40 protein-coding genes and 1 pseudogene are annotated in these 41,639 nt (G+C 70.7%); 20 read left to right on the forward strand and 21 right to left on the reverse strand.

Annotated elements, in window-relative coordinates:
- The 3 genes and pseudogenes from ACRWK7_RS22765 to ACRWK7_RS22775 form a co-directional block, all read right to left on the reverse strand.
- Positions 1-286 (reverse strand): annotated as a pseudogene (locus ACRWK7_RS22765) (hypothetical protein); the annotation flags it as partial.
- A 124-nt stretch (positions 287-410) separates the two neighbouring features.
- Complete coding sequence (locus ACRWK7_RS22770; RefSeq protein ID WP_431858594.1) at positions 411-1,310, reverse strand: c-type cytochrome; 900 nt, start codon at positions 1,308-1,310, stop codon at positions 411-413.
- A gap of 7 nt (positions 1,311-1,317) precedes the next feature.
- Positions 1,318-1,794 (reverse strand): c-type cytochrome, encoded by a 477-nt coding sequence (locus ACRWK7_RS22775; protein ID WP_431858595.1) that lies wholly within the window; start codon positions 1,792-1,794, stop codon positions 1,318-1,320.
- A 142-nt stretch (positions 1,795-1,936) separates the two neighbouring features.
- On the opposite strand from ACRWK7_RS22775, the gene ACRWK7_RS22780 reads away from it, so the two are divergent.
- The 3 genes from ACRWK7_RS22780 (at position 1,937) to ACRWK7_RS22790 (ending at position 4,451) form a co-directional block, all read left to right on the forward strand.
- Positions 1,937-2,521 carry a TIGR00730 family Rossman fold protein gene (locus tag ACRWK7_RS22780; RefSeq protein WP_431858596.1) on the forward strand — a complete coding sequence of 195 codons (585 nt, stop codon included), beginning with the start codon at positions 1,937-1,939 and terminating at the stop codon, positions 2,519-2,521.
- A gap of 180 nt (positions 2,522-2,701) precedes the next feature.
- Positions 2,702-3,925, forward strand: a complete 1,224-nt coding sequence (locus ACRWK7_RS22785) for an NADP-dependent isocitrate dehydrogenase (protein ID WP_431858597.1) — start codon at positions 2,702-2,704, stop codon at positions 3,923-3,925.
- A 145-nt stretch (positions 3,926-4,070) separates the two neighbouring features.
- Positions 4,071-4,451 carry an oxidoreductase gene (locus ACRWK7_RS22790; protein WP_431858598.1) on the forward strand — a complete coding sequence of 127 codons (381 nt, stop codon included), beginning with the start codon at positions 4,071-4,073 and terminating at the stop codon, positions 4,449-4,451.
- Between the two features lie 186 nt (positions 4,452-4,637).
- On the opposite strand, the gene ACRWK7_RS22795 is transcribed toward ACRWK7_RS22790, so the two are convergent.
- The 6 genes from ACRWK7_RS22795 to ACRWK7_RS22820 form a co-directional block, all read right to left on the reverse strand.
- The gene (locus tag ACRWK7_RS22795; protein ID WP_431858599.1) at positions 4,638-5,006 is read right to left on the reverse strand and encodes a GcrA family cell cycle regulator; all 369 of its coding nucleotides are present in this window, start codon (positions 5,004-5,006) and stop codon (positions 4,638-4,640) included.
- Positions 5,007-5,185: 179 nt separating this feature from the next.
- Positions 5,186-5,953, reverse strand: a complete 768-nt coding sequence (locus tag ACRWK7_RS22800) for an anti-sigma factor family protein (protein WP_431858600.1) — start codon at positions 5,951-5,953, stop codon at positions 5,186-5,188.
- Complete coding sequence (locus ACRWK7_RS22805; RefSeq protein ID WP_431858602.1) at positions 5,950-6,471, reverse strand: RNA polymerase sigma factor; 522 nt, start codon at positions 6,469-6,471, stop codon at positions 5,950-5,952. Before ACRWK7_RS22805 ends, ACRWK7_RS22800 begins: the two co-directional genes overlap by 4 nt.
- A gap of 106 nt (positions 6,472-6,577) precedes the next feature.
- Positions 6,578-6,958: a HEPN domain-containing protein gene (locus ACRWK7_RS22810; RefSeq protein ID WP_431858603.1), complete on the reverse strand. Its 381-nt coding sequence runs from the start codon at positions 6,956-6,958 to the stop codon at positions 6,578-6,580.
- A gap of 2 nt (positions 6,959-6,960) precedes the next feature.
- The gene (locus tag ACRWK7_RS22815; RefSeq protein WP_431858604.1) at positions 6,961-7,308 is read right to left on the reverse strand and encodes a nucleotidyltransferase domain-containing protein; all 348 of its coding nucleotides are present in this window, start codon (positions 7,306-7,308) and stop codon (positions 6,961-6,963) included.
- Between the two features lie 42 nt (positions 7,309-7,350).
- Positions 7,351-8,790, reverse strand: a complete 1,440-nt coding sequence (locus ACRWK7_RS22820) for an NADP-dependent isocitrate dehydrogenase (RefSeq protein WP_431858605.1) — start codon at positions 8,788-8,790, stop codon at positions 7,351-7,353.
- Between the two features lie 110 nt (positions 8,791-8,900).
- Here ACRWK7_RS22820 and ACRWK7_RS22825 point away from each other — a divergent pair, with 110 nt between their 5' ends.
- Positions 8,901-9,500, forward strand: coding sequence for a demethoxyubiquinone hydroxylase family protein (locus ACRWK7_RS22825; RefSeq protein ID WP_431858606.1), 600 nt, complete (start codon positions 8,901-8,903; stop codon positions 9,498-9,500).
- Between the two features lie 4 nt (positions 9,501-9,504).
- Here the strand turns inward: ACRWK7_RS22825 and ACRWK7_RS22830 are convergent, their stop codons facing one another.
- A complete protein-coding gene (locus ACRWK7_RS22830) occupies positions 9,505-10,695 on the reverse strand; it encodes a vWA domain-containing protein (protein WP_431858607.1) in 1,191 nt (396 codons plus the stop codon).
- A 53-nt stretch (positions 10,696-10,748) separates the two neighbouring features.
- On the opposite strand from ACRWK7_RS22830, the gene ACRWK7_RS22835 reads away from it, so the two are divergent.
- Both ACRWK7_RS22835 and ccoG read left to right on the forward strand, forming a co-directional pair.
- Complete coding sequence (locus tag ACRWK7_RS22835; RefSeq protein ID WP_431858608.1) at positions 10,749-11,294, forward strand: HD domain-containing protein; 546 nt, start codon at positions 10,749-10,751, stop codon at positions 11,292-11,294.
- A gap of 104 nt (positions 11,295-11,398) precedes the next feature.
- On the forward strand, positions 11,399-12,865 hold the full coding sequence (gene ccoG / locus ACRWK7_RS22840; protein WP_431858609.1) for a cytochrome c oxidase accessory protein CcoG: 1,467 nt from the start codon (positions 11,399-11,401) through the stop codon (positions 12,863-12,865).
- 64 nt (positions 12,866-12,929) lie between these two features.
- Here ccoG and ACRWK7_RS22845 read toward each other — a convergent pair whose 3' ends face one another.
- From ACRWK7_RS22845 to ACRWK7_RS22875, 7 genes are all read right to left on the reverse strand, one after another.
- A complete protein-coding gene (locus tag ACRWK7_RS22845; RefSeq protein WP_431858610.1) occupies positions 12,930-14,414 on the reverse strand; it encodes an ATP-binding protein in 1,485 nt (494 codons plus the stop codon).
- The gene (locus tag ACRWK7_RS22850) at positions 14,411-15,889 is read right to left on the reverse strand and encodes an MFS transporter (RefSeq protein ID WP_431858611.1); all 1,479 of its coding nucleotides are present in this window, start codon (positions 15,887-15,889) and stop codon (positions 14,411-14,413) included. The genes ACRWK7_RS22845 and ACRWK7_RS22850 overlap by 4 nt, the downstream gene beginning before the upstream one ends.
- A 184-nt stretch (positions 15,890-16,073) precedes the next feature.
- A complete protein-coding gene (locus ACRWK7_RS22855) occupies positions 16,074-17,090 on the reverse strand; it encodes a peptide ABC transporter ATP-binding protein (RefSeq protein ID WP_431858612.1) in 1,017 nt (338 codons plus the stop codon).
- Positions 17,087-18,070, reverse strand: a complete 984-nt coding sequence (locus ACRWK7_RS22860) for an ABC transporter ATP-binding protein (protein ID WP_431858613.1) — start codon at positions 18,068-18,070, stop codon at positions 17,087-17,089. The genes ACRWK7_RS22855 and ACRWK7_RS22860 overlap by 4 nt, the downstream gene beginning before the upstream one ends.
- 4 nt (positions 18,071-18,074) lie before the next feature.
- Positions 18,075-18,989 carry an ABC transporter permease subunit gene (locus ACRWK7_RS22865; protein WP_431858614.1) on the reverse strand — a complete coding sequence of 305 codons (915 nt, stop codon included), beginning with the start codon at positions 18,987-18,989 and terminating at the stop codon, positions 18,075-18,077.
- A gap of 162 nt (positions 18,990-19,151) precedes the next feature.
- Complete coding sequence (locus tag ACRWK7_RS22870) at positions 19,152-20,162, reverse strand: ABC transporter permease subunit (RefSeq protein ID WP_431858615.1); 1,011 nt, start codon at positions 20,160-20,162, stop codon at positions 19,152-19,154.
- Between the two features lie 175 nt (positions 20,163-20,337).
- The gene (locus tag ACRWK7_RS22875; protein ID WP_431858616.1) at positions 20,338-21,942 is read right to left on the reverse strand and encodes an ABC transporter substrate-binding protein; all 1,605 of its coding nucleotides are present in this window, start codon (positions 21,940-21,942) and stop codon (positions 20,338-20,340) included.
- 330 nt (positions 21,943-22,272) lie between these two features.
- On the opposite strand from ACRWK7_RS22875, the gene ACRWK7_RS22880 reads away from it, so the two are divergent.
- Positions 22,273-23,208 (forward strand): DMT family transporter, encoded by a 936-nt coding sequence (locus tag ACRWK7_RS22880; protein WP_431858617.1) that lies wholly within the window; start codon positions 22,273-22,275, stop codon positions 23,206-23,208.
- On the opposite strand, the gene hutU is transcribed toward ACRWK7_RS22880, so the two are convergent.
- Both hutU and hutI read right to left on the reverse strand, forming a co-directional pair.
- Positions 23,186-24,865, reverse strand: a complete 1,680-nt coding sequence (gene hutU, locus ACRWK7_RS22885) for a urocanate hydratase (RefSeq protein WP_431858618.1) — start codon at positions 24,863-24,865, stop codon at positions 23,186-23,188. The genes ACRWK7_RS22880 and hutU overlap by 23 nt on opposite strands.
- Positions 24,866-24,908: 43 nt before the next feature.
- The gene (gene hutI / locus ACRWK7_RS22890) at positions 24,909-26,129 is read right to left on the reverse strand and encodes an imidazolonepropionase (RefSeq protein WP_431858619.1); all 1,221 of its coding nucleotides are present in this window, start codon (positions 26,127-26,129) and stop codon (positions 24,909-24,911) included.
- A 175-nt stretch (positions 26,130-26,304) separates the two neighbouring features.
- Between hutI and ACRWK7_RS22895 the strand changes: the two genes are divergently transcribed.
- The 8 genes from ACRWK7_RS22895 (at position 26,305) to ACRWK7_RS22930 (ending at position 32,742) form a co-directional block, all read left to right on the forward strand.
- Positions 26,305-27,681, forward strand: a complete 1,377-nt coding sequence (locus tag ACRWK7_RS22895) for a methyl-accepting chemotaxis protein (protein WP_431858620.1) — start codon at positions 26,305-26,307, stop codon at positions 27,679-27,681.
- Between the two features lie 59 nt (positions 27,682-27,740).
- Entirely contained in the window at positions 27,741-28,574 is an 834-nt protein-coding gene (locus tag ACRWK7_RS22900; protein ID WP_431858621.1) for a ChbG/HpnK family deacetylase, read from the forward strand.
- 83 nt (positions 28,575-28,657) lie between these two features.
- Positions 28,658-29,308 carry a chemotaxis protein gene (locus ACRWK7_RS22905; protein ID WP_431858622.1) on the forward strand — a complete coding sequence of 217 codons (651 nt, stop codon included), beginning with the start codon at positions 28,658-28,660 and terminating at the stop codon, positions 29,306-29,308.
- Between the two features lie 5 nt (positions 29,309-29,313).
- On the forward strand, positions 29,314-30,294 hold the full coding sequence (locus ACRWK7_RS22910; protein ID WP_431858623.1) for an endonuclease/exonuclease/phosphatase family protein: 981 nt from the start codon (positions 29,314-29,316) through the stop codon (positions 30,292-30,294).
- 40 nt (positions 30,295-30,334) lie between these two features.
- Positions 30,335-30,517 (forward strand): hypothetical protein, encoded by a 183-nt coding sequence (locus tag ACRWK7_RS22915; RefSeq protein ID WP_431858624.1) that lies wholly within the window; start codon positions 30,335-30,337, stop codon positions 30,515-30,517.
- 61 nt (positions 30,518-30,578) lie between these two features.
- Positions 30,579-31,436, forward strand: a complete 858-nt coding sequence (locus tag ACRWK7_RS22920; RefSeq protein ID WP_431858625.1) for a hypothetical protein — start codon at positions 30,579-30,581, stop codon at positions 31,434-31,436.
- A gap of 67 nt (positions 31,437-31,503) precedes the next feature.
- Entirely contained in the window at positions 31,504-32,340 is an 837-nt protein-coding gene (locus ACRWK7_RS22925; protein WP_431858626.1) for a cyclic nucleotide-binding domain-containing protein, read from the forward strand.
- Positions 32,341-32,427: 87 nt separating this feature from the next.
- Complete coding sequence (locus ACRWK7_RS22930) at positions 32,428-32,742, forward strand: DUF2442 domain-containing protein (protein ID WP_431858627.1); 315 nt, start codon at positions 32,428-32,430, stop codon at positions 32,740-32,742.
- An 8-nt stretch (positions 32,743-32,750) separates the two neighbouring features.
- On the opposite strand, the gene panD is transcribed toward ACRWK7_RS22930, so the two are convergent.
- Both panD and ACRWK7_RS22940 read right to left on the reverse strand, forming a co-directional pair.
- Positions 32,751-33,179: an aspartate 1-decarboxylase gene (gene panD / locus ACRWK7_RS22935; protein ID WP_431858628.1), complete on the reverse strand. Its 429-nt coding sequence runs from the start codon at positions 33,177-33,179 to the stop codon at positions 32,751-32,753.
- Between the two features lie 81 nt (positions 33,180-33,260).
- Entirely contained in the window at positions 33,261-34,919 is a 1,659-nt protein-coding gene (locus tag ACRWK7_RS22940) for an electron transfer flavoprotein-ubiquinone oxidoreductase (protein ID WP_431858634.1), read from the reverse strand.
- A gap of 105 nt (positions 34,920-35,024) precedes the next feature.
- On the opposite strand from ACRWK7_RS22940, the gene ACRWK7_RS22945 reads away from it, so the two are divergent.
- From ACRWK7_RS22945 to ACRWK7_RS22965, 5 genes are all read left to right on the forward strand, one after another.
- Complete coding sequence (locus ACRWK7_RS22945; protein WP_431858629.1) at positions 35,025-35,846, forward strand: uracil-DNA glycosylase; 822 nt, start codon at positions 35,025-35,027, stop codon at positions 35,844-35,846.
- 290 nt (positions 35,847-36,136) lie between these two features.
- The gene (locus ACRWK7_RS22950; RefSeq protein ID WP_431858630.1) at positions 36,137-37,924 is read left to right on the forward strand and encodes a transglycosylase SLT domain-containing protein; all 1,788 of its coding nucleotides are present in this window, start codon (positions 36,137-36,139) and stop codon (positions 37,922-37,924) included.
- Positions 37,911-38,447 carry a molybdenum cofactor biosynthesis protein B gene (gene moaB, locus ACRWK7_RS22955; protein ID WP_431858631.1) on the forward strand — a complete coding sequence of 179 codons (537 nt, stop codon included), beginning with the start codon at positions 37,911-37,913 and terminating at the stop codon, positions 38,445-38,447. The genes ACRWK7_RS22950 and moaB overlap by 14 nt, the downstream gene beginning before the upstream one ends.
- Before the next feature lie 125 nt (positions 38,448-38,572).
- Positions 38,573-39,538 (forward strand): phosphotransferase, encoded by a 966-nt coding sequence (locus tag ACRWK7_RS22960; RefSeq protein ID WP_431858632.1) that lies wholly within the window; start codon positions 38,573-38,575, stop codon positions 39,536-39,538.
- A gap of 271 nt (positions 39,539-39,809) precedes the next feature.
- The gene (locus ACRWK7_RS22965; RefSeq protein WP_431858633.1) at positions 39,810-41,531 is read left to right on the forward strand and encodes a tetratricopeptide repeat protein; all 1,722 of its coding nucleotides are present in this window, start codon (positions 39,810-39,812) and stop codon (positions 41,529-41,531) included.
- The last annotated feature ends 108 nt before the right edge of the window (positions 41,532-41,639 follow it).

The raw sequence follows: 41,639 nt of genomic DNA on the forward strand, positions 1-41,639 counted from the left end.
CCTCGCCGCCGGGGGTAACGCGCACCACGTCGAACGACGGGGCCGGCGGCGCGGCGGGCTTGGCCGCGGGGGTCGCGGGAGCGGGCGGCGGGGCGAGCGTGGCCGGGACGACCGCCTTCGGGTCCGCGGGCCTGGTATCGGGAGCCGCGGGCAGCGCCGCCTGCAGCGCGGCGGGGGCGATGGCGACCGCCTCGTCGCGGGCCGTGGGGGGCATCAGGCCGTAGGTCGCCGCCGCCGCCGCCAGCACCGCGCCCAATCCGCCACCGAGAAGAACAAGCTGTTTCACCGCCGCACCGTAAGCTGGCGGACGCCGCACCGAAGGCCCGCAACCCACGAGTATCGGTAAGTCCTCCGCGCCAATCAACGGCCGTCTGCGCCGCCGGACAACTATTTCGTATACCAACGACGGATCACGGAACCGGCGGCAGCGACTTCAGGTAGACGGCGATGGCCCGACGGTCCGCCGGGGTGAGCTTGGAGGTGGAGTTGCGCACCACCTCGGCCATGGAACCGCCGACGAAATCGCCGTCCGGCAGCATGCCCATCTCCAGCGCCGCCTCGACGTCGCCCAGCGACCAGTCGGCCAGCCCCTTCGGGTCGGGGCGCAGGGTGGGCACCTTGTTGCCCTCCGGGCCCTGCGGGTTGCCGGCCAGGGCGCGGGCGGAATCGACGCCGCCCATCCAGCCGCGCGGGCTGTGGCACTCGCCGCAGTGGCCCAGCGCCTCGACCAGATAGCGGCCGCGGTTCCACTCGGCGGGCTTGGCGGGGTCGTCCTTCAGCGGCCCCTCCTCCAGGTACAGCGCCTGCCAGACCGGCAGCAGGAAGCGCCAGCCGAACGGCGGCGACAGCTCGTGCGGCTTGTTCGCCGCCGGGCTGGCCGGGCGGGTGGACAGGTAGGCCCTGAGGTCGGCGATGTCGCGGTCGCTCATCCGCGTGTAGGAGGTGTAGGGGAAGGCCGGGAACAGCGGCTCCCCCTCTTTGCCGTGGCCGGAGCGCAGCGCGCGGGCGAAGTCGGCGTCGCTCCAGCGGCCGATGCCGTGCGCCGGGTCGGGGGTGATGTTCGGGCTGTAGAAGATGCCGAAGGGCGTCTTCAGCGGGCGCCCGCCGGCCAGCGGCGCGCCGCCGCCCTTCTCGTTGGTGTGGCAGCCCAGGCAGCCGGCAGCGTCGAAGACGTACTCGCCGCGCTGCACCGGGTCGGACGACGCGGGATCGCCCGCCCGCGCGGCGGCGGGACCCAGGACGAGGCCGGAAACGAGGCCGGAAACGAGCCCCGAAACGAGCCAGGAAACGAGAAGGACGGCGGCGCGCATGCCCGGATCAGTTCTTCTTGATGCGGAAGTCCTCGTGGCAGGCCGTGCAGGCCTTGCCGGTGGCCTGCTGCGCCTGGGCGATCTGCGCCTTCTCGCCGGTCATGGCCGCGGCGACCAGCTTGTCGGCGGCCGGCTTGACCGCCACCCACTGCTGCTGCGCCTTCGGCAGGTTCTGCCACAGCTCCGGCTTGGCGGCGCTGTCGGCGACCGGCGCGGCGGTGCCCGGCTGGAAGAGCGCGGTGAAGTCGCCCTTCGCCGCCTCGTCGATCTGCGCGGCGGCCTTCTGCACGTCCTCGACGGTGCCGCCCTCGCCCTTGAGGAACTTGCCGATGGTCTGCATGCCGCCGCCGAACTTCTTCATGTGCTGCTGCCGGGCCTTGACCAGTTCCTCCGGCGACGCGGCCGAGGCGGCCGGCGCGACGGCGAGGAACAGGCCCGCCGATACGGCGACGGCGAGGACGGCGTGGAGCGTGCGGTGGGTCATGGTGGTTCTCTCCCTGTTTGTGTCACGGTGGACGCCGGGTTGACGCCCGGGACCGGCGTGTTATTCCACCGCGGATGGTGCCGTCGGCAACCCGGCGGGCGCCAATCACAGGATCGTGATGTAACCGATGATGGTGGGTGCGATGAAGACGCCGAATTCCGTGTGCGTGTACTGCGGCTCGTCGAGCCGGGTTGCCGACGTCCACAAGGCCGCGGCCCACGCGCTGGGCGCCGGGCTGGCCGAGCGCGGCATCCGGCTGGTCTACGGCGGCGGCCGGGTCGGGCTGATGGGCATCCTGGCCGACGCCGCCATCGCCGGGCACGGCGAGGTGGTCGGCATCATCCCCGAGCACATCAAGGTGATGGAGGTCGAGCACACCGGCTTGGCCGAACTGCACGTCGTGGACAGCATGCACACCCGCAAGCGCATGATGGTCGAGCGCTCGGACGCCTTCATCGTGCTGCCCGGCGGCATGGGCACGCTGGACGAGGCGTTCGAGGTGCTGACCTGGAAGCAGCTGCGCCTGCACGACAAGCCGGTGGTGATCGTCGATGTCGAGGGGTACTGGGCGCCGCTGCTGGCGCTGATCGAGAACATGGTCGAGGAGGGCTTCTGCCGGGAGGAGCACCGCCGCCTGTTCACCGTGGTGAACCGGGTGGAGGACGTGTTCGCGGCGCTGGAGCGCGCCCCGGAGCCGTCGGTTCCGGCGGAGACGAAGTGGCTGTAACCGCCGCGCCTTCCTTCCCCGGGGGGCCAATGATATAAGACCGCCGAACCTACGCCCAGCCGTGCGGGCCGCCCCCTACGTCAGCCAGGACCAGGGCGGCCTGGACGGTCACGCCCGCTGGATGGCGCCTGGCGCCCAAGGATAACGACAGCCCTGACCCCAAGGGGAGACCTCGTACCCATGAACAAGATCAAAGTCGCGAACCCGGTCGTCGAGCTCGACGGCGACGAGATGACCCGGATCATCTGGCAGTTCATCAAGGACAAGCTGATCCTGCCGTACCTCGACATCGATCTGAAGTACTATGATCTCGGCATCGAGAACCGCGACAAGACCGACGACAAGGTGACCGTCGAGTCGGCCAAGGCGATCCAGCAGTACGGCGTCGGCGTGAAGTGCGCGACCATCACCCCCGATGAGGCGCGCGTCAAGGAATTCAGCCTCAAGAAGATGTGGAAGTCGCCGAACGGCACGATCCGCAACATCATCGGCGGCACCGTCTTCCGCGAGCCGATCGTCTGCAACAACGTGCCGCGCTACGTCCCGGGCTGGACCAAGCCGATCATCATCGGCCGCCACGCCTTCGGCGACCAGTACAAGGCCACCGACTTCAAGGTCCCGGGTGCCGGCAAGCTGACCATCAAGTGGACGCCCGAGGGCGGCGGCGAGCCGATCGAGCACGAGGTCTACGACTTCCCCGGCGCCGGCGTGGCGATGGGCATGTACAACCTCGACGAGTCGATCGAGGGCTTCGCGCATTCCAGCTTCCTGTACGGCCTGGAGCGCAACTACTCGGTCTACCTGTCGACCAAGAACACCATCCTCAAGGCCTACGACGGCCGCTTCAAGGACATCTTCCAGGAGGTGTTCGACCGCGACTACGCGGCGCAGTTCAAGGCGAAGGGCCTGGTCTACGAGCACCGCCTGATCGACGACATGGTGGCGTCCGCCCTGAAGTGGGAAGGCGGCTTCGTGTGGGCCTGCAAGAACTACGACGGCGACGTGGAGTCGGACGTGGTGGCGCAGGGCTTCGGCTCGCTGGGCCTGATGACCTCGGTGCTGATCACGCCGGACGGCAAGACCGTCGAGGCCGAGGCCGCGCACGGCACGGTGACCCGCCACTACCGCGAGCACCAGAAGGGCAAGGAGACCTCGACCAACCCGATCGCCTCGATCTACGCCTGGACGCAGGGCCTCGCCTACCGCGGCAAGTTCGACGGCACCCCGGACGTGGTCAAGTTCGCCCAGACCCTCGAGCGCGTCTGCGTCGAGACCGTCGAGTCCGGCTACATGACCAAGGACCTCGCCATCCTCATCGGCCCGGAGCAGCCCTGGCTGACCACCAAGCAGTTCCTCGACAAGCTGGACGAGAACCTGCAGAAGAAGATGGCCGCCTGGGCGTAACCTTCGGGTGCGACACCATGGCCCCTCTCCCTTGGGGGGCGTTTCGGCGGAGAACAGGGGGGAACGACCGTTCCCCCGGACTCCTGAAAGGCCCGGGGCGAGCGCTCCGGGCTTTTTCATGCCGATCCATAACCTGAGGGAAGAGATGCCCAACAGCACTTTCTGCGTCGCCGTCATCGGCGCCGGCGAGACCGGCACCCCGCTTCTGCAGCAGCTTCTCAGCGCGCCGTTCGTCCGGGTGCTGGGGGTGGCCGACCTCGACCCGGACGCGCCGGGCATGATGCTGGCGCGCGACCACGGCGTGCCGACCACCACCGACTTCATGGACCTCGCGCGCATGGGCGAGGACCTCGACGTGCTGATCGACGTCACCGGCGTGGCCAAGGTGCGCGAGGCGCTGCGCCAGCACATGCAGGACACCGGCAACCACCGCACCATCATCATGCACGAGGTGATCGTGCAGCTGATGCTCTCCCTGTCGAAGGGCGAACTGGTGCGGCTGAAGCACGGGGACGTGGAGTATTGAGGGAAGCGCACGCGCCGGGCCCCCACCCCAGCCCTCCCCCACTTCGTGGGGGAGGGCCTTACTCCTTCCCCCGCGAAGTGGGGGAAGGCCGGGATGGGGGCTCGACACAGACGCTCCCCAAAAACAAAAGCGGCCCCGAACCAGGGCCGCTTTTCGTTTTCCGGACGGGAGACTGTCGCTCGGGCGTCAGGCGACGCCGACGCTGCGGTCCTCGTCGCGCTTCTTGCTGGAGGAGGTCGGCTGGTAGGCCACCGCCGCGTGCTCCCCGCAGTACGGCAGGCCGGTCAGCGCCGTCTTGCCGCAGAAGTGGAAATCCTGGTGCTTGGGGTCGCCCACCGGCCACTTGCACATGCGCTCGGTCAGGCTGAGGATCGTCGCCCCCCGGCTCGGCTTCTTCTTGATGGGCGACGGGCGCCCGGAGAGGCCAAGGCGGTGCGCCTTGCCGATCACGGCGTTGCGGCTGATGTCGCCGAGCATGTCGGCGATCTCGCTGGCGCTCAGCCCCTGCGCCCAGAGATCCTTAAGCTGTTGAACCCGCTCGTCCGTCCAACTCATCCCCTGTCTCCAACTTGGTCCGGTTGCCCCGTGCCCTGGCCGGTGGCTATAGCCGTAAGGCTGGTAAGCCATTTTCCATAAGGCTCAACATTTTGTGCCGACCGGGGAGGAAACTACCAGATGGAGCCCGCAAGGGATAGAGGGGGTCAGCAACATTCCTGTGCATAACTCCCTGGGTCCTACGAGTTCAGAGCCCGGTAGACGTCCTCCGCTATTCCGGAGAGGGTACCCCGGTCGAGTTCGCCAGTAAGGGCCCAAGCTAACCCATTGTCGCGCCAATAAAAAGCTTGGACGTTGCCGTCGTGCGCAAATCGGAACGATGTGTCCGCCGGGTCACGGGTCGGCCGGACATACAGGGTGATGCGGCGACCGGTCGCATCCTGATACATCAGTTGGGCGGCCGGGCCGTCGGTGTCCGACAGCAGCCGCCCGCCCACCAGCTCGTAGCCGCGCCCGGCGAGGCGGGGGGCGCGCAACGGCTTGCCGAGCCGCTTGCCGAGCCAGGTGACGAGGTGCTCCTCCTGGTCGGCGCCGACCTCGACGGGGTGGCGCACCTCGGCGACGAAGACGCGGTGCGCGGCGACGGCGTCGGCGACGAACGTGCGGGACGACAGGGCGCCGGGCGCGCTCCAGCCGTGCGCCAGCCAGCCGGCGGCCCCGCCCGCCACGAAGGCGAGCAGCGACGCCGCCAGCGCCAGCCACGGCAGGGTCCGGCGGCGCCGGCTGAAGGGCGGTTTCAGGCGGGCGGGCAGCGGGCGGTCGATCAGCGGCGCGAAGGCACGGGCGGTCATCATCCGCTGCGCGCGGTAGCTGGCGAAGCGGCGGGCGACCTCCGGGTGGTCGTCCAGGTAGCGGCGCACCGCGTCCTGCCGGTCGTCCGGCAGTTCGCCGTCGAGCCACGCGTGCAGCTCGGCCTCCGTCACGGGCTCCTCCTCAGGGGTGGTCATTTGATTCTCCTCAGCGGCCGCTCCTCGCCGCCCTCCAGCAGCGCGCGCAGCCGCTCGCGGGCGCGGGCGAGCCGCGACATCACGGTGCCGATCGGCACTTCCAGCACCTCGGCGACCTCGCGGTAGGACAGGCCCTCCAGGCCGGTCAGCAGCAGGATGCGGCGGTGCTCCTCGGACAGCTGTTCGAAGGCGCGGACGAAGTCGCGCACCGCGGCGCGGTCGGCGGGCGGGCTGCTGAGCGCCACGTCGTCGGCGAAGTCCTCCACCGGCATCTCGTGCCCGCGGCGCCGCCGCCAGCGGATGCCGCTGACGTGCAGGTTGTGCAGGATCGACAGCAGCCAGCCGCCGAGCCGGCTCGGGTCGCGCAGCGCGTGGCGGTTGGCCAGCGCCTTCTCCACGCAGTCCTGCACGAGGTCGTCGGCGTCCGCGAGGTTTCCCACCAGGGCCGCGGCGTAGCGGCGCAGGCGCGGCACGTGCGCGGCGATGGCGCGGTCGTCGATGTCGTCGGCTGCTGGCATGGCTCCGGTCCCCCGCCCTGCAAGGACGCCCCCGCAGCCGATGTTATTCCAGGGCCGCGCGCGTCAAGCGCATAGGGGGTAGGCCTTTCGGCGGGAGCGGCGGCGATCAGCCCTGAAAGCCGAGGATCGCCCGAACTGCAGCAACGAGGCGTTCGGCATCGCGAACAGCTTGCGCGACCTTTTCCGAATCAATGGAGCCGACGTCGTAGTCAGCCAAGTTCCGGAGCTGATGGCAGCGGTTCAGGGCGCGCCCGAGCCCGGCGTCGAGATGCCCGCCTTGCACAAGATGCCTGCCGACCAGTCCGATCACCGTGCCGTGCGTCTTGGTGCCTTCGGGCAGCGCGCCCAAATGGGTCAAAGCGGCGCGCGCACTGTGGAACGCAGCGTAGTAGGCACGGTTGGTCGCGCCCTCGAGATCGCCCCGCGCCAGCAACACGCGTGCCGATCCAGCCGCCTGTTCCGCCTTCGCCAGCAGTTGCGCGGCCATGCTCACAACGCAACCCCATCGCGGGCGATGCTGCGCGTCAGGTGCGGGACGGGATGGGCCTCGGGATGGTCGAGGCTGCCTTCTTCGATGGGCAAGGGCTGGATGTGCAGACCTTGCTCCAGCAGAACGTCGAAGGCGTCGTCGGCCATGGACAGCGCTTCGGCCACCATGTCGGTGATCGGTGCGGCAAGGACGACGGCGACGTCGAGATCGCTGTCGTCCCGATGATCCCGCCGCGCCCGGCTGCCGAACAGCACAAGGCCACGCAGACGCGCACCATAGCGCGTGCGCATCCGCGCTTCGAACGCGTGGAGCGCGTCGCGCTCCTCCTGGCTCAGCGGCAACGTCATGCAAGGAATGTCGCACCCGCCCGGTCCGGGCGCAAGGGAGCCCTACGTCGCCGAGAACCCCGCCTTGCCGTCGAAGTTGCACAGGTTCTCGGTCTGGATGAAGTCCAGCCCGGCCACCGCGAGGCGGTCGAGCAGCGCCACGATGTCGCGGTGGACGATCGGCTCGCCGCGCACCAGGAAGCGGCAGCGCCAGTGGTCGGTGCAGAAGGTGCCGATGTTGCCGTCCGGCCAGACCGTCTGGCTGCGGTTGGAGATGCTCGACAGCTCCAGCGCCGGGCCAGCCAGCGGCTGCACGCGGGCCGCCAGGTCGTCCGGCCCGCCGTCCGACCAGTGCAGGAAGACGTCCACCCCCACCAGCTCCTTCACCGCCGGCGCCCGGCCGGAGGGGCGCAGCGCCGTGTCGAAGCTGGGGCGGGTGACGGCGTAGCTGACGCCGGGCAGCGTCTTCGGGAACTGCCCCAGACGCTCGATCACCGCGTCGGCGAAGGCCTGGGTGCCGACGCGCAGACGGCTCATCCCGCGCGAGAAGATGTCGGCGGTGTGGATGCCGTCCTCGACGGTGCGCAGCCACGCGTTGTGCACGCGCGCCGCCACGTCGCCCTGGCCGATGTGCACCAGCATCATCACGGATGCCATCAGCAGGCCCGACGGGTTCGCCACCCCCTGCCCCGCCAGCGACGGCGCCGCGCCGTGCAGCGCCTCGAACATGGCGCAGCGGTCGCCGATGTTGGCGGAGCCGGCCAGCCCGATGGACCCGGTGATCTGCGCCGCGATGTCGGAGACGATGTCGCCGTACAGGTTGAGCGTGACGATGACGTCGAAGCGCTCGGGCTGGTCGGCCAGCCGCGCGGCGCCGATGTCGACGATCAGGTGGTCGGCCTTGATCTCCGGGTACTCGGCGGCGACCTCCTGGAAGGTGCGCAGGAACAGCCCGTCGGACATCTTCATGATGTTGTCCTTCACCAGGGCCGTCACCTTGCGGCGGCGGTTGGCGCGGGCGTACTCGAAGGCGTAGCGGACGATGCGCTCGGAGCCCGGCTGCGACACCAGCTTGACCGACTGGATCACGTCGTCGGTCTGGCGGTGCTCGATGCCGGTGTAGAGGTCCTCCTCGTTCTCGCGGATGATCACCACGTCCATGCGCGGGTGCCGGGTGCGGACGTAGGGATGGTGCGAGACGCAGGGCCGCACGTTGGCGAACAGCCCCAGCGCGGTGCGCGCGGTGACGTTCAGCGACTTGAAGCCCGGCCCCTGCGGCGTCACCACCGGCCCCTTGAGGAAGACGCGGGTGCGCCGGATCGAGGCCCAGCCGTCCGGCCCCAGCCCGCCGCCGTGGCCGCGGCGGTACACGGCCTCGCCCGCCGGCACCTCCTCGACCTTGAGGCGCGCGCCGGCCGCGTCGAGGATGTGCAGCGCCGCGTCCGCGACCTCCGGACCGATGCCGTCGCCTCTTGCCAGCGTGATGGGGGTGGCGTCCGCCATGTGGATAAGTCTCCTTCGCGCAGCGACCCTAGCCGCAAAGCCGGCGGCCATGCAACGGAAGCGCGACACGGCTTGACGCCGGCTTGAGCGGCACCACGTCGCTTCCCGCGATGACAGGCACAACGACCACCTCCTCCCCTTACGACGGCCTGCCCTCCGCGGCGGCCGGCCTGCAGCCGCCGCGCCAGGGATTTGCGACCCTGCCGGCGGCGGTCCGGCGCGAGCTGCGCGTCGATCAGGTCGGCGAGCTGGTGGCGGTGCGGCTGTACGACGGCGCGCTGGCCGGCAGCCGCGACCCGGACGTGCGGCGCTTTGCCGCCGGCCACCGGTGCATCGAGCGGGCGCATCTGGCGCTGTTCGAGGCGTACCTGCCGCGCGGGGCGCGCAGCCGGCTGGGGGCGTTCTGGCGGCTGGCCGGCTGGCTGCTGGGCTGGGTGCCGGCGCGGCTGGGGCCGGCGGCGCTGTACGCCGTGGTCGCCGGGGTGGAGCGCTGGGTGGACGGGCACTACGCGCGACAGATTGCGCTCGTGCGGCGGCTTGCGCCGGACCCGGAGCTGATCCGGATGCTGGAGGCCTGCCGGAGCGACGAGGCGCGGCACGCGGAGGACGCGGAGCAGTTGCACCCGGAGGCGCCCCGGTGGGCGCGGGTGCTGGCCGGGGTGGCCGTGGGGTGCTCGCGGGCGGGGGTGGTGGTGGCGCGATGGGTTTAGCGGCCTACCGCACCAGTTCCCGTGTCGCCGCGTCCAGCCCCTCCAACGTCAGCGGGTACATCCGGCCGCCCATCAGGCGCTGCAGGATGCGCGTGCTCTCGGTGTACTGCCACTGCCTCTCCGGCACCGGGTTCAGCCACACCGCCTTCTGGTAGACCGACAGCACCCGCTGCAGCCAGACCTGCCCGGCCTCCTCGTTCCAGTGCTCGACGCTGCCGCCGGGGTGGGTGATCTCGTAGGGGCTCATCGCTGCGTCGCCGACGAAGACCAGCTTGTAGTCCGCCGGGTAGGTGTGCAGCACGTCCCAGGTCGGGGTGCGCTCGCTGCCGCGCCGGTGGTTGTCCTTCCACACGCTCTCGTAGACGCAGTTGTGGAAGTAGAAGTGCTCCAGGTGCTTGAACTCGGTCCGCACGGCGGAGAACAGCTCCTCGCACAGGCGGATGTGGTCGTCCATCGAGCCGCCGATGTCCAGGAACAGCAGCACCTTCACCGCGTTGTGCCGCTCCGGCACCAGCTTCAGGTCCAGCCAGCCGGCGTTGTTGGCGGTGGCGCGGATGGTGCCGGGCAGGTCCAGCTCGCTGGCCGCCCCGGTGCGGGCGAACTTGCGGAGCCGCCGCAGCGCCACCTTGATGTTGCGCGTGCCCAGTTCCACCGAATCGTCGAGGTTCCTGAACTCGCGCTTGTCCCACACCTTCACCGCGCGGCGGTGGCGGGACTCCTTCTGGCCGATGCGCACCCCTTCCGGGTTGTAGCCGTAGGCGCCGAAGGGCGAGGTGCCGGCGGTGCCGATCCACTTCGAGCCGCCCTGGTGCCGCCCCTTCTGCTCGGCCAGACGCTGCGCCAGCGTCTCCATCAACTTCTGCCAGCCACCCAGCGCCTTGACCTGCTCCTTCTCCTCGTCGGTCAGGAAGCGCTCGGCCAGCTTGCGCAGCCATTCCTCGGGCAGGTCGGCGACCGGCACCTCCTCGCCCTCGGGCGGCGGCTCGCCGATGCCCTTGAAGACGTGGCCGAACACCCGGTCGAAGCGGTCGAGGTTGCGCTCGTCCTTCACCAGGCAGGAGCGGCTGAGGTAGTAGAAGTCCTCCACGCTGTGCTCGGCCAGCCCACGCTTCATGGCCTCCATCAGCGTCAGGTATTCCTTCAGCGACACCGGCACGCCGGCTTGGCGCAGCTCGAAAAAGAAGTTCGTGAACAATGGCGTTCTCCCCGCGGGGGCGGCATTATAGCGCGTTCTCAGGAAAACAGCGCATGAACCCACTCGTCCAGTTCGCCGTCGCCCTCGACTTCGCCGCCGCCAAGCACACCGACCACCGCCGCAAGGGTGTGCGCGGCGAGCCCTACGTCAACCACCTGATCGAAGTGGGGCGCCTCGTCGCCGAGGCGACCAATGGCCACGACCCGCATGCGGTCGTCGTCGCCGTGCTGCACGACACGCTGGAGGACACCGACGCCACCCGCGAGGAGCTGGAGGAGCATTTCGGCGCCGAGATCGCTTCCATCGTCGCCGAGGTCACCGACGACAAGCGCCTGACCAAGGACGAGCGCAAGCAGCGGCAGGTGGACTCGGCCCCGCACGCCTCGCACCGCGCCAAGCTGGTGAAGCTGGCCGACAAGATCAGCAACCTGCGTTCCATGCAGACCAGCCCCCCCAACGCCTGGACGCTGGAGCGCAAGATCGAATACTTCGAATGGGCCGCCCGCGTGGTGGAGGGCCTGCGCGGCACCAACGCCGACCTGGAGGCGCTGTTCGACGCCGCCTACCGCGACGGGCTGGACCAGCTCCGCGGCAAATAGTCCTGATCCGCCATTGCGATAGCTCAATGTGACTTGGTCACAGACGGCGTACATTAGGGAAACCTAGAACGGGCCGAAAGCCGAGCCTCCGGCACGAGGATCCCATGTCCCTGAGCACGCACGCCGCCTCCAGCCAGTCCGCCGCGGACGAGCCCGGCCGGCACTGGTTCATCAACCGCCCCAAGGTCTATCCCGCCCCGGTGCAGGGCACCTTCCGCCGGCTGAAGTGGGCGGCGGTGATCGTCCTGCTGGCGATCTACTATCTCACGCCGTGGATCCGCTGGGACCGCGGCCCCGGCATCCCCGACCAGGCGGTGCTGGTCGATATGCCCGGCCGGCGCCTGTACTTCTTCTTCATCGAGATCTGGCCGCAGGAGGTCTACTACCTGACCGGCCTGCTGATCCTCGCCGCCATCGGGCTGTTCGCCGCCACCACGCTGTTCGGCCGCATCTGGTGCGGCTACGCCTGCTGGCAGACGGTGTGGAGCGACCTGTTCATCTGGGTCGAGACGAAGATCGAAGGCAGCCGGACCGAGCGCATCCGCCTCGACAAGGCGCCGATGACGCTGAAGAAGGCGCTGCGCAAGACCGCCAAGCACGTGGCCTGGATGCTGATCGGCGTCGCCACCGGCGGGGCGTGGGTGTTTTACTTCAACGACGCGCCGACGCTGATGCATGACCTGCTCGCCGGGCAGGCGTCCCTCACCGTGCTGGGCTTTGCGGCGCTGTTCAGCGCCACCTGCTACTTCTTCGCCGGCTGGGCGCGCGAGCAGGTGTGCATCTACGTCTGCCCGTGGCGCAGCTTCCAGTCGGCCATGGTGGACGAGGACACCTACATCGTCACCTACCAGGACTGGCGTGGCGAGGGCCGCCGCCCGCTCCGCAAGTCGCAGAGCTGGGACGAGCGCGAGGCCGAGGGCTACGGCGACTGCATCGACTGCAAGCTGTGCGTCCACGTCTGCCCGACCGGCACCGACATCCGCAAGGGGCAGCAGATCTCCTGCATCGGCTGCGGCCTGTGCGTGGACGCCTGCAACGAGGTGATGACGCAGATCGGCCGCCCGCGCGACCTGATCCTGTTCGACACCCAGAACGACCAGGTGGCCAAGGCGCAGGGCCAGATCGTCAAGCCGCGCGTCGTCCGCCCGCGCACCATCGTCTACGGCCTGATCCTGCTGACGGTGGCCAGCGCCATGTTCGCCAGCCTGATGATGCGGGCGACCGTGGACATCAACGTGCTGCGCGACCGTGCGCCGCTGTTCGTCGCCCTGTCCGACGGCTCGGTGCAGAACGCCTACACCGTCAAGGTGCTGAACAAGACGCACGAGCCGCGCAGCTACACCCTGGCGCTCCAGGGCATCGACTCGCCCGACCTGTCGGCCGCCAGCATGGACGGGCACGGCACGACGCTGACGCTGAACGCCGGGCCGGATTCGGTGGCGACCTACCGGGTGTTCGTGAAGCTGCCGCAGGACAAGGCGAAGAGCGGGTCCACGGACGTGGCGTTCACGGTCACCGAGACGAAGACCGGCGAGGTCGGGACGCACAAGAGCGTGTTCATGGCGCCGTAGGTGGCCGCGCCGGGCCCCCAATCCCAATCCTCCCCCGCCCAGCGGGGGAGGGTCGGGGTGAGGGTTACACCGCAGCCACCGCCACCCCCGCCCTTTCCACCACGTACCCCAGCAGCTCCCGCCCGAAGTCGGTCACGACGACGATCCTTGCCGGATCGATGGCGATGTTGTTGAGGTATTGCAGGCGCAGCAGGTCGCCGCTCTCCACCATCTCGGGATAGATCCCGCAGAACGAGAAGCCCAGCTCCTCCAGTTCCGGCACCAGGACCGCCGTGGCCGGGTCGGACAGCGGCAGGTCGAGGTAGACGCAATCCAGGTGCGACTGGCACATCTCGCGCATCCGCACGCGCACCAGATCGACCAGGTCGCGCCCGGCCCGCACGACGCCGAGCACCGCCCAGTTGTAGGACGCCCGCACCTCGACATCGACCTCGGAGCGCTCGGCAAGCTCCACCGCGCCGGGCTCGGCGAAGGCGCGCCCGACGCCGGCCCAGGCGTAGATCCGCTCGATCATCGCGCGGTGCGCGGCCGGCGGGTACACCGTGCGCACCGGCGCCGGGTTGAGCGCGATGTAGAACAGCACCGCCGTCTGGCGGTCGCTCGCCCCGCCCTGCCCGTCGATCTTCTTGAAGGACCGGTCGCCGGGGATGTAGGCCAGCAGGATGCCGGTCTCGTGCCCGCCCGACGCGAAGTTGGCCTTCTGCGAGTAGGGGTGGATCGTCACCGCCTCGCCGTACAGGCCGAGCAGCCCCTGCGCCTTGACCCGCCCGAAGGTCTCCGCCTTCAGGCGCTCGAACAGCTTGCGGCCGCGGAAGCGCGGATCGACGGCGCCCATGGAGACGTTGGCGACGCGGGCGTCCGGCGCGGTCTTCTTCAGGCCCTGGTGCCCGGCCACGGTGCCGTCCGGCGTCACCGCGACCACGGAGACCAGCAGCCCCTTCTCGATCAGGTCGCGCAGGCGCTCGGGGAAGTACACCACCTCGTGGTAGCTGTAGCCGTACACCGTGTACATGCAGCGGGCCAGCGCCACGCCGTCCTCCTCCGGCCGCAGCGGGCGGATCTCCAGCGGCGTGTCGGCGGGGGCGGCGGGGACCTCGCCGGCGGGCACGGCGATCTGGTGCAGCCCCGGCCCCTCCAGGTCCATCTCCGAGCGGTTGACGACGAACTCGATCCGCTTGCCCTGCTTACCCAGGTTGACGAAGCGGATCTCGTCGGTGAGCGAGCGCAGCAGCTGGATCGACAGGCTGGTGCTCTCCTCCGCCTGGGCGCGGGCCCAGTCGAAGGGCAGGCCCAGGTCGTGCACCGTCATGACGAAGCGCGCGCCCTCGCCGGACATGGACAGGTCGTAGGTGCCGTCGGCACGCCCTTCGAACGACTGCTCGATGACGACGATGGCGGCCTCCTCCGCCGCCAGTTCCAGCCGCTGCGCCTGCCGCGCATCGAAGCCGGCGGCCTGCGCGGTCTCCCGCACCAGGGCGCAGACGGCCGGGATCATCCGGCGGTCGGTGCTGACGGTCAGGCTGACCAGCAGGTGTGCCGCGTCGCTCATGGCGAGGTCTCCCGGACGGGGGTGAGCGGTCGTGCCGCGGCGCGGCGGCGCGTGCGGGCGTGCCAGAGGCAGAGGACGGCGGCGCCCGCCAGCAGCCCGGCGAGCACCACGTAGACGGCGCCCATGGCCTCCGTCATCGCCACCCGGGCGGCGGGCGGAACGGTGCCGACGGACAGGTCGGACAGCCGGCCGTGCGGCTCGACCGCCACGGCGACGGCCAGCGTCGACAGCGCGATGGCCGCGGCGTAGGTGAGCTGCCGGGTCAGCTGCATCAACCCCGACACCACGCCCAGGAGACCGTCGGGCAGCCCGGCGAACAGCAGCACGCGGTTCGGTGCGAAGAACACCCCAGCGGCCAGCCCGATCAGCAGCTGGCCCAGCGCCACCGCCGCCAGCGGCGCCGAGACGCCGAGGAAGACGTAGCCGATGGACACCGCCATCGCCAGCACCGCCCCGCCGGCCATCATCCAGGCGGCGTTGAACTTCTCGGCCAGGATGCCGGAGAACGGCGCGAGGATGCACATGGTGAGCGAGTACGGCGCCAGCGCCAGCCCCGCCTGCGCCGCGCCCACCCCGAGCACGCCCTGCAGGTAGAGCGGCAGCAGGATGCCGCTGGCCGCCAGCAGCGAGCAGAACAGCGCGATGGCCGCCAGCCCGACCGCCACGTTGCGGTGCCCGAACACGGCGAGCGGCAACAGCGGCGTCTCGGTCCGCCGCTCGACCGCCAGCAGCGCCAGCAGCGCCGCCGCCCCGCCGCCGAGCAGCCCCAGCACCTCCGCCGTCGCCGCCCGCTGCGCGCCCAGCCGTTGCAGCCCGACCAGCAGCCCGCACACGGCGAGCGCCAGCAGCGCCGAGCCGACCCAGTCGAAGCGGAACGCCTTGGCCGGCCCGTTGCGCGCCGGCAGCACCCTCAGCGCCAGCGCGACGGCGACCGCGCCGACCGGCAGGTTGACCAGGAACACCGAGCGCCAGCCGAACCCGTCGGTCAGCAGCCCGCCGACCAGGAAGCCCAGCGCCACGCCGCCGGCCAGGATGGTGGAGTTCAGCCCCAGCGCGAAGCCGCGCCGCCCGTCGGTGAAGGTGCTGGTGATGATGGCGTTGCCGTTGGCGACCAGACAGGCGCCGCCGACCGCCTGCAGCACCCGGCAGGCCAGCAGCCCCGGCAGCCCCGGAACGGTCGCCGAGCCGAGCGAGGCGGCGGTGAACAGCACGAAGCCGAACGTGAAGACGCGCGAGCGCCCCAGCAGGTCGCCCAGCCGTCCGGCGATCAGCACGACGACGGCGCTGACCAGATAGTAGATGGTGGCGACCCATTGCAGGGTGGACAGCGGGATGCCGGTGCCCACGGCCATGGACGGCAACGCGATGGCGACCATCGAGCCGTCCATGCTGGGCATCAGGTTGCCGAACTGGACCACCGCGAGAATCCACCACGGCCTGCCCCCGACCCAGACGCGCTCCCACCAGCCCTGCATGCGCCTCGTCCTCCCCCTATCGTTTTTGCGCCCGGGGGAGGATGCGGTCAAGCGTGTGGGAGTTGGAGGCGGATTGCCCCCTCCCCATCCCTCCCCCCGCTGACGCGGTGGAGGGGGCTGCCGACGATGCGGCGGAGTTCCCTCCACCTCGAAGAGGGGGAGGGCTAGGGAGGGGGCAAAGCCGCTACGCCATCTCCTCGGCGTAGTGGCACGCCACCAGCCGCTGGTCCACCTCGCGCAGCGCCGGCACGTCCACCGCGCAGTTCTCCCGCGCGTGCGGGCAGCGGCGGTGGAAGGGGCAGCCGGGCGGCGGGTTGAGCGGCGACGGCAGCTCGCCCTTCGGCACCACGCGCTCGGCGCGCAGCTCCGGGTTCACGCGCGGCGTCGCGGCCAGCAGGATGCGGGTGTAGGGGTGGCGCGGGCGGCTGAACAGCACGTCCTTCGACCCGTGCTCGACCGGGCGGCCGAGGTACATCACCATCACCTCGTCGGCGATGTGCCGCACCACGCTGAGGTCGTGGCTGATGAACAGGTAGGCGAGCTTCAGCTCCTCCTGCAGATCCATCATCAGGTTGAGCACCTGCGCCTGGATCGACACGTCGAGCGCGGAGACCGGCTCGTCCGCCACCACGACGCGCGGGTTCAGCATCAGCGCGCGGGCGATGGCGATGCGCTGGCGCTGACCGCCCGAGAACATGTGCGGGTAGCGGTCGATCTGGTCGGCGCGCAGGCCGACCTTCGCCATCATCGCCAGCGCCCGCTGGCGGCGCTCCGCCTTGGGCAGGTCGGTGTTGACCACCAGCGGCTCGGCCAGGATGGCGCCCACGGTCTTGCGCGGGTTCAGCGAGCCGTAGGGGTTCTGGAACACCATCTGCACGGTGCGCCGCAGCTCCTTCAGCTCGGCCGCCGAGCGGCCGACCACGTCGCGGCCGTCGTACAGCAGGTGGCCGGAGGTCGGCGGCTCGATCATGGTGACCGAGCGGGCCAGCGTCGACTTGCCGCAGCCGGACTCGCCGACCACCGCCAGCGTCTTGCCGGCCTGGAGCTGGAACGACACGCCGTCCAGCGCCCGCACGGTGGCGTGGCCCTTGAACATGCCGCGCTTCACCGAATAGTGCTTGCGCAGGTCGTTCGCCTCGAGCACCACCGGCGCGGATTCGGCGGCCGGCGTCGTCTCGATCTTGGAGTCGATGTGGATCATTCCGGCGCCCCCCACATGTCGCCGCCCAAGGGGTAATAGCAGCGCGCCTGCCCTTCCGGATCCGGGAACAGCGGCGGGCGCAGGTCGCGGCAGTCCTGACGGGCGAACCGGCAGCGCGGGTTGAACAGGCAGCCCTGCGGCCGGTCGCCGATGCCCGGCACCACGCCGGGGATGGTCGGCAGCCGGCGCTTGCCCAGCGCCCGCTCCGGCAGCGCGTCGAGCAGCGCGCCGGTGTAGGGGTGCTGCGGCCGCTCGAACAGGTCGTGCGCCCGCCGCTCCTCGACCTTCTGGCCGGCGTACATGACGATCACGCGGTGCGCCGTCTCCGCCACCACGCCCATGTCGTGCGTGATGAGGATCAGCGCCATCCCCCTGTCCTTCTGGAGCTGCACCAGCAGGTCGATGATCTGCTTCTGGATGGTGACGTCCAGCGCGGTGGTCGGCTCGTCGGCGATCAGCAGGCGCGGGTTGCAGGCGATCGCGATGGCGATCATCACGCGCTGGTTCATGCCGCCCGAGAGCTGGTGCGGGAAGGCCGACAGTCGGCTCTCCGGCGCCGGGATGCCGACCTGCTCCAGCAGTTCGATGGTGCGGCGCTTCAGCGCCTTGCCGGACAGCCCCTCGTGCACCTTGAGCGTCTCCATGATCTGGAAGCCCACGGTGAAGCAGGGGTTGAGGCTGGTCATCGGCTCCTGGAAGACCATGGCGACGTCCTTGCCGGTGATCTTCCGCCGCTGCGAGGCGGAGAGCGCGCGCAGGTCGCGGCCGGCGAAGCTCAGGCGGTCGGCCACCACGCGGCCGGGCGACGGGATCAGCCCCATCACCGCCAGCGAGGTCACCGACTTGCCCGAGCCGGACTCGCCGACGATGCCGACCACCTCGCCCTCGTCCACGGCGAGGTCGATGCCGTCCACCGCGCGGAAGGTGCCGGCGCGCGTCGTGAACTCGACGGACAGGTTCTGGATGTCGAGAAGCGGCATGGGATCAGCGTTTCAGCTTGGGGTCGAGGGCGTCGCGCAGCCCGTCGCCCAGGAGGTTGAAGGCCAGCACGGTGACGAGGATCGCCACGCCGGGCCACGTCACCACCCAGGAGGCGCGCTGCAGGAACTGGAGCGACGAGGCCAGCATGGTCCCCCACTCCGGCGTCGGCGGCTGCGCACCGAGGCCCAGGAAGCCCAGCGCGGCGGCGTCGAGGATGGCGGTGGAGAAGCCCAGCGTCGCCTGCACGATCAGCGGCGCCATGCAGTTCGGCAGCACGTTGACCAGCATCAGGCGCAGCGGCCCGGCCCCGGCGACGCGCGAGGCGATGACGTAGTCCTTGGACATCTCGGCCATCACCGCGGCGCGGGTCAGGCGGGCGTAGTGCGGCACCACCACCACCGAGACCGACAGCATGGCGTTGAACAGCCCCGGCCCGAGGATCGCCGCGACGACGATGGCGAGCAGCAGGCTGGGCAGCGCCAGCACGATGTCCATCAGGCGCATGATGGTGATGTCCACCATGCCGCCGAAGAAGCCCGACGCCATGCCGAGCGCCAGCCCGACCGCCAGCGACAGCGTCACCACGATGGCGCCGATCAGCAGCGACAGCCGCGCGCCGTGCATCAGGCGGGACAGCATGTCGCGGCCGATGTCGTCGGTGCCCAGCACGTGCGTCCACGACCCGCCGTCGTGCCAGACCGGCGGCACCAGGATGGCGTCGCGGTACTGCTCCAGCGGCGAGTGCGGCATCAGGAAGTCGGCGAACACCGCCAGGAAGACCAGGGCCACGATGACGACGAGGCCGATCACGGCGCCGGTGTTCTGGCGGAAATGGTACCAGAACTCCACCAGCGGGTGCGGCGGGGCGGAGGTGGTGATCGGCTCGATCACCGCGTTGGATTGCACGTCCATGGTCATGTCGTCACCGCCTTCCGGTCCCGGCGAACCCTTCCTTCTTCGTCATCCCCGCGAAGGCGGGGATCCATAACTTCCAAGGCGAACGGCTGCGGAACGTATGGATCCCCGCCTTCGCGGGGATGACGGCCATAAAAATGCCGATGAAGAATCGCCGTCATATCATCACCGCGCGTGCCGGATGCGGGGATTGAGGACGCCGTACAGCAGGTCGACCAGCAGGTTCACCGTCATCACCGTGGTCGCGATCAGCAGCACGCCGCCCTGCAGCGCCGGGTAGTCGCGGCGGTTGATCGATTCCACCAGCCACTTGCCGACGCCGGGCCAGGAGAAGATCGTCTCGGTCAGGATGGCGCCGCCCAGCAGCGTGCCGACCTGCAGGCCGATGACCGTCACCACCGGAATCAGCGCGTTGCGCAGCGCGTGCAGGCCGATGACGCGGCCCTCCGACAGGCCCTTGGCGCGGCCGGTGCGGATGTAGTCCTCGCCCAGCACCTCCAGCATGGCCGAGCGCGTCATGCGCGCGATCACCGCCAGCGGGATGGTGCCCAGCACGATGGCGGGCAGCACCAGATGCCGCAGCGCCGAGACGAAGGCGCCCTTCTCGCCGGAGATCCAGGTGTCGACCAGCATGAAGCCGGTCACCGGCTCGACGTAGTAAAGCAGGTCCAGCCGGCCCGACACCGGCGTCAGGCCGAGCTGCACCGAGAAGAACAGGATCAGCAGCAGGCCCCACCAGAAGATCGGCATGGAATAGCCGGTCAGGCTCAGCCCCATCACCCCGTGGTCGAACCACGAGCCGCGCTTCACCGCCGCGATGATGCCGGCCGGCAGGCCGACCAGAACGGCGAAGACGATGGCCGCCAGCCCCAGCTCCACGGTCGCCGGGAACAGCGTGAAGAACTCGTCCAGCACGGGATTCTGCGTGACGATGGAGGTGCCGAGGTCGCCCGACAGCACGTTGCCGATGTAGTCGGCGAACTGCTTCCACATCGGCTGGTCCAGGCCCATCTCGTGGCGCAGCTGGGCGAGCCGCTCGGGCGGGATGCCGCGCTCGCCGACGCGCACCTCGATGGGGTCGCCGGGCACCAGCCGGATCAGCAGGAAACTCAGGAACGTCACGCCGAGAAAGGTCGGGATGACCAGACTCGCCCGCGTCAGGATGAAGCGCAGCATGGCCGGAAACCAGGGTTGGAAATGCGACAAGGGGGCCAAAGCCCCCTTGCCGGTTGCGGGGACTTACGCCCCTGTGTGGCGAAAGTCCAGCAACAAAATTACCTTGCGTTCTACCCCTTCCGACGGCCTCTCCCGTTGCGCGGGAGGGGCCGTCCGCGAAGCAAAAAACGCGTCCTCACTGCTTCAGATCGACGTCCGGGTAGAAGTGGTGATGGCCAAACGGGTCCATCTTGTACCCGGTGACGTTCTTGTTCAGCGCCATGAAGACGATGGAGTGGGCCACCGGGAACCACGGCGCCTGCTCCTTGAAGATGACCTGCGCCTGTTCGTACAGCTTGGTGCGGGCGCCGACGTCGGTGGTGCGCTTGGCCTCCTGCACGAGGTCCTCGAACTCCTTGTAGCACCACTTGGAGAGGTTCGAGCCGCCGACTCGCGCCGCGTCGCAGCCCAGCAGCACGTTCAGGAAGTTGTCCGGATCGCCGTTGTCGCCGGTCCAGCCCATCATGCCCATCTGGTGCTCGCCGGCCTGCAGGCGCTTGCGGTACTCGCCCCACTCGTACTGCTTGATGCTGGCCTTGATGCCGAGCTTGGCGAGGTCGGCCTGCATCATCTCGGCCATGCGCTTGGCGTTCGGGTTGTAGGGGCGCTGCACCGGCATCGCCCACAGGTCGGTCTCGAAGCCGTTCGGGTAGCCGGCGTCGGCCAGCAGCTTCTTGGCCTTCTCCGGATCGAAGGGGTAGTCCTCGACCGAGTTGTTGTACGACCACATGGTCGGCGGGATCGGGTTCTTCGCCGGGGTGCCGGCGCCCTGGTAGACCGCGTCGACGATGGCCTTCTTGTCGATGGCCATGTTCAGCGCGCGGCGGACGCGGACGTCGTCGAACGGCTTCTTGGTGACGTTGAAGGCGAGGTAGCCGACGTTCAGCCCCTCCTTCTCCATCAGGTTGATGGAGGTGTCCTTCTTCATCGTGTCGATGTCGGCCGGGTTGGGGAACGGCACCACGTGGCACTCGCCCGCCTTCAGCTTGGCGTAGCGCACGGCGGCGTCCGGCGTGATGGCGAACACCAGGTTGTCGAGCGTGGCCTTGCCGCCCCAGTACTGGTCGAACGCCTTGTAGCGGATCACCGCGTCCTTCTGGTAGGCGACGAACTGGAACGGCCCGGTGCCGACCGGCACCTGGTCGATCTTCTCCGGCGTCTTCTTCTTCAGCAGCGAATCGCCGTACTCGGCCGACTGGATGGAGGCGAAGACCATGGCGAGGTTGGCGATGAACGGCGCCTCGACCTTGTTGAGGGTGAACTTGACCGTGTGGTCGTCCACCTTCTCGATCGACTTCAGCAGGTCGGGGAAGCCCATGTCCTTGAAGTAGTCGTACGCGCCGCCGGAGACCTTATGATACGGGTGGTCGGTCTTCCACTGGCGCTCGAACGAGAACAGCACGTCGTCGGCGTTGAAGTCGCGCGTCGGCTTGAAGTCGTTCGTGGAGTGCCACTTCACGCCCTGGCGCAGCTTGAAGGTGTAGACGAGGCCGTCCGGCGAGACCGTCCACGACTCGGCGAGCGCCGGAACGACCTTGGTGCCGCCGTGCTCGAACTGGACCAGACGGTTGTAGACGGGAATCGCCACGTCCATGCTGGTGCTGGTGGTGTTCAGCTGCGGGTTGAAATTCTCCGGACTGCCTTCCGAGCAGTAGACGAGCGTCTTGGCGGCATGCGCCGGCGCGGCGAGGGCGAGCGCGGCGGTCATGCAGAGACCGGCACCCAGCAGGATGCGCTTCATGGCAAGTGTCTCCCGTAACCCGGTTTGCGAGGCCGTGCGGCAGAGGCGCGGCGTATGGATTATCAAATCATTAGGCGTTGACACATCGAAGGTGTCAACTCGTGAGTGGGGGGTTTTCCAAAGGTCAGAGAAACGGGAGGCGCAGGCCGGGTTGAGCGGGCGGCGAAGCCCGACATGGCGGCCATACCGGACCGCGCCGGGCGTCGCTGCGCTCATCCCAACCTATGCACGTCCCGGTGTGCTAGAAGGCGTGCCGATTGATCGTTAAAGCCCCTCCCCCCTCGAGGGGGAGGGGCTTTAACTCCCCGCCCCCACGCACCCGGTTCCGCCATGCCCGAAGCGTCCCGACGCACCGCCCTGTACGCCTACACCCTGTTCGTTCTCGGCTCGGCGTTCATGGCCTCCAACGCCGTGATCGGGCGCGCCGCCGCGCAGGTGGTGCCGCCCGTCGGGCTGGCGTTCTGGCGCTGGCTGGTGGCGTTCCTGATCGTGCTGCCCTTCGCGTGGCGCGGGCTGGTGCGGCACCGCCGCGCGCTGCTGGCGGGGTGGCGGCGATTCCTGGCGCTGGGCGCGCTCGGCATGGGCGTGTGCGGCGCCGTCGTCTACATGGGGCTGCAGCACACCACGGCGACCAACGCCGGGCTGATCTACGCCACCAGCCCGGTGTTCATCCTCGCCATCTCGGCGGTCGCGCTGAAGGAGGCGGTGACGCCGCGGCAAATCGTCGGCATCGCGCTGGCGCTGGCCGGCGTGCTGGCCATCCTGACGCGCGGCGAACTGGCGGCGCTGCTGGGCTTCGCCTTCAACCGGGGCGACCTGCTGGTGCTGGCCGGCGCCGTCGCCTGGGCGGTGTACACGGTGCTGCTGCGCCGCAGCGGCGGCACGCCGCTGCCGGTGGTGACGCAGTTCGCCGCCAACGCCCTGTCCGGCGTGCTGGTGCTCGCCCCCTTCTACGCGTGGGAGACGCTGGGCGGCCATCCGGTGGTGCCGACCTGGGAGACCGCGGTGCGCATCCTCGGGGTGGCGCTGGTGGCCTCGGTGCTGGCGTTCCTGGCGTACCAGAAGACCATCGCGCTGCTGGGCCCGGCGCGGGCCGGGACGGCGCTGTACGTCTCGCCGGTGTGGGTGGCGCTGCTCGCCTGGGCGCTGCTGGGGGAGGGGCTGGAGCTGTTCCACCTCGCCGGGGTGGCGCTGATCTTCCCCGGCGTGCTGCTCGCCACCCTCCCCGCCTCCCCCCGCCCGGTCAGCCGAGCATCGGCAGCTTGAGCCCCTGCTCCTTCGCGCACCGCTTGGCGATGTCGTAGCCGGCGTCGGCGTGGCGCATGACGCCGGTGGCGGGATCGTTGGTCAGCACGCGCTCCAGCCGCTTCGCCGCCGCATCGGTGCCGTCGGCGACGATCACCATGCCGGCGTGCTGCGAATAGCCCATGCCCACCCCGCCGCCGTGGTGCAGCGACACCCAGGTCGCCCCCGAGGCGCAATTCAACAGCGCGTTCAGCAGCGGCCAGTCCGACACCGCGTCGGAGCCGTCCATCATCCCCTCGGTCTCGCGGTTGGGGCTGGCGACCGAGCCCGAATCCAGGTGGTCGCGGCCGATGACGATGGGCGCCTTCAGCTCGCCCTTCGCCACCATCTCGTTGAACGCCAGCCCGAGCCGCGCCCGGTCGCCCAGGCCGACCCAGCAGATGCGCGCCGGCAGGCCCTGGAAGGCGATGCGCTCGCCGGCCATGTCGAGCCAGCGGTGCAGGTGCGGGTCGTCGGGGATCAGTTCCTTCACCCGGGCGTCGGTGCGGCGGATGTCGTCCGGGTCGCCGGACAGCGCGGCCCAGCGGAACGGCCCGACGCCGCGGCAGAACAGCGGCCGGATGTAGGCCGGCACGAAGCCGGGGAAGGCGAAGGCGTCCTCGACGCCCATGTCCTTCGCCATCTGCCGGATGTTGTTGCCGTAGTCGAGCGTCGGCACGCCCATGCGGTGGAAGTCCAGCATGGCGCGCACGTGCACCGCCATGGACTCCTTGGCCGCCCGGACCACCCCGTCGGGGTCGGTGCGGCGCTTCGCCTCGTGCTCCTCCAGCGTCCAGCCGGCGGGCAGGTAGCCGTTCAGCGGGTCGTGCGCGCTGGTCTGGTCGGTCACCGCGTGCGGGCGCCAGCGCGGGTCGGCCGCCGCGCGCCTCGCCAGCTCCGGAAACACCTCGGCGGCGTTGCCCAGCAGGCCGACGGAGACCGCCTGGCCCTTCGCCTGCGCCTCCCACAGGATAGCCATGGCCTCGTCGAGGGTGGCGGCCTTGCGGTCGAGGTAGCGGGTCTCCAGCCGCCGCTCGATGCGCTGCGCCGAGCACTCGACGCCGAGCAGCGAGGCGCCAGCCATGGTGGCGGCCAGCGGCTGCGCCCCGCCCATGCCCCCCAGCCCGCCGGTGAGGATCCATTTGCCGGTCAGGTCGCCGCCGTAGTGCTGGCGCCCGACCTCGGCGAAGGTCTCGTAGGTGCCCTGCACGATGCCCTGGGAGCCGATGTAGATCCACGAGCCGGCCGTCATCTGGCCGTACATCATCAGCCCCTTGGCGTCGAGTTCGCGGAAATGCTCCCACGTCGCCCAGGCCGGCACGAGGTTGGAGTTGGCGATCAGCACGCGCGGCGCGTCGGCGTGGGTGCGGAAGACGCCGACCGGCTTGCCGGACTGCACCAGGAGGGTCTCGTCGTCCTCCAGGGTCTTCAACGCGTTGACGATGGCGTCGAAGCAGTCCCAGTTGCGCGCGGCACGGCCGATGCCGCCGTAAACCACCAGCTCGTCCGGGTTCTCCGCCACGTCCGGGTCGAGGTTGTTCATCAGCATGCGCAGCGGCGCCTCGGTCAGCCACGACTTGGCGGACAGCGCGGTCCCGCGCGGCGCCCGGATGACCCGGCGGTTGGCGGCGTCGGTCATGGTGGTCTCACTCCCTTTCGGTCTTTCGCAAACGATACCCCACTCACCCGCCCCGCACCACACGCCCCGCCCGGACCACAAGCGCACACGGGTTCAGCCCCAGCCAGTAACACAGCTCCGCCGGCCGCCCGATGTCCCAGGCGGCGAAGTCCGCCGCCTTGCCGACCTCCAGCGCGCCGTGCGTCGCCTGCAACCCCAGGGCCCGCGCCGCGTGGCGGGTGACGCCGGCCAGCGCCTCGGCGGGGGTCAGGCGGAACAGCGTGCAGGCCATGTTCAACATCAGCAGCAGCGACACCGCCGGCGAGGTGCCCGGGTTGCAGTCGGTCGCCACCGCCATCGGCACGCCGTGCCGGCGGAACAGCTCCACCGGCGGCAGCTTCGTCTCGCGCAGCAGGTAGAAGGCGCCGGGCAGCAGCATCGCCACCGTGCCCGCCGCCGCCATGGCGCGCACGCCCTCCTCCGACGTGTGCTCCAGGTGGTCGGCGGACAGCGCGCCGCAGCGCGCCGCCAGGGCCGCCCCGCCGCCGTCGGACAGCTGGTCGGCGTGCAGCTTCACCGGCAGGCCGAGCCGCCGCGCCGTGCCGAACACGCGCGCCGTCTGCTCCGGCGAGAAGGCGATGCGCTCGCAGAACGCGTCCACCGCGTCCACCAGCCCCTCGGCGGCCAGCGCCGGCAGGATCCCGTCGCACACAAGGTCGATGTAGGCGTCGGCGCGGCCGGCGAACTCCGGCGGCAGGGCGTGCGCGGCGAGACAGGTGGTGCGCACCGTCACCGGATACCGCTCGCCCAGCAGCCGGGCGGCGCGCAGCATCGCCCGCTCCGAGGCGAGGTCGAGGCCGTAGCCGGACTTCACCTCCACCACCGTCACGCCCTCGGCCAGCAGCCGCTCCAGCCGCGGGGCGGCCAGCTCCGCCAGCGTGCCGGCGTCGGCGGCGCGGGTCGCCGTGACGGTGGAGACGATGCCGCCACCGGCGCGCGCGATCTCCTCGTACGAGGCACCCTCCAGCCGCATCTCGAACTCGGCGGCGCGGTCGCCGCCGAACACCAGGTGCGTGTGCGCGTCGATCAGCCCCGGCGTCAGCCAGCGTCCGCCCAGGTCGTGCTCCTCGCCCGCCGCGCCGGGGGGCAGCTCGGCGCGCGGGCCGATCCAGGCGATGCGCCCGTCCGCCACCGCCACCGCGGCGTCGCGAATCACGCCGGCCGTCCCCCCAGCCGGACTCATGGTGGCGGCGTGTCCGTTGACCCACAGGCTGTCCCAGTCCATCCGCTCCTCCACAACCGCTGCCCAACAAGGATGGCGCGCCAGCGGGCGGTGAACAACCATCCGGAAATTCAACAATTCGATTAAAAACAAAAAGCAATCGACATCGCTAAAATTTCATATTAATTTAGTTATATGCCCTTACGGTATTTCCCAACCCCTTGAACGGAACGCTCCCATGTTCGGTTCGTTTGCACGCAACAGCCACGCCGCTCCCCCGGTCGCCGCTCCCTCCGCCCCCTCCATCGACGCCGCCGCGCTGGTCGCCACCGTGCGCGCGCTGGCCGAAGGCAGGTACACCGGGCTCGGCGCCGGGGCCGGCGAGCTGGCCGGGGCACTGGTCGCGCTGGCGGAATCGCTGGAGCGCCAGACCATGGACGAACTGCGCGGCATGGTCGACGTGTCGGTGAAGTGCGGCAGCGCGCTGGTGGCGGTGTCCAAGATGTCGCACGACGCCCGCCGGATCAGCGAGCAGACGCACGGCATCGCCGCCGCCGCGCAGCAGATGGTGACCTCGGTGTCCGAGATCGCGCGCGTCAGCGGCAACGCCTCGCAGGAGGCGATGCAGGTACGCGAGGCCGCCGGTGCGGGGCTGGCGGCGTCGGAGCGCGCGGTGGCCTCCATCGACCGCATCGCCGAGCGCGTGCAGGGCGCCATGGACAAGGTGGAGACGCTCTCCACGGCCTCGGTCAGCATCGGCGACATCGTCAAGGAGATCGAGGCGATCGCCAAGCAGACCAACCTGCTGGCGCTGAACGCGACCATCGAGGCGGCCCGCGCCGGGGAGGCGGGCAAGGGCTTCGCGGTGGTGGCCACGGAGGTGAAGAACCTCGCCAACCAGACCGCCCGCGCCACCGAGGACATCCGCCGCCGCATCGACGAGATCCGCACCGAGATGCAGGCGATGACCGCCTCGATGCAGCAGAGCTCGGACGCGGTGCGCGAGGGGCACGCGGTGATCGTCGACGCCGGCGGCCACATCCGCGAGGCCGGCCGGCAGATCGACGGCATCGCCCGGCAGATGGGCGACATCGCCGCCATCCTGACGCAGCAGCAGTCGGCCTCGCAGGAGGTGGCGCAGGGCACCCGCGTCATCGCCGACATGACCGGCCACACGGCCGACCAGATCGAGCTGCTGCTGCGGAACATGAACGCCGCCGACGACGCCATCGCCTCGGCGCTGGAGACGCTGGTGGCGCGCGACGTGCGCGGCAAGGTCGTGCAGATCGCCAAGGCCGACCACATCCGCTTCAAGAAGCGGATCTACGAGGCGCTGCTCGGCCGCACGAAGCTGGAGGCGGGACAGGTCGCCGACCACCACGGCTGCCGGCTGGGCAAGTGGTACGACGGCGTGACCGACGAGCGCATCCGCAACACCGCCCCCTTCCGCGCGCTGGAAGCCCCGCACGAGGCCTTCCACCGCCTTGGCAAGGAGGCGCTGGCCAAGCTGGGCCGCGGCGACCTCGACGGGGCGCTGCGCGACATCGACGAGGTCGAGCGGCTGTCGGGCGTGGTGCTCGGCCACCTCGACGATCTGGCGCGGGCCATCGGGTGAGATGTAGGGTGGGGGCCCAGCGCAGGAACACCCCCAGCCGCCCCCACCCCACGGCCCGCATGCCCCACACCGTCATCCTCTGCGCCGACGATTACGGCCTGTCGCCCGGCGTCGGCACCGCCATCCGCGACCTGATCGGGCGCGGGCGGCTCACCGCCACCTCCTGCATGACGGTCTGCCGCTTCTGGCCGGAGGAGGCGCCCAAGCTCAAGCCGCTGGCCAGCCGCGCCGACGTCGGCCTGCACCTGACGCTGACCGACCAGGCGCCGCTCGGGCCCATGCCGACGCTGGCGCCGCAGGGCCGGTTGCCGCCGCTGGGCGCGCTGATGCGTCTCGCCTACACCGGCGGCCTCGACGCGCGCGAGGTCGGCGCCGAGGTCGACCGGCAGGTCGCCGCCTTCGCCGACGCCTTCGGCGCGCCGCCCGCCTACATCGACGGGCACCAGCACGTGCACCAGCTGCCGGTGGTGCGCGACGCGGTGCTGGCGGCGCTGGCGCGGCTGCCCGGCGCCTACGTGCGGCTGTGCCGCGAGCCGCGGCTCGCCGTCCTGCGGCGCGGCGTGGCGGTGGCGAAGACGCTGCTGATCGCCGAGCTGGGCGGGCCGCTGGCGGCGCGGGTGCGGGCGGCGGGGATCCCGGCCAACCGCAGCTTCCGCGGCGTCTACGACTTCTCCGGCCGGGTGCCGTTCGGCGACCTGATGGCGCGTTTCCTGGAGCCCCCGGCGGAGCGCGCGCTGGTCATGGTGCACCCCGGCATCCCCGACGAGGCGCTGCGCGCCGCCGACCCGCTGGTCGACCAGCGCGCCGTGGAACACGAGTACCTGAAGGGCGACGCCTTCGCCGCCCTGCTGGCCGGCAAGGGCGTGCGCCTCGGCCGGTTCGCCGAGGCCTGACGCGGCCGGCGGCACGCGCCCATGGCATTCACCCTGCGGCTGTCCTACACTGCACCGCACCCCAGGCCCCGCGCAGGACCGCCATGCCGCTTTCCGGATCCCGCCCGCCCCACAAGCCCATGACGCAGCGCGCGCTGCGCGCGCGGCACGAGAGCGTGCAGGGGGCGGCCAACCGCTACCACGACCAGCGGCTGGGGGCGGAGGTCATCAACATCGTGGTCGGCGGCTGCGTCGTCTCCGACGACCCGGAGGTGATCATCACCACCACGCTGGGCTCCTGCGTCGCCGCCTGCGTGTTCGATCCCGTCGCGTGCATCGGCGGCATGAACCACTTCCTGCTGCCGGACTCCGGCACCGACAGGCTGTCGGTGTCCTCGCGCTACGGCAGCGCGGCGATGGAGCAGCTGATCAACCGCATGCTGTCCGTCACCGGCCGGCGCGACCGGCTGCGCGCCAAGGTGTTCGGCGGCGCCAGCGTCAACGCGATGAAGAGCGGCATCGGCCAGCGCAACGTCGAGTTCGTCATGGACTACCTGGCCACCGAAGGCATCCCGACCATGAGCTGGGACGTCGGCGGCGGCGCGGCGCGGGCGGTGCGCTTCTACCCGGCCAGCGGCCGCACGCAGCGCCGGCTGATCGGCGACGACCAGGCGCGCGACGTGCTGCGCAGCGAGGCCTCGTTCATGGAGCATCTGCGCTCCAGCGAGATCGACGGCGGGGTGGAGCTGTTCTGACCGCCATGCTTCTGCGAATCGCCACGTTCAACCTGGAAAGCCTCGACGACGAGGACGCCCCGCACTTCGCCCAGCGTATCGGGGTGCTGCGCCAACGCCTGGACCGCCTGAACGCCGACATCCTGTGCCTGCAGGAGGTCAACGCCCAGCGCTCCACCAAGAACGCGCCGCGCACGCTGCGCGCTCTGCGGGCGCTGCTGGAGGGCACGGGCTACGCCGGCTTCCACCTGGCCACCGGCACGGATCACCTCGCCGACCGCCACAACCTGGTGGTCGCCAGCCGCTGGCCGGTCGCCGAGTCGCGCCTGCTCAAGCACGACCTCGTGCCGCCGCCGGCCGTGCGCATGGTCACCGCAAACCCGCCGGCGGCGGGCGAGGAGCCGGTGTGCTGGGACCGTCCGGTGCTGCACGCCCGGATCGCGCTGCCCGGCGGACGGGACCTGCACGTCTTCGACCTGCACCTGAGGGCGCCCCTGGCCGCCCCGGTGCCGGGGCAGAAGAAGGCGGCGCTGTCCTGGTCGAGCGTCGGCGGCTGGGCCGAGGGTTTCTTCCTCGCCGCCATCAAGCGCGCCGGGCAGGCGCTGGAGACGCGGCTGGCGGTGGAGCGGGTGTTCGACGCCGACCCGCAGGCGCTGCTGGTGGTGGCCGGCGACTACAACGCCGAGGACCGGCAGACGCCGGTGCGCATCATCAGCGGCGACCTGGGCGACACCGGCAACGCCCCGCTGGCTGCGCGCGCGCTGGTGCCGCTGGAGCTGGCGGTGCCGGAGGAGAAGCGCTTCACCGTGCTGTACGAGGGGCAGGCGTCGATGCTCGACCACCTGCTGGTGTCGCGCGCGCTGCTCGGCTGGTTCCGGGCGGTCGAGGTGCACAACGAGCAGCTCGGCGGCGACCCGGAGACCGCGCTGGACAGCGACCACGCCCCGGTGGTGGCCGCGTTCGAGACGCCGGACTCCGTTGGACTTCCCGATCGATCCGGCGCATAATGGGTAATCTGGTTCTACCTTGAGTGTTATGGAGTCCAAAATGGACGTCAGCGGCAACTACGTCTCCGGCATGGCCGTGATCGGCATGCAGGTGGCCCAGCAGGTCGCGGCCAGCCAGGCCCAGGTCGTCTCCGCCGCGCTGCAGGGCGCCCAGCAGATCGCCGCCAACCCGCCGGCCCCGGCGCCGGCCGCCGCGCCCGGCCGCGTCGACATCACGGTCTGATCCTTCCCCGTTTCCCGGTTCGCGCACCGGACGCTGCACTCCAAAACGGAGGTCGGCACGCATGGGCATCGAGATCGCCGCGGGCGCCGCCACGCGCTCCACACCCTACGCTGTCGCCAAGCCGTCCGCCGACGCCAGGCCGGCGGTGCCGGCCGCAACCTCCGCCGCCGACACGGTCGTCCTGTCGCCGCAGGCGCAGGCGTTGAAGACGCTGCTGTCGGCAACCGGCACCGCCGCCCCGGTCGAGAAGACCGAGGCCGAGAAGAAGGCCGAAGAGGTCTTCATGGAGGCGGTGAAGACCTTCTTCGTCGAGACCATGGGCCTCGACAAGACCAAGGCCGGCAAGGTGCGCCTGAACAAGGAGGCGCTGCACTACATCCTGCGCAACACGGTGCTCGGCGCCCTCGCCCCGCCGAGCCTGCTGAAGGAACAGGGGATCGACTTCGCGCAGCGCCCGCCGCAGCGCGGCGGCCCGCTGGCCGAGATCACCATCGAAGGCAAGGAGAAGGTCACCGTCGACGGCGGGAAGGAGAAGCGGGAGAAGGAACCGGCCCTGGCGCGCGTCATGTTCGATCCCGCCGCCATGGAGGAGCTGGCCCGCGCGCCGAAGAAGGCGAAGGACACGGACCGCGACGGCTTCTTCACACCGCTCGACCTGATGCCCGCCACCCGCGAGGTGGAGACCGGCAAGCGCATCGACAACGGCCCCCGCTTCGAGGAGGCGGACGAACGCTTCGCCAAGGAGGACGACAAGGCCTCCATCCAGCTCGGCCTGGGCGTCAAGCGCGCCACGATGACGGACGGGCAGAACCGCCCCTTCTTCATGGCCCGCCTGCGCGGCGACGTGGACAAGCCGCTGGAGGCGACGGCGCACATGTGCTTCGGCCTGCTGCAGTTCGCCCGCGGCGCGACGCTGTAGCCCGCGCAACCCTTTGGCAAGGTTTGCGCCGCCACACTGAGGCCGCCGCCGGGGAGGGCGGACGGCCATGAAGATGCACTACCGCGTCGGCGACGCGCTGTTCCGCGAGGGCGATCCCAGCGACTTCGCGTGCCGCATCCTGGAGGGGCGGGTGTCGGTGGTGAAGGAGTCGCAGGGCTCCCCCGTCGTGCTGGGCGAGATCGCCGCGGGCGCCATCGTCGGCGAGATGGGCGTGCTGGAGCACAAGCCGCGCAGCGCCACCGTCCGCGCCGTCACCGAGGTGCTGGTGGAGGTCATCCCCGCCGACGCCTTCCTGCCGACCATCAGCGCCGACCCGGACACCGCGCACGCCCTGATGCTGCGCCTCAGCGAGCGCGTGCGCACCCTCAGCGACGAGGTGGCGCGGCTGCGCAACGCGTCGGGCGAGCCGGGCGCCGTCGCCGGGCTGCCGGTACCGGCGCCGGACGCGCCGCCGGTCAACCCGGTGACCGAGCGCAAGATCGCCAGCTACGTGCACTCGGCGCGGCTGACCATGGGGGTGCGCGACATCGGCATCCGCATGAGGGGCATGCCGGAGTCGCAGACGGTGTGGATCGACGCCCTGCCCTTCCGCGTCGGCCGCACGCCCGACGGCTGGGCCGCGGCGACGCGCGACCGCGCCTCGCTGCGCCTGCCGGACGTCGCCCCGCACCGGCTGTCGCCGAACCACTTCGTGATCGACCGCGACGACCGCCTGGGGCTGGTGGTGCGCGACGTCGGCAGCGAGCTGGGGACCACGGTCAACGGCCAGTACATAGGCGGCATCTTCGCCAAGGACGCGATGCACCTGCAGAGCGGCACCAACACCGTGGTCGCCGGCGGCCGCGATTCGCCGTTCGTGTTCGAGGTGCTGGTGCAGGGGTAGGACCGATGCCCATCGCGACGACCTGCTGGCCAATTGGCAGCGCGCCCGTCAGGGCGAGCCGTTGAAGAAGATCGAGGGGACCACGTGATGCGCAGCATCGCCCACGCCAAAGCCCGCGACGACCTCACCGTGGAAATCGACTGGTGCGAGGGCGGGCGCGACGTCGTGGACCTGCGGCCGGTGGCGGCGCGCGGCGGCGTGTTCGCGGCGTTGGCCGACCCGGCGTTCTTCGTCGCCGCCATGACGGTCGAGAATGGCGGCTACGGCCTCGTGTGGCCTCGCACGCCCGCCACGGATGACGAGGTCGGGGGCATCGACATCAGCGCCGACAGCCTGTGGTACCGGGCGCATCCCGAGGAATGGCGGAAGGACTACGGCCCGCTGGACAGCGCGGCCGATTGAGCGGCGCGTCACACCGCCTCGACCTCGTCCAGTTCCAGGATCCGGAAGCCGTAGCGCCCGTCGCCGTGGTCGGCGACGTCGTAGCACAGCGTCTTGTCCACCCGGTTGTCGGGGTGGAAGGTCAGGACGCGGGGCTTCAGCGTGGCGATCTCGGTGGGCTGGCAGTACCAGGAGGCGGCGATGATGATCTCGTCGCCGATCTGGCAGGTGCGCGCCGCCGAGCCGTTCAGCACGCAGGCGCGCGAACCGCGCTCGCCGTAGATCACGTAGGTGCTGATCCGCGCGCCGGAGTTCTTGTTCCAGATCTCCACGAACTCCAGCGGCAGGATGCCCACCGCCTCGCACTGCTCGGGGTCGAGCGTGATCGAGCCCTGGTAGTTCAGGTTCGCGTCGGTGACGCGGATCCCGTGAAGCTTGGCCCGCACGACCTTGATCATGTTCGCCCCCGCGATAATCGACGGGGCGATATACGCGCAACCGGGGCGCCGCCGTCAAGGACAAGCGGCGCCCCGGCCGTATCACATCCCCGGATAGTTCGGGCCGCCGCCGCCCTCGGGGACGACCCAGTTGATGTTCTGGGTCGGGTCCTTGATGTCGCAGGTCTTGCAGTGCACGCAGTTCTGCGCGTTGATCTGCAGGCGCGGGTTGGTGCCGTCCTCGTTGCGCACGATCTCGTACACCCCGGCCGGGCAGTAGCGCGTCTCCGGCGCGTCGTACAGCGCCAGGTTGACCCGGATCGGCGTCTCCGAATCCTTCAGCGTCAGGTGCGCCGGCTGGTCTTCCTCGTGGTTGGTGTTCGACAGGTACACCGAGGACAGCCGGTCGAAGCTCACCTTGCCGTCCGGCTTCGGGTAGGCGATCGGCGCCGCCTCGCTCGCCTTCTTCAGCGTGGCGTGGTCGGCGTGCTTGTGGTGCAGCGTCCACGGCGACTTGCCGCCGATGGCCGTCTCGTACGCCGCGTTCGCCAGACCCGCCCACAGCCCCTTCTGGAAGCCGGGACGGATGTTGCGCACCCGGTACAACTCGTCCCACACCCAGGACTGCTTGAGGCGCGCCGGGTACTCCGTCACTTCGCGCCCGTTGCTGCCGCCGCTCAGGTGCTCGAACACGGCCTCGGCCGCGACGATGCCCGACTTCATGGCGGTGTGGTTGCCCTTGATCTTCGGCACGTTCAGGAAGCCGGCCGTGTCGCCGACCAGCAGGCCGCCCGGGAAGGTCAGCTTCGGGATCGACTGGAAGCCGCCCTCGCTCAGCGCGCGGGCGCCGTAGGCGATGCGCCGGCCGCCCTCGAAGGTCGGGCGGATCGCCGGGTGCGTCTTGTAGCGCTGGAACTCCTCGAACGGGCTCAGGTGCGGGTTGTCGTAGTCCAGGCCGATCACGAAGCCGACCGACACCAGATTGTCCGCGAGGTGGTAGAGGAACGAGCCGCCGTAGGTCTTCGGGTTCATCGGCCAGCCGATGGTGTGCTCGATCAGGCCGGGGTTGGACTTGGCGGGATCGATCTCCCACAGCTCCTTGATGCCGATGCCGTAGGTCTGCGGATCGACACCGTCGCGCAGGTTGAAGCGCGCCATCAGTGTCTTGGTCAGCGAGCCGCGGCAGCCCTCAGCGAAGATGGTCTGCTTGGCGTGCAGCTCGACGCCCGGGGTGTAGTTGCCGGTGGGCTGGCCGTCCTTGCCGATGCCCATGTCGCCGGTGGCGACACCCTTCACCGCCCCGCTGTCGTCGTAGAGCACTTCCGCGCCGGCGAAGCCGGCGTAGATCTCGACGCCCAGCTCCTCGGCCTGCTGGCCGAGCCAGCGGCCGAGGTTGCCGAGGCTGATGATGAAGTTGCCGGCGTTGTGCATCTGCGGCGGCGTGGGCAGGCGGAACGCCTTGGTCTCGGTGAGGAAGAGGAAGCGGTCTTCCTTGGCCGGGGTGTTGAGCGGAGCCCCCTTGTCGCGCCAGTCGGGGATCAGCTCATCGAGCGCGTGCGGCTCGAACACCGCGCCGGAGAGCAGGTGCGCCCCCACCTCCGAGCCCTTCTCGATGACGCAGACCGACAGCTCCTGCCCGGCCTCGTTCGCCAGCTGCTTCAGACGGATGGCGGCGGACAGGCCGGACGGACCCGCGCCCACGACCAGAACGTCGTATTCCATCACCTCGCGCGGTTCGCGCTCCATGCTTGCCTCCCGAATTTCTTTTTCCCGGCCGCCACGGCGGCAGGCACGTTAATCCGTTGACCATTACGGCATGCGATCACTTCCCATGTATGACCACAGGAGCCGTGCTAAGGTCAAATCATGAGTGACCTCTGCGACATACTCTCCGCGCTGCGCTGGCATGTGGACATCGGCTGCGACGAGGCGGTGTCCGACGCGCCCATGGACTGGAGCACCTTTGCCGGCCGTCCGCAACCGGGATCGCGCCCGTCCGGCGCGGCGCGCGCACCAGCCGCACCCGCGCCCCGCCCCGTCCAGCCGGCGGCGACCCCCGACCTGCCGCTGGGCGCCAGCGAGGCCGGCACCGCGGCGCGCGCCCGCGCCGGGGAGGCGGGGACGCTGGCCGAGCTGGAGGAGGCGCTGCGCGCCTTCGACGGCTGCCCGCTGAAGCGCACCGCCACCAACACCGTGTTCGCCGACGGCAACCCGCAGGCGAGGATCATGCTGATCGGCGAGGCGCCGGGCGAGGACGAGGACCGCCAGGGCAAGCCCTTCGTCGGCGTCAGCGGCAAGTTGCTCGACCGCATGCTGGGCTGGATCGGGCTGGACCGCACCGCCGTCTACATCACCAACATCCTGCCCTGGCGCCCGCCCGGCAACCGCAGCCCGACGCAGGCGGAAATCGCCGCCTGCCTGCCCTTCCTGGAGCGCCATGTCGAGCTGGTGGGGCCCGAGGTGCTGGTGCCGCTGGGCGGCACGTCGGCCAAGACGCTGCTGAACCGGGCGGAGGGCATCACCCGCCTGCGCGGCCAGTGGTTCGACTACACGGCGCCTGGAACCGGCAAGACGGTGCCGGTGCTGCCCATGCTGCACCCCGCGTATCTGCTGAGGAATCCCATATCGAAACGCGAGGCGTGGCGCGATCTTCTGACCTTGCGCCAAAGGATCGGCCACACGGGCTAGCGCCATTTTCCCGACGGCACTCAAGCCGTTGTGGCCCATCGACTTTCGCTGATTTGGTCGTATTTCGTGCGAATCGGGCGCTTGCCATTCGCCGGAAACGACGTTATTTCGGTCAAATGCTCGGGATATCTCGCGGCGCAGCATGGAATGCCACCATGGTGCGGCAGAAACTCCTGGGGGCTCTGTGCGCGGCCGCCGTGTTTGCCGCCGCGCCTGGCTCGGATGGCTTTGGCACCGCCGCCCGCGCAGCCCTCGTGATCCACGGTCCGGACGGACGTCCGATCGCACCGATGGGTGTCGGCTCCGCCGAACGACTGCCTGTGGCGCTGCCGGCGGACGAGGCGGCGCGCGCTCACCTGCTGGGCGAGGAGGACGCCGCCCGCTACCGCCGCATCTTCGACTTGCAGGACCGGTCGGAGTGGGACTCCGCCGACGCCGAGATCCGCGCGCTGAAGGACAAGCGCCTGCTCGGCCACGTGCTGCGCCAGCGCCTGCTGCACCCCGACCGCAAGGCCAGCTTCGACGAGCTGGCCGACTGGCTGCAGCGCTACGCCGACCATCCGGGGGCCGAGCGCATCCACCAGCTGGCCCTGCGCCGGCAGCCGAGCGGCGGCCGCGCGCCGAAGGCGCCGCAGCAGCCGGACGATCCCACCTTCTCGGGCTCGCTGGAGCGCCTCGCCGGCGCCCGCCCGCAGGCCGAGGGCGGCGACGAGGGCGAGGGCGAGACGCTGAGCGTCGCCCCGCGCAGCCGCAGCGGGCGCAGCCGCGCCGACACCGCCGCCATCGGCCGCTTCACCGACCTGCTGCGCGCCGGCAAGCCGGGCGCGGCGCTCCGGCTGCTCGGCGACGACGAGGTGTCGCGCCAGCTCGACCCCGTGCAGTACGACACGGTGCGCGCCCGCATCGCCGCGGCGCTGTACTACGACGGCGAGGTGTCGCAGGCGCTGGCGCTCGCCTCGGCCAGCGCGGCGCGCTCGGGCGACGTGGTGCCGGACGCGCACTGGATCGCCGGGCTGGCCGCGTGGCGGCTGAAGCAGCACGACCGCGCGTCGCGCCATTTCGACGGGCTGGTGGCGGCGCGGCCGCGCTCGCCCTGGCTGCTGGCCGGCGGCGCCTACTGGTCGGCGCGCGCGCATTTCCGGAAGGGCCGGACCGAGGAGGCGCGCGCCCAGCTCGCCATCGCCGCGCGTTTCCCGCACACCTTCTACGGGCTGATCGCCGGGCGCGCGCTGGGCATCCCGCAGGCGCTGAACTGGCAGTTGCCGGAGCTGACCGCCGAGCACCTCGGCGCCATCTCCGAGCGCCCCGCCGGGCGGCGCGCCGTGGCGCTGGTGCAGGTCGGCCAGATCGACACCGCCGGGCTGGAGCTGAAGCGCGTCCACCCGCGCGGCAACCCACTGGCCGAGCAGGCGCTGCTGGTGCTGGCCGACCGCGCCGGGCTGGCCGGGCTGACGCTGCGCATCGGCAACGCGGTGACGGCGCCGGACGGCGCCCCCTACGACGCGGCGCTGTTCCCGCTGCCGCGCTGGCAGCCGCGCAGCGGCTTCCAGGTGGACCGGGCGCTGGTGTTCGCGGTGATGCGGCAGGAATCGCGCTTCGACCCGCGGCTGGTCAGCTCGGCCGGCGCCACCGGGCTGATGCAGATCATCCCCTCCACCGCGTCCTTCGTGGTCGGCCGCCACGAAGACCTGAAGGGCGAGGATTCCGAGCCCGCCGCCCTCTTCGACCCCGCCAACAACATGGAGCTGGGCCAGCGCTACCTGGCCGAGCTGATGGCGATGCCGGAGGTGGGGAACAACCTGTTCCTGCTGGCCGCCGCCTACAACGCCGGCCCCGGCACCGCCGGCCGCTGGCGGCGCACGCTGGACGACGTGACCGACCCGCTGCTCTACATCGAGAGCCTGCCCTACGCCGAGACGCGCGACTACGTCGAGAAGGTGCTGGCCAACTACTGGATCTACCGCATGCGCCTCGGGCAGCCGACGCCGAGCCTGGACGCCGTTGCGGCGGGGGGCTGGCCGGTCTATATGCCGATGGACTCCCGTCCGACGCAGGTCGCCCAGCATGCCCAGGATTGACGACACCCGCCCGTTCCTCCCCGTCAACATCGCCGTGATGACCGTCTCCGACACGCGCAGCGTCGAGGACGACAAGTCCGGCGCCGCCCTGATCGAGCGCCTGGAGAAGGCCGGCCACCGGCTGCACGCCCGCGCCATCGTCAAGGACGACGTCGCGAGCATCCGCGCCCAGGTGCAGGCCTGGATTGCCGACCCGGAGGTGGACGTGGTGCTGACCACCGGCGGCACCGGCGTGACCGGGCGCGACGTGACCCCGGAGGCGGTGGAGGGTTTGTTCGAGAAGCACATCCCCGGCTTCGGCGAGCTGTTCCGCTGGCTGAGCTACGAGAAGGTCGGCACCTCGACAATCCAGAGCCGGGCGACCGGCGGCGTCGCCAACGGGACGTACGTCTTCGCCCTGCCCGGCTCGCCCAGCGCCTGCCGCGACGCCTGGGACGGCATCCTGGAAGCCCAGCTCGACAACCGCCACCGCCCCTGCAACCTCGTCGAGCTGATGCCGCGGCTGAACGAGCATCGGACGTAAGGCATCAGCCCCCTCCCCATCCCTCCCCCGCTTCGCGGGAGAGGGGGCTCCGCCGCATTCCCTCCACCGCGATAGCGGGGGAGGGTTAGGGAGGGGGCATCGCTTCGCAACCAACGAACGTCACCATGCCCCTCTCCCTCCCCGCCCTCTCCGCCGCGCTGAACGGCGCCGCGCTCGAACCGCTGCCGTTGAAGGGCGTGGCGCACGACCACGTGCGCGTCGTCGGGCGCGGCGTCGTCGCCCGGGTGCCGCGCTGGAGCCAGGTCGGCCTCGACCCGGCGGCCAACCTCGCCTACCAGGCCGCGGCCTTCGCCCGCGCCGCCCCCTCCGGCCACACGCCGGAGCTGGCGGGGGTGCTGGAGCCGCGCCCCGGCCTGCCCATGGGCGCCCTGCTGGTCAGCGAGATCACCGGCCGCCCGCCGCGCCTGCCCGCGGACATGCCGGCCATCGCCGAGGCGCTGGCATCCCTGCACCGCTTGGCCCTCGCGGAGGAGCGCGCCCCGCTGGCCAGCCCGCCCGACCCGGTGGCCGCCACGCTGGCGCTGGTGCTGCGGCAGGCCGAGCATTTCGACCGCGCCGACCTCGACCCCATGGCGCTGATGCGCATCGAGATCGAGCTGGGCGCCGCCCAGGCCGACCGCATCACCGCGCCGCTGCCGGTGACGCTGGTCGGCACCGACACCCACCCCGGCAACTTCCTGATCGACGCGGCCGGCAAGGCGTGGTTCACCGACCTGGAGAAGGCGCAGTACGGCCACCCGGCCATCGACCTCGCGCACGCCAGCCTCTACACCTCCACCATGTGGGATCCCGACGTCGCGACGGCGCTGGGCAAGGCCGAGGTGAAGGCGTTCCTCGCCGCCTGGGAGGCGGCGGTGCCGGACGCGCTGGCCGCCGCCGTGCGTCCGTGGTTGAAGCCGCTGCGCCGGCTGACGTGGTTGCGCAGCCTGTCGTGGATGGCGCGCTGGAAGATCGAGGGCGACCGGCTCTCCCCCGGCATGCCGGACGCCTTGCGCGCCCACCTGCGGGAGCGGGTCGAGGACGTCTTCCGCCCGGAAACCATCGACCGCGTGCGGGCGGACTGGAACTGAACGTCGTGCCCCCTCCCTATCCCTCCCCCGCTTCGCGGGAGAGGGGACTGCCGACGCAACGGCGGAGTTCCCTCCACCGCGAAGCGCGGGAGCGATAGGGAAGGGGCAGGCCGCCCGCACCATGACCGGCTTCCGTCTTTTATCGCGACCACCGCGCGTCCTGCGTGTTGTGGCGGAACGGCTTCCGGCTTACGCTCCCCGAGTCGGCCCCGTGACAGCGGCGCGCCGGTGCTTATTTAAGATGGCGGCTTCTTCCAGGAACGGACGCGGCATGATGATCTCCCGGACCAAACGCGGCGCTGCGGCGGCCGCCCTGCTCGTGGCGGCGAGCCTTCCCCTGTCGGCGGCGGCGCTCGCCGCGACGGACGGGCCGGGTCGCGCGACGGCGGGCACGGGCAGCTACCTTGCCGGCCGGTTCGCCCAGCACCAGGACGACTGGAAGGCCGCCGCCCAGTACATGGGCCAGGCGCTCGCCGCCAACCCCGGCGACACGGCGCTGATGCGCCGCGCCTTCATCCTGAAGCTCGGCGAGGGGCAGATCGACACCGCGCTGGCGCTCGCCATGCGCCTGACCAGCCAGGACGGCGAGCCGCAGCTGGCCGCCGCGCTGCTGGTCGCCGACGCCCTCAAGCGCGACCGCCTGACCGACGCCGAGGACCTGCTGAAGGGCATGCCGCGCGAGGGCCTCGGCAAGTTCCTGGCGCCGCTGTACGAGGCGTGGCTGGCCGCCGCGCGCAAGGACACCGCCAAGGCACAGCAGGCGCTCGCCCCGCTGGCCACCACCAGCGGCTTCGCGGCGCTGCACAACCTGCACGCGGCGCTGGTGCTCGACGTCGGCGGCAAGCCGGCGGAGGCCGGCGAGTTCTACCGTAAGGTCATCGGCACCGAGGCGCCGCTACGCGTCGTCCAGCTGGTCGGCAACTACGCGGAACGCCAGGGCCAGGCCGAGGAGGCGCGCCGCCTCTACATGGCCTTCCGCGACGGCGCCCCCGACAACATGATGATCGAGCCGGCGCTGAAGGCGCTGGACACCGGCACCCCGCCGAAACCCATCGTCTCGGACGCCCGCCAGGGCCTGGGCGAGGCGCTGTTCGACCTGGGCAGCGCGCTGCACCACGAGGGGGCGGAGGAGACGGCGCTGCTGTTCGGCCGCATCGCGCTGCACCTGCGCCCCGACCTGACGCTGGCGCGCCTGATGATCGGCGACATCATGGAGGGCCGCGAGCACCACGAGGAGGCGCTGGCCGAGTACCGCGCGCTGGAAGCCGACCCGGTGCTGGGGTGGGCCGCCCGCCTGCGCGCCGCCGAGGCGCTGGGCCGGCTGGAACGCAACGACGAGGCCATCGCCGTGCTGGGCAAGCTGGCGGAGGAGCGGCCGGAGCGCACCGACGCGCTGGTCCGGCAGGCCGACCTGTACCGCGTCTCCAAGCGCTACGCCGAGGCCGCGGAAACCTACGGCAAGGCGCTGGAGCGCATCGGCACGCCGCAGGAGCGGCACTGGGCGATCTACTACGCCCGCGCGCTGACCTACGACAAGATCGACCGCTGGCCGGACGCCGAGGCCGACCTGAAGAAGGCGCTGGAGCTGAAGCCCGAGGAGCCGTACCTGCTGAACTACCTGGGCTACAGCTGGATCGACCGCGGGCTGAACCTGGACAAGGCCAAGGCGATGGTCGAGCGCGCGGTCGAGCTGAAGCCGCGCGACGGCTACATCGTCGATAGCCTGGGCTGGGCACTCTACAAGCTCGGCAACTTCGAGGGCGCGGTGGGGAAGCTGGAGCGCGCGGTGGAGCTGCGCCCGGTGGATTCCACCATCAACGACCATCTCGGCGACGCCTACTGGCGCGTCGGCCGCCGCAACGAGGCCCGCTTCCAGTGGCTGCGCGCCCTGCGCACCGCCGAGGAGCAGAAGGAGAAGGACCTGATCCAGGAGAAGCTGGACAAGGGGCTGACCGACGTCCAGGCCGCGAAGGCGGACGGGGCGAAGCGGTAGGGCGTCCCTCAGCCCCCTCCCCATCCCTTGTATGTTGATGATCGAGTAAAGTGAGTGCGACGGATCGGTCCGGGGCGGGTGGCCACCCGCCCCGGACCGCCGGGCGGC

The organism is Azospirillum sp., from assembly GCF_050789165.1.

Bases quoted from the DNA above. Each gene is read 5' to 3' on its own strand.
- ACRWK7_RS22770 (WP_431858594.1), bottom strand. From the start codon at position 1,310: ATGCGCGCCGCCGTCCTTCTCGTTTCCTGGCTCGTTTCGGGGCTCGTT.
- ACRWK7_RS22775 (WP_431858595.1), bottom strand. From the start codon at position 1,794: ATGACCCACCGCACGCTCCACGCCGTCCTCGCCGTCGCCGTATCGGCG.
- ACRWK7_RS22780 (WP_431858596.1), top strand. From the start codon at position 1,937: ATGAAGACGCCGAATTCCGTGTGCGTGTACTGCGGCTCGTCGAGCCGG.
- ACRWK7_RS22785 (WP_431858597.1), top strand. From the start codon at position 2,702: ATGAACAAGATCAAAGTCGCGAACCCGGTCGTCGAGCTCGACGGCGAC.
- ACRWK7_RS22790 (WP_431858598.1), top strand. From the start codon at position 4,071: ATGCCCAACAGCACTTTCTGCGTCGCCGTCATCGGCGCCGGCGAGACC.
- ACRWK7_RS22795 (WP_431858599.1), bottom strand. From the start codon at position 5,006: ATGAGTTGGACGGACGAGCGGGTTCAACAGCTTAAGGATCTCTGGGCG.
- ACRWK7_RS22800 (WP_431858600.1), bottom strand. From the start codon at position 5,953: ATGACCACCCCTGAGGAGGAGCCCGTGACGGAGGCCGAGCTGCACGCG.
- ACRWK7_RS22805 (WP_431858602.1), bottom strand. From the start codon at position 6,471: ATGCCAGCAGCCGACGACATCGACGACCGCGCCATCGCCGCGCACGTG.
- ACRWK7_RS22810 (WP_431858603.1), bottom strand. From the start codon at position 6,958: ATGGCCGCGCAACTGCTGGCGAAGGCGGAACAGGCGGCTGGATCGGCA.
- ACRWK7_RS22815 (WP_431858604.1), bottom strand. From the start codon at position 7,308: ATGACGTTGCCGCTGAGCCAGGAGGAGCGCGACGCGCTCCACGCGTTC.
- ACRWK7_RS22820 (WP_431858605.1), bottom strand. From the start codon at position 8,790: ATGGCGGACGCCACCCCCATCACGCTGGCAAGAGGCGACGGCATCGGT.
- ACRWK7_RS22825 (WP_431858606.1), top strand. From the start codon at position 8,901: ATGACAGGCACAACGACCACCTCCTCCCCTTACGACGGCCTGCCCTCC.
- ACRWK7_RS22835 (WP_431858608.1), top strand. From the start codon at position 10,749: ATGAACCCACTCGTCCAGTTCGCCGTCGCCCTCGACTTCGCCGCCGCC.
- ccoG (WP_431858609.1), top strand. From the start codon at position 11,399: ATGTCCCTGAGCACGCACGCCGCCTCCAGCCAGTCCGCCGCGGACGAG.
- ACRWK7_RS22845 (WP_431858610.1), bottom strand. From the start codon at position 14,414: ATGAGCGACGCGGCACACCTGCTGGTCAGCCTGACCGTCAGCACCGAC.
- ACRWK7_RS22850 (WP_431858611.1), bottom strand. From the start codon at position 15,889: ATGCAGGGCTGGTGGGAGCGCGTCTGGGTCGGGGGCAGGCCGTGGTGG.
- ACRWK7_RS22855 (WP_431858612.1), bottom strand. From the start codon at position 17,090: ATGATCCACATCGACTCCAAGATCGAGACGACGCCGGCCGCCGAATCC.
- ACRWK7_RS22860 (WP_431858613.1), bottom strand. From the start codon at position 18,070: ATGCCGCTTCTCGACATCCAGAACCTGTCCGTCGAGTTCACGACGCGC.
- ACRWK7_RS22865 (WP_431858614.1), bottom strand. From the start codon at position 18,989: ATGACCATGGACGTGCAATCCAACGCGGTGATCGAGCCGATCACCACC.
- ACRWK7_RS22870 (WP_431858615.1), bottom strand. From the start codon at position 20,162: ATGCTGCGCTTCATCCTGACGCGGGCGAGTCTGGTCATCCCGACCTTT.
- ACRWK7_RS22875 (WP_431858616.1), bottom strand. From the start codon at position 21,942: ATGAAGCGCATCCTGCTGGGTGCCGGTCTCTGCATGACCGCCGCGCTC.
- ACRWK7_RS22880 (WP_431858617.1), top strand. From the start codon at position 22,273: ATGCCCGAAGCGTCCCGACGCACCGCCCTGTACGCCTACACCCTGTTC.
- hutU (WP_431858618.1), bottom strand. From the start codon at position 24,865: ATGACCGACGCCGCCAACCGCCGGGTCATCCGGGCGCCGCGCGGGACC.
- hutI (WP_431858619.1), bottom strand. From the start codon at position 26,129: ATGGACTGGGACAGCCTGTGGGTCAACGGACACGCCGCCACCATGAGT.
- ACRWK7_RS22895 (WP_431858620.1), top strand. From the start codon at position 26,305: ATGTTCGGTTCGTTTGCACGCAACAGCCACGCCGCTCCCCCGGTCGCC.
- ACRWK7_RS22900 (WP_431858621.1), top strand. From the start codon at position 27,741: ATGCCCCACACCGTCATCCTCTGCGCCGACGATTACGGCCTGTCGCCC.
- ACRWK7_RS22905 (WP_431858622.1), top strand. From the start codon at position 28,658: ATGCCGCTTTCCGGATCCCGCCCGCCCCACAAGCCCATGACGCAGCGC.
- ACRWK7_RS22910 (WP_431858623.1), top strand. From the start codon at position 29,314: ATGCTTCTGCGAATCGCCACGTTCAACCTGGAAAGCCTCGACGACGAG.
- ACRWK7_RS22915 (WP_431858624.1), top strand. From the start codon at position 30,335: ATGGACGTCAGCGGCAACTACGTCTCCGGCATGGCCGTGATCGGCATG.
- ACRWK7_RS22920 (WP_431858625.1), top strand. From the start codon at position 30,579: ATGGGCATCGAGATCGCCGCGGGCGCCGCCACGCGCTCCACACCCTAC.
- ACRWK7_RS22925 (WP_431858626.1), top strand. From the start codon at position 31,504: ATGAAGATGCACTACCGCGTCGGCGACGCGCTGTTCCGCGAGGGCGAT.
- ACRWK7_RS22930 (WP_431858627.1), top strand. From the start codon at position 32,428: ATGCGCAGCATCGCCCACGCCAAAGCCCGCGACGACCTCACCGTGGAA.
- panD (WP_431858628.1), bottom strand. From the start codon at position 33,179: ATGATCAAGGTCGTGCGGGCCAAGCTTCACGGGATCCGCGTCACCGAC.
- ACRWK7_RS22945 (WP_431858629.1), top strand. From the start codon at position 35,025: ATGAGTGACCTCTGCGACATACTCTCCGCGCTGCGCTGGCATGTGGAC.
- ACRWK7_RS22950 (WP_431858630.1), top strand. From the start codon at position 36,137: ATGGGTGTCGGCTCCGCCGAACGACTGCCTGTGGCGCTGCCGGCGGAC.
- moaB (WP_431858631.1), top strand. From the start codon at position 37,911: ATGCCCAGGATTGACGACACCCGCCCGTTCCTCCCCGTCAACATCGCC.
- ACRWK7_RS22960 (WP_431858632.1), top strand. From the start codon at position 38,573: ATGCCCCTCTCCCTCCCCGCCCTCTCCGCCGCGCTGAACGGCGCCGCG.
- ACRWK7_RS22965 (WP_431858633.1), top strand. From the start codon at position 39,810: ATGATGATCTCCCGGACCAAACGCGGCGCTGCGGCGGCCGCCCTGCTC.